Origin of the sequence: Arthrobacter vasquezii, from assembly GCF_029455255.1 — a bacterium.
GTDB classification, from domain to species: domain Bacteria; phylum Actinomycetota; class Actinomycetes; order Actinomycetales; family Micrococcaceae; genus Arthrobacter_D; species Arthrobacter_D parietis.
Genome location: NZ_JAROKN010000015.1, coordinates 1 through 57413, shown reverse-complemented (window position 1 = coordinate 57413; position 57413 = coordinate 1). Strand labels below are relative to the sequence as shown.

Below are 57413 nucleotides of genomic sequence, written 5' to 3'. Positions count from 1 at the left end.
TCGACGAGGTGCAGAACCAGTTCGGTGGTCGTGTCATCCGGCTCAAGCATTCCGGGCCAGTCCCCGCGTCGCCGCGGTACACGCTCACCGTGAGCGAGACGAACTACTCCGAGCTGTCCATCGCCGATGACGCCGACGAGACAGACATCCTGAAAGAACTGATCGCAGGAGGAGTGGCAGTCCGGTCCTTCACGACGACCAAGGTTTCGTTGGAGGAGATTTTCATTCGCGTCTACGGCGCCGAGAATGAGGCTTCCACCAGTGACTACGAGATGGCAGAGGCGTAAACACACATGGCACAGCATAACCTCGGTACCGTCATCGGCTTCGAGTTCATCCGAACGATCAGCAAGAGGCGCTTCTGGGTCGGAACCTTGTCCGTGCCGCTGATCATGGCGGTCGTGTTCGCGTTGATCTTCATCAGCAACAGCGCCACCGCGTCCGCCGCCGATGCTCAGGAGAGCGCGGAATTCTCCATCTCCTACACAGATGCATCCGGCCTCATCACACCAGAGCAGGCCGCCGTATTCGGGGCCGAGGAGGCTGCATCACCGCAGGAGGGTGTCGACGCCGTCCAGACCGGAGCCGTGGATGCGTTCTTCGATTTCCCGGCCGACCCTGCTGTCTCCGATGTCAAGGTGTATGGGGTCGACCAGGGGTTGTTCGAGAACAACAAGTACGGTGCCGTCGCACAAGCCATGCTGAGTCAGGCCGTGGACGCGCAGATCGGCTCCTCCGACCTGGTCACCCTGGCGGCAGGAGATGCCTCCGTTGATGTCACCACCTATAAGGACGGCAAAGAAACCGGCGGGTTCAACGCCGCCATCCCGCCCCTGATGTTCCTGGTCCTGTTCTACGGGCTCATCATCCTTCTCGCTGGGCAGATGCTCAGCTCCACACTGGAGGAGAAGGAAAACAGGGTGACCGAGATGATCCTGACCACGGTGAAGCCGACAACCCTGATCAGCGGCAAAGTTCTTGCGCTCTTCGGTATCGGGCTGGTCCAGATGGTCATCTTCGCCTCGCCCCTCGTTATCGGGTACCTCTTTTTCCGCGAACAGGTCAGCATTCCTGAGCTCGACCTTGCGGCCCTGGTCTTTGAACCAGTCCCGATGATTATCGGAGTCCTACTCCTGATCGGCGGGTTCGCGCTATTCACCACGACCCTCGTTGCGATCGGCGCCGTGATGCCCACCGCGAAGGAGGCGGGTAACTTCATGGGCGTGATGATGGCCCTGATCTTCGTGCCCTTCTACGTCATCTCGCTGATCTTCTCCAACCCGCAGGCACTCATCGTCCAAATCTTCACCTACTTCCCGTTCTCCTCACCGGTCACCGCCATGCTCCGCAACGCCCTCGGATCATTGAGCGTGGGCGAAGCCGCGATCGTCATCGCCATCCTTTACATCGGCGCAGTGATCATGTTCTTCCTCGCCGTACGGCTCTTCCAATACGGCTCCATCTCCTACACCTCCAAGGTGAACATCAAGACCGCCCTCCGCAGCGGCCGCCGCACTCCAGAGGCTGTACGGGATTCAGTGAGATGAAGTTGTGATCACGCCCGACGATCCGATACTCGTAGCGGGGGTCGTCCCGCACAGCATCAGACAACCCCGCTTCGAACTCGGTGATGTATGTTTGCGCGTCAAGAGGCAAACCTCGGCGGAGCGCGCGCTGCGCTTCCATGCCTTCAGGGGATAGCGACTGAACGAACACAGGGAAGCGCAACTCTTCATCCAAGCTCTGCTCGGGGCCGAAGAGGCGGGTCAGTTCAGCCTCGAAGTTGATCACGTATGCGTGCGCTAGCGAAGCGGTCGCCAGGACAAGGCTACGGTCGTACCTGTGCTCTACCGAGTTCCGGAAGTTGACGAAGAACTCAATATTGACCCGGATCGGATGCGCGCTCTCATAGACACTATCCAAGCAAGCCTGAAGATCCCACGACTGCTTCTGACCGTACTTATCCCGCTTGTACAGCCGACTCCCCTTCTTGACTCGGTAGTAGATGTTGATGCTTCGGCGCATGAGGTGCGCGTGCATTAGGTTTTGCCACGCCAAGTGCATATGGACGACGAAGTCGGAAAGGCTCTGACGATCTCCGGGCCGGTTATAGAAATCCACGGCAACGCATGCCTGCCGCCGAGCTTCCCGCATGGTGTGCCACCAGTTCGACCTTGGCGCCATCGTTCCCCCTTTTGAAACCGCCCTACGCGGCGGTGCTCATGTTCTCAATCCTTGCAGAACAACTCAGGTGCATGGCGAAGCACCCCGGGCCGAGGGATCGCTCACCGCCAGCTGAACCAAGCGTGCGGTGAGCGATCCCCGCGATCACGGAGGCGAGCTCAGCGACTCGAATTTAAATCCTTTCATCTACCGAGGCCGCCCACGGTGAAGTGAGACCCGCCGGCTGCCACCTCCGCTGGTAGATGGGAAAGCAAAGGGGTGGTCGCAGGGTCGAGCTAGCTTTCCCTGGTGGCACGGAGTATTCGGATCGCATCCTCGAACGTGACGTCGGCCTCCGAGCACGTCGCTAAGAACGCTCGCGCGGCGTCGAGGACCTTCCGCTTGGTCGTGGCAGCGGATGCGCTGACACGGGTGCTTCCACCGGGTTTCGCGGTCAAGAAGCCGTCGGCTTCCAGCGTTCGGTATGCCTTCGCGACGGTGCCGGGCGCGACTGACAAGTCGCGTGCGAGTTGACGGACGGAGGGCAGCCGGTCATCCGCCGCCAGGAGACCGGAGGCGATCAGCCCTCGCAGCTGGTCCGCGATCTGGTCCGCTGGTGGGGTCGACCCAGTCAGCTCAATGCGCATGTGTCGCGTTGTCTTCCCGTGCGCGGCTCGCCGCGGTCAGTTGCTCGATGAGGAGCCGGAACCAGAGCACGAAGCCGACGATGATCGCTCCGATCCCTAGTCCGAGGAAGACCGGCGCAAGGACCGCGAACGGCGGGTACACCGGCACCAGCGCCTCACCCACCGGAACCCCAGTGCTCAGGTTCGCTGTGTAGGCGAAGAAGATGAGGACCGCTCCCACATGGATCAGGGCAGCGCCACAAGTTGCGGCGAGGAGGGTGTGGCTCCGAGCCCGGCGGATCGCCACGTCTTCCTCGGTAGAGTCAGCAAGCGGCGGCCGTGCAATAAGCGCCAACCCGACGAGGGTCGTGATTGCCAGGAGCAGCAACAGCACCAGGCTCGGCCCGGAAAAAGCCCAGCCGTAAATGAGCCTGCCCACGTCGCCCAATCCGGCATCCTGCATCCACATCGTGTAATGACCATCCTCACCCGGTTGCGATGCCAAGCCGCCCGCTACCGCCAGCAGGATCGCGACCGCTACGAGAACAGCAGTCGTTATCAACCACGGGAAAGTCACGAACGTAAACGGTGTGCGACGGGCAAGCGCGGCGCCGTCCCGCCGAGCCTGGGCGGGTGCGGGCACGCTCAGCAGGACCGATGCGACCACGCCGCCAAGCAACGGTGCCACGAACTGCCACCTACCCGGGATGCCGGACAACCACTCGAATGGCGCCGCGTGCCCGATCGACTGGAACGGCCAACTACCACTGACCAAGACCACGAACTCAATCACAAGAGCGAGACCAATCCCCACTACGGCCAAGGTGGTCACCCGCCGCGGAAGGTTCGGAACCGGTCGCGGCCACAATCGAATCACGAGCATCGCGACCACAACACCGATCACGACCGGCGCGAGCATCAAAAGAATGGGCATCGACGGACCTCACGCTCTGTATCAAGTGGACAATACAGTCAGTGTGTCAATCAATTGGTACACACGCAAGGGGCGGTCCCATCAATTTGGCCCCAATCTAAACTCAACCCGCACCTCAACGTCTGACGACGAGTGTCCACCTTGGCGGGCCGCTCCGGCTCAGCCGTGTGTGTAGTTCACCTAGATCTGTATGTGCGGTGAGGGATGGTCGACGATCTGCACGCGGCAACGGAGTCCATCTGATGCCTTGGGTCAGGGCGAACGAGTGTAGGTGGCGGAGCGGCGCAGAGCGAGAGCGATGAAGGTGCCAAATCCCATTGCCAACGTGCCCCCGACTATTTGCCACGTCGGTTCCCAACCGCCTACCTGATAAGTCAACGTCCCGTCGGAGACCGTTGAGTGCCATGTACATTCCCGTCCCAGAGGCCAAAGGGTCCACCGGCCCTCAACCCGGGAACCTTCGTTGTACTCATTGATCGGCAACTCAACCCCATCCGGCAGTGGATGATCCACGACGCAAAGGTATTCCGCGGTATCTCCAGGGTGGCCGGCGTAAGCATCGAAGAGTGCACTGACCGAAAGCATTGCCCCGATGGCCAGCAGCAGGCCCGCAGTCATTCTGGAGAGAGTACGCAGCGCCATGTCTTCCGCATAATTACGACCCTGATCCAGCCGGTCATCGCCTTCCTTCGCCGTCCGAAAAAGTGCGGTTGAGGATCCAACTAGTGGCCGCCGGAATGGATGGCTATGGTTCATTCAGTGATGCGCGGCGCTGCATTTCCTCTATCGCTGCCGATAGGAACGCGACGTTGGGGCCGGCGATATTCTCCGATACATACCAGTCCACATCCCACCACTCTCTCGCCGAGATCTGGATGCGTGCCGTCTCATCGGCCAGCTCCCATCTGACACCTGGCGTCGTAGCACAAAGAACGTCGCCCAGATACCTGGAAACCTCCTCGCCCAGGGCCGAAGCTTCCGAATCGGGGAGGCTGGCAAGCAGGTCTTCTATCCGGGCGATCCCCTCGTAACTGAGCTCAATTGGTTCCCCTTCGCGCGCGCATCTGTCCGACAGCTGACCGTAGCCCCCACGCTCAGTCACATAACGCAGCAGGTTCGAGACCTCCTCCATTGGGCGATACTGCGCTGAGTACGTCACAGCGCCCTCTCGCGTCCTATCCTCTTTGGGGCCATGCATGCGCTGAACCTAACATATTCGTTTTCGAGATGACGTCGCAGAACGATGAGGGATGGCGATAGGTCTCGGCAGTCACGGATGAATCACGGTTCTGCTCGTACCTAGCCGCCTCGAACCTCAGCTAGTAGCTTCTTTGAACAGCCGGAAGTGACCGGCTGCTACATCTAGGGGGGGCTAGCTGGTGAGCTTATTGGGGCTACGCAGCAATAAGGAACGATTCAAGGAGTTCGGCACCCCGCTGCTGAGTCTCCTACCCAACAACCGATTCCTGCTCGACCGAATCAACTGGGAAGGCACCGACACCGACCCGACAGACGTCTCGGAGGTGTCCTACCTGGACTCTTTGCGCACAGACCTACAAGTAAGAACCTCTATCCGAACCTTTAAGAATGGAGGTGTCGTTCGGGACGTCATTGACTCGGGCACCGCCCTTTACCAACACCTAGTAACTGCTTGCGTGAGCCAAATCCTTCCTACAGAACAGTCATCGCACGAACTGCCTCAACGGTTAGATCTGTTCGCCCGCCGCACCGCCGGAATCCGGCTACGGGACTCCGTACTCCGTGTAGATGGAGAGAAGATCGATTGTCGAATCGGAAGTCTCGACTTCTTGTCGGTCGCGGAAATCGTCCTCGATGACCGTGTTGCGACCTTGGTAGGCCCAGACGGATTCCTCGGGACACCAATGACCACTAGATCTCTTCCGAAGCGTTAGCAGTGCCGCCCGCACGTAGGGCAGATCGGTCATCGCCATCGCCCTGTTGCTCTGGACCAGCACAGGAAAGCATGCGGTGAGGGATCGTTCGGGATGAATGTCTGTATGCTCCCGATATGGGGGATCGATCGACGCCGCTGGCCAATGCCTTCTTTAGGATGGTCATTTTCGGGGGCATGGTCGGTGCCGCTACCAGTCTTGTCCTGCACATCACGGGATCATTCACATCGGCCTTTCCACACATACTCACCGTGATCACGCACGCCGGCATCGCATTCGCAGTCGGTATCCCGGTCACAGCCGCCGCGGCAGCACCCGCTGTCGGGCTCCACAATCTAGTTTCGGTCAAGGCATCAAGACTGCGAATCCCTGCTGCCGTACTCGGAGCAGTGCTCGGACCGGTAGTAGCCGTCGGACTGCTTGTGGGATCTTCACCGTTCGACGCGCCTATCCCAGAGGTCGCCTGGGTGTTGTTTCTCCCGGCTGCTGCCTTGGCTGCCGTCTATTTCACCCGCCCCCTACGGAAGATCAAGACGAGCTCGAGTAGCGACCGTTGAGGGAGCCGCTGAATGCCACCATGTGACTGCTCTTGTTGTTGCGTTTCATCCAAGCAGCACAGCGCCGGTAACAGTTGCACAACTGAATGCAGTCATGGGGTCTCGAGGGGTTACATGTCGGCGTCTCTGTGTGCAAGGTGGTAGAACGCCACGTTGAGACGGGGGACTTCAATGACGGACACTTCGCAGCCTGCACAGAGAAGCGGCTCCAGAGCTTTCAGCCGCCGGATTCATTTCATTGGAACAATCGGAGGGGTTGCTGCGCTTGTAGCCGTCGCTGTTCACCTAACCTGGCAGAATTTTGGTCGAGATGACTTCGCCGGCTCCGAAGGACTCGGACAGCTCTTCCTCTACTGGTGGGCTTTTGGATCGGTTATTGGGGTCGTCTCTTTCATTCTCGCGCTGAGATCGACCAAGCCGACGCCCTTGCTGGATTTCCTCGGTGTATTCGCGATCGCATCAACCCTGGGTGTCGCGATCGCCGCGACGGATTTCTCCGTCGGCCGCCTCGGGCCGATGAACCTTACTGTGCCGTTGCTCTTTCCCTGTGCGTGGTTCGTCATTGTGAGGCTTAGGACAGCAGCCGACACGGAGCAAGGGATGCGAACGGGTGCCACTGCGCACGGGGGCGAAAAGTGAAGGCGTACAAGGGTGGCCCGTTCTTCTGCGGGTACTTGGCTCACGGCGCATAACTCGTGAGGGGGATCAATATGATTGGCAGGACATTGGCCGCCGCATCGTCCGATTCGCCGACGATCGGAGGAGTAATCGGATTCGCGATACTTCTGATCATCGTCGCCGGCATTCTAGTCAAACTGATCATCGTTCTGACGCGCCGCGGGAAGAACGAGGTCAAGGGGGAAGTACTCGGACCGGTCTTCAAATCAGGCGGAGTCCAGTCCGAACTCTATGGCTTCAAACCCACCGAAAGTCGTGACCTAAAACCAGGCAAACGCTCCTCGACGTACGACGACTCAGATCGAAACATCTAGCTTCGGGTCGCTCCGGTTCAGAACGGATGCGTACATGTCACCTAGACCTGCAGGAGGAGCGGTGAGGGATCGGAAAGGACTCCCTACAGTTATCCGACGGTGACTACGCCACCCTGTTCTATACCTTGTGTCGCGTTGTACCATGCGTTACATGGTAACTTCCGAACGTGTACTCACGAGTCTTCGCAGAGGACTAGTTGAGTTCTGTGCCCTCGCAATACTGCGCGACGGCCCCACCTACGGGCTGGACATGGCCCGCCGCCTCGAAGCTGACGGCCTGATCGCGGGAGAGAGCACCCTATATCCGCTCCTCGCACGCTTGTTGACCTCCGGGCTCGCGGAAAGCGAATGGCAGGAATCGGACGCAGGACGACCCCGCAAGTACTACACCCTCACCCCAGCAGGTCGCGACGCTCTCGAAGTGTTCGAGAACTCGTGGATCCCTCTTCGGAACGCAGTAGATCGCACCCTCAGGAGACCATCGTGACGCACAACGAACTTCCCGCCGAAGCAGTATCCTGGCTCGCCGCAGCCGAGCAAACTCTCCGGCGCGCATCAGCGGAGCAAACGGCTGAGATTATGGATGGCTTGCGCTCCCACATCGCTGAGGCGCTTGCACGCGGAGAAGCCGTTGACGACGTACTGACGCGCTTGGGCCCGCCGACGGACGTCGCAGACCCGGTGCTCGAGGAGATTCCACGGCGACGCCCCGACATCAAGCCGGCCCAGGTGCAATCGACCGCTCCACCGCAACGTCCGGGTATCAAGGACTATATGACTGCAAAGCGCACAGCGCAGATCATCAGTTTCGCCCTGGCGCTCCTGGCCGCAGCAATCATCTCGCTGCGCACGGGGTATGTCGGCTCCACCATTGATCCAGACACCGGTGAAGTTATCAACACAACCACGCAGCTCGTGCTGTTCAGTATGGACCCCAAAATCGCGGTAACACTCATCGCCGCACTTCTCCTAACGGCCGTACCGCCCTTCGTACGGGGACGCAGAATGCCATTAACCACTGCTTGCGTCGCCGGCATCATGACCATCCTGGCGATTACCACCACAATATGGATTGTCGGATGGTTCATCCTCCCCGCAGCCATAGCAGCGGTCATAGCCGCAACTATCCCGATCACACCCCGAGAGCGACGTGCATTTCGCCAACAACCAGCAGGCGCCTAAGTAGCCAGCCGCCCTCAACGGACACGCCCGTTGAGGGATTGTTGAGCGACACGGCCTCGCGGTCTTGCGTGGCTAGTTCCGGCCGTGTTGCGAGGATGAATGCATGAGGAAGGAATCTGATGTGCGGGATCGTCTTCGTCAGTCTTTTCGATGGCGAGGGGACCGGACCGATCCAGACTTTAGAGCTGATGTCACCGGATGGTGGCGGAGTCCAGACACACTCTTGTCGCTCGGTCCGGCTCTAGCGGCGCTCTTCGCAGATTCGACACCGACCGTCGTCATGGGTACCGAGTCTCATGGAAGCTTGCTCGGCGTCCTGACGGCGCAGCATCTAGGTATCGGTTTCGCCGAAGTACGGAAGGATCCTGGGCGGGCGGCCGACAGCGATGCTTGGTGGGAGACGTCGACTGGACCTGATTACCTCAACCGAAGCTTGCGACTCGGGTTGCGCCGCTCATTGTTGAAGGCTGGGGACAGGGTCCTCTTCGTGGATGACTGGATCGCCACCGGTGCCCAGGCAGAAGCGTGCCATTCGCTCGTCGAGATGAGTGGTGCGGCCTGGATCGGCGCTGCGGTCGTCGTCGACGGCCTCGAGAGAACCTCTATACGACGGAAGCTCCAGCTCAGATCGATGCTCAACGTTCGAGAGCTCTAATCCGATGAGGCAGGTTCTGTCCGGTGAGGGATCAACTATCGCAGCACGAATGCGGCTGGGGTGAACGGCGCATCGCTGGACCGCCCAGTGCCCTGGTACACGGAAGCTAACGTCCAGAAGGCTTTGGTGGTAGCGCTCCAGGCTCGGGGTTGGCGGATACTGTCTGCCAAAGATACTGCGAAGAGGGAGCGCGGTATCGATGTCATCGCGGATCGGGGTGGACAAGTCATGGGGGCGGAAGTCAAGGGTTACCCAACGGTTGGTTACGCGGACCCAAAGCGAGCCGGGGAGACGAAGAAAGCGAACCCCAAGAACCAAGCAGGAACCTGGTACGCCAAGGCAATACTTGCAGCAATGAAGCTGCGGAGTGGCGAGCCGGAGTGGGCCAACGTCATCGTGCTTCCGGTGATTCCTTACTACCTTGAGCTGTACGAACAAACCAGGGGGTCGCTAGACCTTGCGAAGATTGAAGTGTGGTGGATCGAGTTCAGCGGAGAAATGTTGAAGCAGGCCCCGCGCTTACAGTCGTGAGAAGTCCCGGTTACTACCCATAGGGGCCGGAGGGTAGACGCTGGAGGTAGTCGAGTTCTGTGCTGGGGTAGAACATGTCCAGGAACATGGCTTCTATGGTGAGGAATTCGGTGACCTGTTGCATGACTCGTTCGAAGGTTTGCTCGTAGGAGCTCCGCTGAGCGTCTTTGTGTCCTTCGGGGTACCAGTCGTTGTTGTAGAGGGGCATGCGCCAAACCCCAGCGTGAGGGGGAGCGTAGAGCACTTCCAGAGACTGGACGGGTTCCCATGGCTCGCTGCCTTGGCCAAGGATGAGGCCGGCTCCGGTGTCCTGCTCGATCCATTGGATGACTGGGTGTCTGTTCGATGGATACATGAGTCCGCCAAAGAAGTTGGACCAGTCGGCCTCCCCGTACTTCTGGTTCGTCCGTTCTAGCCAGAGCGGGCTGACTGGTTGGTTGTCGTTGCGTTTCCAGTTGCCCATGTAGCCTCTCCTGATGCCTTATCGACGTTAGATGTGAGCGCTGTCCGCAGCGTCGTCTTGGTGCTCCTGGGGAGTGCTCTGCGATGACTTACGGTTGGCTGTACGGCGGCGACCGGCGGTCGCGTTCTCAAGACCGAGTTTCTTCAGTTCCTCTACGCTCCAACCGTCTTTGGCCGCGCGCACGTAGGCGCGCTTGTCTTCGCGCTCGGCTTCGACGAGTTGTTCTTTGAGGTCTGCTACGCGCTGTCTGGCTTTGACCAAGGCGGTGATGGATTCGATGCGTGAGTCGAGGAGTGCGCGTGCTTGCTGTTGTGTTTGTTCGATGCTGATGTTTCCCATGGTTCAACCCTATCTATGTCGTTCCTAGTCGTTCGCTATGCCGGGCATAGGAGTGTTCCTTCGTGCACAGGGAAGTGGTGTAGATGGGCGTTAACCGGGTCGGTGAACCATTCGTCCAGGTCGTCGGTTCCGTACCGGACCAAACGGGCGGAGATTCGGTAATACTCAGGCCCCTCACCGGACTGCCGCCACCGCGCCAGGTCAGCGGTGCTGACACCGTACATACGTTCCACGCTCTTAGGCGAGATGAGAGCCATTGCTTCGTCCTCCTTGGTTGAATCTCTGCCACCGTTCCTTTCGGCAACGCCGTCATCACTTGGCCGCGAAGTGAATTGGCAAGTTGGAGCTGGGGGATCGTGGAATACCGGAGGGAGCGAAGCGACTGAGGATATGCCGCGAAAGCTGCCAGTGGAGATTTGCCAAGAGAAGGGCGGACAGTACATTCACCAGCCGAAACGGAACGGCGTAGCCGGTCGGTCAAATTCAGGCGCGGAGCGCTCCAAGGACTTTTACACCCCAGCCCGGCACGGACCGCCGTTTGGGGGCAGAAATACCGTTACGCGGAGCAAGCTGGTAACTTAGGTGTCCTAAGTTCGTTGCGGCTCGACTTGTCGGGTCGAGTCCGGCACACTGGGCAGTGTGTAGTCCCCGGATAAGCCGGGTTCGCTGCGCTGGCATCTGAAGGACGGGGGAACGGATGAGCGAGAGCAACAGCATTGCCGGGTGGAAGTCGCGCCGCCGCCGCGCCAACATTGAGGGTGGCAGGATGCACCGTCACGTCGTGAAGGTCACGCCGGAGGAAGAAGCACGGCTCTTGCAGGTCGCCGAAAGGCACCGTGTGACCGTGGTGCGATTGATGGTCGAGTCGGCGCTGAGCGAGGGCGCCGAGACTCCTTCGGAGCGGAGGGATCAGTTCATGGAGCTTTCGAATCTTGCCCGCCTGGTGGGTACGGTCGCGAACAACATTAACCAGATCGCGCGCCACGCGAACACGACCAGTGAGATTCCCTCCGATGCTGCTGCTGCGATCACGGATGCAAAGAATGTGATCCGCCGGGTTGACCGGTTGCTCGCCGATATGGCAGGGCGTTAGGACGCGATGATTCCGAACATCACGCAGGGTGACCGTATGAGCGGTCTGATGGTGTACCTGGCGGGTCCGGGCCGTGCCAACGAGCACGAGGAACCACACCTGGTCGCCGGTGACGCGTCGATCATGGCGTGGCATGACGATAACGAGTTGAACCGGGACGCTGCCCTGGATATCGCCAACTCCCTTGACCGTGCCAAGCAGTTCTACGGCACGGATGTGGACGGCGGACACGTCTTCCACTGCTCGCTGAGTTTGAGGGCCGAGGAGGGGAAACTCACTGACCAGCAGTGGGGCGATATCGCCAACGACTACATGAGCGCCATGGGCTTCACCGAGGACAGCGGTAAGGCACCCTGCCGGTGGGCGGCCGTGCGCCACGGCGTCAGCAAGAACGGCAACGACCACATCCACATCATTGCTTCAATGGTCCGCGACGACGGGACCAAGTGGAACGCCTGGAAGAGCAAGTACAAGTCCCAGCAGATCTCACGTGAGCTGGAGCGAAAGTACGGCCTGAACGAGCTGGGTGACCTGCGGGCCGAACGCGGATTCACCCCCGCTGAGCAGGAGAAAGCACGCCGTCAGGGCAAGCCAGAAGTCGAACGGCACACCGTTGCGAGGACCATACGCGCGTGCGCTGTGGCGTCCGTTGATGAAGCCGAGTTCGTGCGCAGGGCCAGGCAGGAAGGACTGTTGGTCCGTCCACGTTTCGCCGCCGGCCGCAACGACGTCGTGACCGGCTACTCGGCGGCGGTACGGCCCGGTAGGGGAGAGCGGGCCATTTGGTACGGCGGTAACTCACTGGGTAGGGATCTGGCCCTGCCGAAGCTGCGGGAAGGCTGGACGAGCACACCCGAGAATGCCACCGAAGCTGTCAACGAGTGGATCGCGGCGTCGCGCAACAAGCGCGTCGTCGCGCCGGGCAGGGAGACAGCTACACCGAGTGCGGAACTGTGGCAAAAGTACAGTGACGAACTCTCCGAACTGAACAAGTCTCTGGCCTCCGTACCGGTCGATGATCACGCGACGTGGGCGCAAGTTGCCCGCGAAACTTCGGGCGCATTTGCGGCCTGGTCCAACAGCGTCGAAGCCGCCCCGGGCGCGCTGGCAGCGACCGCTGACCGCCTCTCAAAGACAGCCCAACTACGCCGGTACCCGGTACGCCCACAGCGCACAGTAGGACCATCAGCGATGGGTGCGGCGAAGATCCTCCTGACCGCGACGAGCAGGAACCAAGGCGCGGCACAGGCTTTGATGCTGGTGCAGCTGGCTAACCTTGCGAAGTCGATCCACGACATGCACAAAGCAGCCGGGGACGTCAGGGCCGCGCAGCAAATCAACACCGTCGTCCGGGAGCGACTGGCGACCGTGGCAGGAGCGCTCAACCAAAAGCAGCCGGCGAACGTACAGAGAGCTGCTGTTGACGCGGAAACTGCCGCAGCGCTGGCCTTAGCCGGAAGAGACCACGGAGCACCACGCACTGGCGGGTCAGTCCTTCCGCCGAAGATCGAGCCGGCCCGGAAGCCCACGCTGGCGACACCGAACACTGACCGCGGCATCGATCGATAACCAGATGAAGGGGATGAGCGAATGAGTGAATCAGACGGAGTAGACGAAGCCATTGAAGGACTCTCGCGCACCGGCATAGCCGTTGCAGCCAGACTCGGAGAGCAGCTGGCCCGCATGCGCGAGCAGTCGCTACGCGAACAGCAAGCAGCCGATGAACAACGGGCCCGAGAACTACAGGTCCGGTATGAGTCCCAGCGGAAGGCGGCACAAGCGCAGCTCGCACCCACGGCAGAAGATCGATGGTGGGACCAGGCCCGCCCGCAGGACATTGAACGAGTCCACGAGACCGCCACAGCGTGGAAGCAGTTCGATCCCGCCGCGCAGGAAGCCGCCGAGCGCATCCGACGTGAAGTGAAGGAACGCTACGGCGTGGACGCCGATAACCCAGGCGCTCACGATCGTGCCGTCAGCGAGGCACTGGCACAGGCCGAAAGAGACCGGGCGGAAGCTGACCGGCAGCGTAGCGCAGGAGAACGAAACGGAGCCGAAGCCGCCGCCGTGATCGGCGCGTCAGAGCGTGAGGACCGGAACCGGGAGACCGCGGTTGAATCTGAGAACAACGCGGCCCGAGAAGCCGAACCTCTCTACGACAGCGAAGAGCGCAGACAGTCCTTCGCCGCCTCCCTAGACGGCAAGGCAGACAGCGAAACCATCCGAGCCCGCATTCTCGCTGACCGCGACCAAGCGACCCCGCCCAGCGCAGCAGTGGAAGGGGAACCGAGGAAGGTGAGGAATCCGGCGAAGCGCGGCGCTGGCACCGTGCGGCAGCAAAAAGTTCGTGCTGAGCGCTCCCGCTAACTACATTGATTGTTCGGTCAAGGGTTATCTTTTGGAGCCGTCGACCAGAAGGTTAATGTCCGAACCAGCGATATCACCAGTCCAAGTTCTCGATTCCAGCGTTTGTGATCACTGGCTACCTGTGCGGTGGCGAGGAGCAGGTGGCTCACTCATATGAGCGACCTGCAGAAACGTGGGGTCTAAACACTGTGTCGCTAATGACAGGACGGAGCGCCCTTAGAATCAGGAGCGTTCCGGGACAAGTACTTCTTCAATCGCGCCTGCGCTAGCTGAGGCCCGTACCCGAAGGGTAGGAACGTACCGTGCGCGGTAATCGTCCCGTTCGGTGGGCTCTGAATCGTCCCACTCATGAACTACAAACCGAAGTGTGTTGGTTAGCCGCCCAATGAGAAGCGCGAGCGGGAATGGGCAGCGCAGCAGGAGGTGTACCTCGGCGTTGGAGCTCTCGTTTGATAGGGCGCGGATGTGAGCGGCTATGTCGGCCGCGATCAGGCCGGCGTTAGAGGGGTCGAGGAGTTCTCCGGTCACACTCCTTAGATGCCGCCAAGCCACGAGAAACGGTGAGTTGTCTTCGACATATCGGGCGAACGCGGTGTCGCTGCGTTGGGGGAGGAGGTCGACATACATCGCGACGGAGGGCCGGCCGGCTGTTATCGCAGAGGGATTGCTTCCTTCATCTGCGACTTGTACTTGGGGTTGCGCGGTGAACTGCGCTTCGCCGTCGCTTGCCCAGGTAATTCCCTGTTGGTCGATCACATCCATGTGTCCGATTCGGGACGATGGGAGTGCTGCCCCGACTGCGAAAGCCACGGACAAATGGGCCCCTCCGCGGACGCGAAGGCGGTGTGCGCCTGAGCGGGTCACCGCATCCGGGAGGAAGCCGACGGTGTCTTTGAGGTCTCGGAGTCCTTCGGCGCTGGGGAGCCGTTCGTGGCCCGATGGCCTGAGGCGGATGTCGAGTTCGTCGCCGGTCCGGTCATACACCTGTGGCGTGTTCCTCGTCTGGAGGCTGAGGTGGAACGTCTGGTCGGTGTCTTGAATCCGCTCTCGGAGAGATGCGATTCGGTGCCATACCAGCCCGCGGATCAATACGAGCAGGCCGTCGCGCTCAGCGGAGTGCTGGTCAACGCCGATCAACGTTCCAGGGCGGAGTTCTAGGAGCCGGTCGGGTGCTCCGTAGTCTGTCCCGCCATCCTTTGTTTTCACCGAGTTTGCGATGCCGAGCGCGAACACCTCGTATTTGTCGTGTAGCTCGATGAGACGCGGTGCTTCCAGTGTCTTCACAACTCTGCTGTTCTCCACGTCCGGTGTCGTTACCAGGACACCGCCTGAGATTCCAGCAGCGATCGCTTGCTTGAGCCGAGCCTCGGTGTCGCCTGGTGGTAAATCATCTCGGTCTCGCCAAACTGGGATTCCGGCGGCCCGGAAGAGCCAAGCGAGTTCCGCAGCAACGTCCGTTCCGTCCTTCTGCCGGTAGGAGATGAATACGGGGTCTGCCGGGTCAGGGACTGTGGAACTGTTTGTCATGGTGCTTCCTTGTGCTCTTGGGCCGTGGGGTGTGGGTGGCTCACGGTTTCAGTGGTGGAGATTCTTCTCTAGGAGAGCCGACGGTCAGTTTCTTGAGCGGGACTGGTTGGATTCGGTCTCGTTCGATGAGCCAGGTTGTAACGATCACACGGGCCGATGAATCGAACCCGGCAATGATGGCGACGAATCGGTTGAACCCTAGGTCGACGTCGTGCAGGTGCTGCATGTAGGAGTGGAGATCAACGTCGCTCGGGGAAAGTTCTCCCGCTGGATGGGTATGCCATTCGCCTATCCACTGACTGCCGTCTTCCACCCAGGCGGATTGCGCTATACGCCGGGCATGGTCGAGATCGCGTAGGAAGGTGCGTTCCGCGCGCTTGGCGTTGGGTCCGGCATCGCCGGCGTGCTGAATGACAATCCCATTAGCCGTGTCAGCCCCGAGCAGGATGCCTCCGGTTTCGAGCCCATCAACGGATCGCAACGCTTCCCGCGCGATCGCGGTCAGTGCGACGTCAGTAATCGTCACATCAGACACTCCTCCTTGAGATTTCATTCTGCCGAGCAGGTTGCACACGATGCGCTTGGCTCAGGGATGGACGCCCAGCGAACGTCTCCGGCTTGGCCGAGGTCGAAGGGGGCCGCGAGGTCACCTGCTGGTCGCAGACCAATGATGGCGTGTTCACCGGGGATTTGTTGGGTGTGATCGCCATGGAGCGATTCCAGCAACGTCGCGACTGCCAACTTTGCAGCGAAAGTGCCGACGTACCGGAGATCAGGCGGCACTGCAGTCATCGGCTGATGGACGTTTCCGGTGCCGTAATCCAGTTCTTGATCTGCCTCAGCGTCCATCGCTTTCTGATTCCCTAGGTGTTGTCGTAGACAGAGGAGGCACCCGAATCTGGGTGTGGGACGCAGCCTGATGACTTCGCCGATTGAGCCATTGTCGAGCACGCAGGCCAAGATCGCAGGTTTCCTTGCACGCCGTGAGAGGTGGCTGACGACGCGCCTTGGCGCGATGCCATCTGCGGCACAGAGCACTAGATCAACGCGGTCGACGATGGGGCGTATGTAGTGTGCATCGGCAACTACGTCGAGTCGGTGGGGGACTACTGTCTGCTGCGGCCAATGCTGGGCAAGGTGGTCCTTCATTGCCGCTACCTTGTGTCTGCCCACGCTTTCAGCTCCGAGGGTGTGGCGAAGCATATTGTGCCAGAGGAACCGATCTGGATCGACAAGTTCCACACGGCCGACCCCGTATCCTGCGAGTGCCTCGGCTGCTGAGCTCCCAATGCTGCCGCACCCTACGACCATGACGCTATTGGTGGCGAGCTGTTCGATCGGCCACCTGCCGGCCAGCTGATTCAACCCGACGGTTTCCGGCTCGATTGCGATATGGAGCGGTTGCACGCCGCTACGCCGGACAGCCCATCCTGCGAACTTCGAAGCACCTACCTCGAGCAGTTCCGGCGGAAGTTCAGGGTCGTGCGTGACGACGACGCCCAAGTTGCGGCCGGGATCGGAAACTCCAGGCACGAGCTCCTTAAAATCCTTGAATTCGATAGCGGTGCCGGGACGCCTGGACAACAAGAGGTGATGAACGTGGGCATCGTTCGGCGCCACCCTGATCCATTGGGCCGCACGACTGGGGTCACCTGAACGAAGCGCGGCATACTCGCGAGGAACTTCGACTGGCAGACGGGTGTCCTTGGCGGTTTCCACGGCTCGGACCACGTACAAGTCATCCGCGGAAGCAAGGCGAAGCACTAGTGATCCGCCCGATAGCGCGGAGCCTGCAATCTTGGCGACCGCATCTCCCGGCATCATGATGAAGGGATCATTGAGAGACATTGGTGTCGTCCTCGTCGGCTGATTCCGTTGTTACAGTTATCTGCTGCACGGCGTCTTCGATCAGATGGTCATATGACGGATCGGAGACGATGCCATTGACCGACATCCGGTCGATGACTCCAGCTTTCATTAGGGCGTACTCGATTCGCCATCCCGAGGCCTTCGCCAGAAGCTCGGTTATGCTTGCTTCGGGCTGCCAGCCGCCGTCGCTCTGGAGTAAACATAGCGATCCACCTGGTGCTACGTGCCACGCAGACTGTGTCTGCTCCCAGACCGACGGCTCCGGATCGATGGAATAGATGGTTGGCGGCACCATCGGGTGTGCGGCCGAGTAGGCGACGAGAACCCTCAGCCCCTGAGCCCCGAGCAGCCCCTCGAGAGCCTCTGGTTGGGGCCGCTCAAACGGCCAACGGGGAAGCTCACCTACCCATCCGCCATGTGGCAAACCATCCTCATCTGCTGGGCTCTTGTATTCGAGCAACGGCGCGAATGCGCGAACCTCATCTTGATCGCGGGCCAGTCGCACAGGTTCGCGCTCAGTCCAAAGCACGGGACTAAGCGCCGCAGGTTCAGCGCCGCGAGCCGGTCCTGTCGGGCGAGTCATCCTTGCGGAGTGTCCTTCACGGGGCGGGGTGCTGCTGGCACGACCGCAGGCGCCGGGTTGCCAGTAGAGGCAGGAGGCTTCGGGAAGTCGTCCCCAAACACTTCACGCCAGTGCTTGATTGCGGCGGCAGTGTTGTTGTTCGCCTGTGCTTGGAACGCCTTAATGGCGTTGTCTCGTGCGAACCTGAGTGAACTGGCGAACTCGCTGTAGTCAATGTCGGGCTGGATCGGTCCGCACAGTCCGGCGGGATCGACAACTTCGTTTCCACCCTCGATGTGGTAGCAAGCGCTGACGAAGAACTGCTTGATCGCAGCTGGCTGATTTACGTCCGTCGGCAAGAAGTCGAGCGCGAGGACCTCCATGACGAGAGACTTGATTTTGGTGTCTTGTTCGGCGGCCCACCACTTGAGCATCCGAATGCTGCCAGCGAACCTGTCCCATTCGGCGTGCCGATCCGCTACTTCAGCGATCAAGAACTCTGGGTCGCAAGCGACCCAGTCTTTCGATAGTGCTTCAGGAATGAGTAGCTTCCCATCGCGTCTCAGCGCCGGCATGGCATCGACTGTGAATGCGTCAGGATCGTCGGGGTCGTCCAGGAAGCATTTGACTGCATGGTTGCGCCAACGCGCCAGTCGGACGGCATGGTCGTAGGTACCGTTTGTCGCCCCGAGCAAGGTGTTGACTTGTTCGCGCGTGTAATCGAGAGCATCAGCTGCGGAGCTTCCTGGTTTTCCCCATTCGGAATGCTCGTTCTGGTCGAAGACGACGATCACGTCGACATCGTGGATCGGGTCCTTATGGGTCCCTCGCGCGAACGATCCGGACGCGACGACTTCCTTCACATCGTTCTCGGCGCCGAAGGCACCCTTGAAGAGGTCGCGTCGAGCGCGGGCTTCGCGAACGTGTGTGATGTCCGCGTTCACAACGTCCTGGAAGTCTTTGAAGGCGTCAGTCACGTTCATGATCGTTCTCCTGATTGGTTCGTCTGTTCGCTTACCGTAGCCCCCGCCACTGACATTGCTGTCCGGACCATAGCTCGTTGCCTACTTCTTCTTGCGGGTCGTGCTGGGTTCTTTCGTTGGTCGTGGTTTTCGGTTGAAGCTTGACCGTGGCCTGGTTCACGAACCGTCCGGTGATTGCACTACGCGCTCGCTTGCCCGCCATTCTTCTAACCCCGCCCGTGTTCTAAATCCGATGTTGGCGCTGTATGTAATCGGCCATGCCGGGCACTGTGAACGCGACTCTGCCATGTGCTGGGGCGTAAATGATGCCCTTGGTGATGAGGGAAGCGCGGGTCATGGTCATTGAGCTTTGTTTCCGGCCAACACGTTCTGCTAGCTGAGCGGTGCTGGATCCCTTGTCACCGTCGAGGGCCATGAGCCGCAGAAACTCTTGTTCTCCTTTGGTTGCACGCTTCCAGCGGGATGGGAAGAACCCTTGGTCGAGTTGCGCACGCCCGATGGTGACGGCGATGTCCGCGTCTTGTGTGGTGATCGTCTTTTCTGGTGCCGTTTCCCACGCGGCGTGCCCGTATTCCTGGATGAAGTAGGGGTAGCCGCCAGACGCTTCGAGGAGCAGGTCACGGGCCTCAGCTTCATAGGTTGCGCCGTATCTGGCGGCTGGAGCGACGAGAGCTGAAACTGCAGCCTCGTGGGGGAGCGCGTCAATGTGCCGGTAGGTGAACAGGCGTTCGGCGTACGAGCGGGCTTCAGCAAGAACTGAGGGGAGGTTAGGTAGGCCGGCACCGACGATGTAGAAAGGCCACTCCCGCTGCCCTGCCATATGTTGAGTGCCCAGCAGTGCGGTAAGGAGTGCTTCGTCCAAATCCTGCATCTCGTCAATGATGAAGATCAATGCGAGACGCTGCTCGGCCATTGCAACTGACAGGTCTTCGACCATTTCCTCGAGGTCGACTTCGATCGATCCCGAGTCGGCACGGCCACGCGCTAGATCGACGCCTATGTCGATTCCTGTAACTCCGAGCTTGGCCGAGAATGAAACAATACTGCCAAGGGCTTCACGCAATGTTGAAGTAATGCCACGACGGTTCGCTTTGCGGCCGGCTTGCAGGAGCCCACGAGCCAGTTTGGCTCTGACAGCCGCCGGTCCGCCTTCAGCATCACGGCCCTCCAGAGATACCGTCATGAAGTCCGCACGCTCAGCCTGCCGTCGAAACTCGTTCAGTAGAACCGTCTTTCCGACCCCGCGGAGACCATGGAGCACAATCCCACGGTCCGATCTACGCTGCTTACTCTTGGCGATTAACAAGTCGAATGCGTCGATTTCGGTTCTGCGTCCGACCAGCTCGAAGGGGCGACGCCCCGAACCAGGCGAGTATGGGTTGAGGTCACTTTCCATACAACTATATAAGCATATATAAAGGAATCTGGATAGCGGTATATAAGATCTTATAGCTGAAGGTAAACTGCGCTCTGGCCAGCATCCTTTGACTGCCGATAATTTATATTATGTCAACTAGAAACCCGGCGAATCGCATCTGATGCGAATGGCCGGACTTTGACACCTCGTGGCGTTGCAGCTTGAAGCCTCCGGAGAACGGTTTTGAGATTCCTCGACGTCGGAGCGGACTTCGTCCTAATCAGTTGCTATTTAGTACTTGTTCCTCCTAGCTCATGAGCGGTTGTTGGTCCGATGAGCCCGCAGCACACATCTGCGCGTGCTTGTTCCCGCGGGCCAGGAACCGAGAATGCTCGGTCCTGATCAACTAGTCGGGACGAGTCGGCGCCGTATGGTGTAGAAACCCTGTTACTAACAGAGTCTGTGCCCTGTGCTCGGAAGGCTTGGATCCCCTCCCCTGATCGAACACAGCGGTCGGTAGGTAAGAGGTTTGAACGTGCTGCGGCAGCAGTTTTCGTGTTGCTTTGACTTCTCGAATCCGCCCGCCCTCCGCGTGCACGCTCTCGGGACAGCCACTAATATTCGCATCACGGAATCCAGACAGGTCCACCCCCATAGTCAGAAAGGGTGCCTGAACCAAAGGTGGTGATCACCGATCTGTTTTCCGAGGTAATACGGCGTATCGCGGGCAGGGCACAGATTCTTTTGCATCCTGCCCGCGAGCTGGAGGTCAGCGCCACATTGCCTGATTGAGAGGTGTGATGGTCAGAGATTCCAGCCGAGCCGTCCCGCCATCAGAAAAGGTAGCGATGTCATCCGCACCGGGAAGCGGGAAGACTTGATCCGTCATGGTCGCTGACCCGTCCTGGGCAAAGACTTCGACCGATGACCGGTCCACGTAGATACGTAGCTTCAATTTCCCGTCGATTAGTTGAACGGGTGTGTAGTTGATCGAGGTGAATGCTGGGTGGAAATCTTCGACGCCGGAGTTGCGGCGGTCAACGAAGAGTCGGCCTTTCTCGGCGTCGTACCCTATCTTGGTCGCTTCAGTTCCTGCTCCCAGGACCGTGAGCCCAAACCTCTCGGCTGTGCCCGGAAGGAACGTCGCATCGATTTGCAATAGCTCCCCGGAAAAGGGCAGCTGTGACGTTCCCTGCGACAGGTCGCGGGCAACCTCTGTGTAGGACGCGGAGGTATTGCGAAATGAATCAATCTCTCTCACGACTTCCTGGCGGAGGCGTGGGCCCTTTGCCGTTGAGATAAGTGAGACTTCCCGTGGCAAGGCCATTGTGCCGCGCCAGCTGCTCGTGGGCGTATCTTGTCCGTAGTCCCAGTTGTTCATCCAACCGAGCATAATTCGGCGGTTTTCGGGGACATTGTTGAAAGAGACTGCAGCATAGTAGTCCTTACCCCAGTCCAACCAGTCGTGCTCCTGCATGCGAGGGAGCGCTTCAGCGTCCGAGAGGTTGAACTCATCCGCGAGGATGTGTCCCCATCCGCTTCGGTTGTTGTCAGCAACCATGATCCTGCCCTGTTCACCATCGAACTCGCGCACATCCCAGGAGGCCCAGTCGAGTGTTTCACTGTTGGAGCCGGTGGTGGAGCGTACAACGCTTCCATTTACTACGAGGTTGACGGTCGTTTCGTCGCTTCTGGGTTTCGCGGGTTCGGAACCGAGCACCATGTGGTCCAGGGTCAGGTGACCCCACGCCCCGCCTGCGTTATCTACTATTCGGACAACCGCCGACTTGCCGAAATGTTCTGCTACGTCCCAATTCTGCCAATTGAGGTCGCCGGAATCGGCTCCGGTGGCAGTGCGCACGACCGCACCATCCACCACTAGCTCTACCTGAAGTTGTCCGTCTGTGCGTCGTCCTCCCCCAAGAAGGAGGCTTATGCGGGTATCGGTCAAGTAGAACGACGGAGAGGTGATGGTGCCTCGGTTTTCGTCTTGGTGCGGTCCTCCCTCGAATGTATTGATCCACTTGTTTCCGATGGTGAAATTGCCTCCCACCGTCGACGGGTTGCGCGTTGGTTCGAAGTCACCGGTCAGTTCCCACCCGGCGTCGGACAGTGTGCCGGGATATTCGAATCCGTCGAACAGGAGGTACCCGGGCGGAGGTTGGTTTCCGATTTGTGTCCCCGGCGCCTGTGGATGCTGGCCTCCGCCAATGAGGAAGTTGACGTAATCCTTTGTGATGGTGAATGCCGGTGAACTCAGGGTACCGACCGGGTGGTCCCCGCCGCCAAAACTGTTAATCAATCCGGCACCGATATGTCCTGACACGGTGTTCTGATTGGGAAGGGTTCCCTGGGCCGGTGCTGGCCCCCAAGGCAATCCGTTTGGGTCACCCCCTTGGTGTCCGACCTCCCATTCGTCGTAGTGGCCGTTATTGAAGCCACCTATTGTGTCGCCCGGAGGTATGGCGTTGAAGTCGTCGGTCGATTCGGAGGTGAATGTTGTACCGTCGAAGTTTCCAACGAAGTACTGTCCGCCGCTACCGCCGGCGACTGCTCCGGGATTGAGGTTCACAACAAGAACCCATTTGACGTTGTTGGGGTCGCCATCGACGGGCAGGGCGAAGAGGTCGGGACACTCCCAGATGCCGTCTGTGGCATTGGCTGGACCAAAATCGCTGAGGTGACTCCAGGACTTCAGGTCAACGCTTTTGTAGAGCACCACCTTTTTATCGGTTGCCTCGACCGCGACCATCACCCAGTAGGAGCCTGCCGGTCCGTCGTACCGGAAAACTTTAGGATCTCTAAAGTTCGAGGAGTTTCGGTCCAGGACGGGATTGCCGCCGTACTTCGTCCAAGTTTGTCCGTCGTCGGTGCTGTAGGCCAGTGACTGGGCCTGCTTACCGGCCAGCGCGGGGTGGGCAGACGTATAGGTGCTGGTGTAAACAGCAACGAGAGGCGGATTTTCTGATGTCCCGAATCCCGATGTGTTCGTTGCGTCGGAAACGACAGAACCGGAAAAAATATCCTCTGTGCTTACTCCCTCGGCGTTGAAAGTCTGCGGTATGGCGACGGGTCGCTCGTCCCAAGAGAGGAGATCGGTTGAGGTGGCATGGCCCCAACTCATGTTGCCCCAGCGAGTTCCGAACGGGTTGTACTGGTAGTACATGTGGTACACGCCCTCATGATGAACTAGCCCGTTTGGGTCGTTCATCCAGTTTTGTTCGGGCGTGTAATGCAGTAATGGTCGGTATTGCTCAGCCGCGGGATCAGTGGCTGCTGTTGTCGGCATTGCTCCGAGCATTGTTAAGACCAGTGCCGCAACGAGGGTCGCGGCACTGCCTCTCGAATGTAGGTACGTACTTTTTTTCATGAGTAGCCTTTCAGGAGGAGTGCGCTGCGCTGCGCCACTGCCGAAGCCTGAACAGGTCGCAGCGCGGACCGAGCGGCTTTCAGATCAGGGTGAGGAAGGGACGGAGACCATCGACCGCCTTCTCGGATCTGGTCCGGAAGGCGGTCGGTGGCTCCCACAAATGCCGTTGCTAGGCAGTGGCCAGCGAACAGAGTCACGGCTTCTCTGGTCTTCGATTGAGCGTGGCCGCCTACATCTGACGGCTCGATCTAGAGATTATGGCGTGGCCACCATTGAGTAGTTCGATGAGAAGGCCTGCAATTGGGAGGACTCTGCAGAGTAGATGATTTTGGTTTCGGTGGTGCTCGCGTCCAGGACGATACGGGCGGGAATGTTGCTCACGATGTTGTTCGACGCCAAGTAGTTTCGGGTACCACCTTTGACGAGCACAATGGTGGGTACCGCACCTGCTGGTCGAATGAATTGCGTAGCTACCCGGTAGGAGAAATGGTTCGCGCTCACGGTGTTGTTACTCCCGTTGAGGTGCACCATGCCGAAGTAGTCGTCCTTTCCGTTATCGATCGAGCTTTCGGTGTCTGTGCGTAAGAACTGGTTGCCTGAGATCAGGTTCTCTTCGCTTCCGGGTTCAAGAATCACCAGGCCCTGCCAGGAGCTTACGAACTTATTCGCTGTGACGGAGCAGCGCTTGCTGTTGACTAAGCGCACAGATCCATACCAGAGGATCGAGTTGCCCGAGATGAGGAGTCCCTCCGCGTTCTCTGCGAAGACTGCGGAACCGGCCCACGCACTAATAAGGAAGTTGTTCGTGACGCGCACTACTTGTGAAGCGCCAAGGAGTTCGATGCAACTGCCGCACTCAGCTATGAAGTTGTTGGTTATATATGGGGCGTCCGCGCCGCGAAGAATGATGGCGTGCGTGAGGTAGACGAATCCCATTCCTTCGATCCGGAATGCGTCATTGTCGGTTTGAGCGAGGATGCCAGTCTTCCCGTTTCCCGGGATGTACGGCTTAGAGCTCTCAACTCCGTCGATGCAAAAGTCCCGAAACTCGACGGAGTTCAGACGTCCGACACTTGCGGGACTGCCGGAACGGGCAATGAGGAATGCTTCGCTGTGTCCATCCGTGTTCATCACACGAATATGGCTACCGCCTGGCAGTGTTTCCACCCATTGGGATGAGTCGCTTTCGTCGCGGATTGCTTCCGAAAGGAACCCGTGCCCGGAGCCCTTGATTTGTAGGTAGCTGATGTCGATCACCACGCGAGTTTTTAGATCGAAGTGCCCGGGTGGAATGTAGATTACAGCGCCCGGACGGGTGGTCTGGCTCGTCTGAGTAGCCTTGATGTCCGCGATGATCTCATTCATCACCTTTCCGATATCGGCATACGGGGACACGCTGGCGCCGGTCCAGGTGGTGACGTCGTAAACAGTCTGGGCCATGGTTGTCTTCTCTCATGTTTGCGGGTTGGGGGTCGGTTTGTCAGTGCCGGAAGTTGCCGGGTGTTCCTAATTACAGGACGCCGACAATGCTCACGCCGCTGTCAGCGTTGGGGCCCGGCGCAGGCTGAGGGCGGGCGCCCGTTTCCTCCGGGCGCGCAAGTGCCTGTGGCGGGCGCACCAGGGCACATGCGAGAAGGCCTGCAGCTCCTCCAAGTGCACCCAGCACTGATCGTCGAGGTATCGCTTTTTCTGAGGGCATGATGTCTCTCTTTCGCTACTCGTGGACCGTGGACCGTGGACCAGTCGCCAGAAAAACGATTGCGCGACCTTGAGTATCTAAATGTGAGTTGTGCCACATTGTCAAGGGTGGGACTGCAGTGGGCGCTTAAGGGCGAATGATGACAGGCCATCGCCACCGAAAGCCGATTGAGCTACCACAGATGTGTGTATATTGACGCTGAATACTGCGGATTCGGGGGCTCGATCGCTCTCCTGAGCGTGCTGCAGCCTGCCTCGCATAGGGAGATGTGCCGCAACCAAGATCGCAACTTCATCTTCTTTTTCGTTTCTCGTTCTCTCTCAAAATTCCCCCTGTTTCCCTCTTGCATGTGTCGGACTTCACACCCTAGTATCGAATCGTTCGCGCAAACGTTTTTCTGAGGAGCAGGTATGACAACGATGGCGATGGTTGCCAGTTTGGCGGGCGTATCTATCTCGACGGTCTCCCACGTCTTGAACGGAACTCGCCACGTTGAACCCGAGACGCGCGAGAAGGTGTTGAAGGCTATTGAGGCGACTTCTTACCGCCAAGACGCCGTGGCGAGAGCTATGCGCCGGTCGCAGACCGACAGTGTGGGCTTGATTGTCTCGGATGCGGGCGAGCCGGCCTTCGCGGAGATGGTGCATGGGGTTGAGCATGCGGTCACCAGACTCGGGCTCACGCTACTGCTGGCAAATTCCGCTGAAGATCCCGACCGGGAAGCACAAGCCGTAGAAGCCCTCCTGGAGCGGCGCGTTGACGGGCTGATTCTGGCACGGGCTGCAGGGTCACGTCAGGATGTTGTTGACGGCATCGTGGGCGAGGGTACGCCTCTGGTCCTTATGGACCGTCTCTGCGGGATGCGGGTTGACCAGGTAGGCGTCGAGAACCGGCTACCCACTATCGAACTGGTGAAGCACCTTGTCGATCAAGGGCACCAGCGATTCGTCTTCGTCGCTGGCGACTGTAGGGTTCCAACACTGCGCGAGCGACGCGATGCCTTCGTCGAAGCGTCAGTTCAGCTGAACCTTGACGCATCTGCGCAGACAATCATCGCCGATGTGCCAGCCTTCGACGTCATCGACGGTCAATTGGAGCACGCGCTGGATGCAGATCTTAAACCGACGGCCTTGATCGCCTGCAGCACCGTGCTAGCTGCTCGGGCGCTCAAAATAGTGCAGAACCGGAACCTGCAGTTGCCCTCCGAGATCGCTTTCGCAACTTTTGACGGGTTCGCTTACTCGGACCTCTTCACACCGCAACTGACTACTGTCCGGCAACCGGCATTCGAAGTTGGTGTGGCGGCGGCTGAATTGTTGGCCAACCGGCTCGCAGATAAGGCGCGAGGATCCTCGCCTGTACGCCTCCCGCCCACCACCACACGGCTATCTCCAACGATTGAGTACCGAAGTTCGAGCGGCATCGCCGTCCCTATGACGCCCTCGAGTTTCTAAACCAACAGATGCAAAGGAGCACCACCATGTCCCCCATCACGTCGCGCCTCAGCCTGAGCTTGGCTGCTGTGCTTTCCCTCAGCCTCCTCACCGGATGTGGAGGTTCAAACGATCAGGAAGTTCCCGCAGCCGAGGGACCCTACGAGGCACCGGCATCGGAGGTCACGGCCGAAATCACCATCTCCAACTGGGGGGACCCCGGCGACGAGGCCATTTACGACGACGTATCCGAACGTTTCAACGAGAAGTACCCCAACGTCACCGTCAACAATGACTTCACCCCCATCACCACCTGGACCGAATACGTCAACAAGCTTGTCTCCTCGGTGGCTGCTGGAAACGCGCCAGACGTCATCAACATCGCAACTGAAGGCGTGGATCTGGGTCTCCACAACGAGCTCTTCGCCCCGCTGGACGGCTACATCCAGAACGACCCTGAGGGGGAAAAGCTGATCGCCAGCTTCGACCCGGCGCTGGTCGACGGGTTCACTGAGGACGGCAGCACCTACCTCATGCCAAACACCTGGAACTCGATGCTGATCTACTACAACACCAAAATGTTCGAAGAAGCAGGCATCGAACGCCCCTCGGAGGACTGGACCTGGGACGAATTCCTCGAGATTTCTAAGAAGCTCACCACCGGTGAAGGCAAAGATAAGGTTTATGGTTTCGGCCTTCCGTACTTCAACTTCGGACTCACTCCCTGGCTCTACTCGAACTCGGCCTCCCAGATGAGCGAAGACGGGGAAACCCCAACCCTCGACGACCCAGCCACCGTCGAATCCGCCACCTGGATCCGAGATCTGGTGACAGAGGAAGGTGTAGCACCGCAACCGAAGGGAGCAGACCCGTACCAGCTCTTCCCTGCCGGCAAAGTAGCGATGACCGGTGCCGGCCACTGGGTCGTCGGTCCTTTCGAAGACGCAGGGTTCTCCGACTACGACATCCTGCCCTGGCCACAGAACACCGAGAAATCCACAGTATTCGGCGGCGGCGGGTTCGCTGTCTCCGAGCAGTCCGACAACAAGGACCTCGCCTGGGAGTACATCAAGATGCTGACCGACACCAAGACGCAGCAGGAATGGGCAGCCGCCGGCGCCGCAATCCCAGCCAACAAGGAAGCGGCCCAGTCCGAAAGCTTCCTGGCCTACCCAGAACACGCCGAGCTGTACTACGACTCCATCAACTACGCCGAACCGGTAGCCGCACCTCGGGTCTACAACACCCTGGAACCGGCGTTCATGAGGGCAATGGACGAGATCCTCGCCGGCGGAGACCCACAAAAGGAACTCTCCGAAGCCAATGATGAAGTACAGGAAGCGCTTGATCGTGAGTAGTACTCAGATTCGTTCCACCCCGTCGGAGAGGCCGGCCACAAGGCCTTGGGGCCGGCTCTCCGGCGGACGCCGCCGTGAAGCCCTCACCGGTTACGCCTTCATCGGCCCCTCCGTCGTCGGCTTCCTCTTATTCATCCTCGGTCCTCTAGTCGCGGCGTTGGCGCTGAGCTTCACGAAATACAACATCCTCAGGCCGCCCGAGTTCGTCGGAATCGACAACTATGTCCGGATGTTCACGGATTCGCGCCTGCTGCAAAGCTACGGAAATACCTTCATCTACGTGGGCGCCGCCGTGATCCTGATCAATACGATCGCGCTGGCCGCGGCGGTTCTGATTAACCAGAACATGCCGCAATGGCTCAACACGATCTTCCGGTCGGCGTACTTCTTCCCCTACCTCGTCGCGCTGGTCTACGTGTCTATCATCTGGCAGGCGCTTTTCCAGAAAGACACCGGCGTCATCAACTACTACCTGACCAGCAGCGGCCTTCCAGAAATCGATTGGCTCAACAGCCCGGAAGTTTCAAAACTCTCCGTCATCATCGTCGATACCTGGCGGAACATCGGATTCGCGATGCTCATCTACGTCGCGGCCCTCCAGGAAGTTCCAAAAGAAATGACCGAGGCGGCAGAAGTCGACGGAGCCGGGCCATGGCGTCGGTTCAAGAGCATCACCTTCCCAATGATCAGCCAGGCCACCTTTTTCAACGTCACCACGACAACCATCGGTGCCTTCCAAATCTTCGAATCCATCATCGTGTTGACACGTGGAGGGCCAGGTGACTCAAGCCGCAGCGTCGTCATGTACCTCACCGAAAAAGCCTTCAACGACTTTGACATGGGATACGCCTCAGCGATCGCCACCTCACTCTTCATGCTGATCCTGCTCGTCACGCTCATTCAGTTCCGCGTAAGAAAGTCCTGGGTGCACTATGAGTAACCAAACCGTTTCCACTCTCGGCGGCCCACTCCCAGCACCACCCCACGACCAAGATCTAAACAGTGCGGGCACGGGCAAACGGGGAACTGCGGCCCGGCGGAACTATCGTCGCGGGCGCCGTCGCCCGTCCATCGGAAAAGCAATCTCGCTCGTCTTGCTTACGTTGGGCGCGATAGCCATGGTCGCTCCGTTCCTGTGGATGTTCACAACGTCCCTGCGCTCCCCCGGCAACGCATATGATTTGCCTCCACTCTGGTTCCCCAATGAATTCCAATGGGAAAATTACCCGGACGCAGTCAACGGTCCGGTGCCGATCCTGCGCAACATGTTCAACAGCGCAGTGATCGCCATAGCAGTCAGCATTGGGATGATCATTACGGCGCCCATGGCGGGGTTCGCCTTTGCGAGGCTGCGGTTCCCTGGCCGAAACATCATTTTCATCCTCCTGCTGGCCTCCCTCATGGTGCCTCCGCAAGTGACGATCATCCCCCTGTTCCTCATGATGAGCGAATGGGGCCTCATCAATAATCCCCTGAGCTTGATCCTGCCTGGAATCACCGGAGCACTCGGCGTATTCCTCATGCGCCAATTCTTCCTCTCCCTCCCGGAAGAAATGCTCGAAGCGGCTCGACTGGACGGAGCGAACGCGTGGACGGTCTACCGTCTCATCGCCCTGCCATTGGCGAAAAACGGCATCAGCACCCTGGGCATCATCACCTTTCTTGGAAGCTGGAACGCCTACTTCGCCCCCTCCATCTTCCTCAACGACACATCGACCGCCACCCTCCCCCTAGCACTCGTGCTGCTGTTGGGACCCTACGGTGCCGGGAACCTCTCACTTGTCATGGCCGCGACCGTGATCGCGATTCTGCCAGCACTCATCGTTTTCATCATTGCTCAGCGGTGGATCATCGCGAGCCTCACACAATCAGGAGTTAAAGGATGACCACCACGCCGACGCAGGGAACCGCCGGGCCTTCCCAGGGACCACTCGCCGACTTGGTCAGAATCAAGGATGCACGTTCCGCGCGCTCCTCCAGCTGGGACCAAACCGGACGGAACCGGGACAACTGGATCGTCATGCCCGGCCAGGAACGGGTGCTTGCCGACATCGAAGGCCCAGGCTGCATCACCCACATCTGGATGACCCAGTCATGCCGACTTCAGCCCGGGCCGGGACAAATCGATCCGGCGGCGGTCGGCGTCCCTATGCTCGAGATCCATAACGCACTCGGAGTGAGCTGGGAAGTCGTTGACCCCGATTACTACCGGAAGATCGTACTGAAGATCTACTGGGACGACCAAGAAACCCCCAGCGTCATCGCACCCTTGGGCGACTTCTTCGGGCTGATGAACTCCCTCTCCGGTTCCTACGATTCTCTCCCGTTGTCCGTGTCGGCCAAAGAAGCCGAACTCCACACCTTCGGCGGAAGCGCCGCCTTCAACAGCTACTTCGCAATGCCCTTCAACAAGCGCGCCCGCGTCGTCGTGGAAAACCAGAACGACGTTCCGTACCTGCAGTACTTCTACATCGACTACGAACTGTACTCCCAGCCCCTGCCCGAGGACGTCGCCTACTTCCATAGTCACTGGCGCCGGCAACTCCCTAACAAGGGGTGGGGACCTGACCTGCAAACCAACAGCATCGAAGTCACGATCCCCAACCTGGATGGCAAGGACAACTACGTCGTCCTCGAAACGGAGGGTGAGGGCCACTACGTCGGCTGCAACCTCGCCGTGCGACACTTCCAAGGATCATGGTGGGGCGAGGGCGACGACATGATCTTCATCGACGACGACACCTGGCCACCCAGTCTGCACGGCACCGGGATGGAGGACTACTTTGGCCATGCCTGGGGCATGCAGCGCAACGCCTACGCCATGAACGGGACCATAGTCCACGAAGAAGACGTCCCCGGCTTCCACCACAGCTACCGTTTCCACCTCACCGACCCAATCAGGTTCAAGAAACGCATCAAAGTGACCTTCGAACACGGCCACGCCAATCACCTGTCCGACGACTGGTCTTCGACCGCCTACTGGTACCAGAGCCTCCCGTCACCCGAGCTGAGGATCCCCGAGGTCGAGGAACGGCTGCCTCTCCGACCGATCGATCGGGTCATCGAGACACCACTGCCTGACCTCAGTGAGGACCAACAGAAGGCGCGCAGGGACACCGCAGAGAGGATGAAGAAGTTCACCGCTGCCCGTGACGCCCTGCGCGAGGCGCGGTCGGAAGAAGTGGACACCTGGGAAGTAGGAAACCGCGAGCACGCCCAACGGATTCGCGCCTTCATCAGTGGCAATGCCCGCTGACAGCAAGCCCACTGTCAACACACAACTCAAGAACCCCTGAAAGGCACGATGAACGTGTCCAAACTCCCCCTGCGACCCGAATTCCACTTCACCCCACACCAGGGGTGGATCAACGACCCACTGGCGCTCACCTATAGAGACGGCCAATACCACCTCTTCTACCAATACGTACCCAACTCGACCGTGTGGGGGCCTAACTGCCATTGGGGCCATGCAACCTCCAGCGACCTCATGAGCTGGAAGGAAGAACAAATCGCTATCGCCCCCGGTGAAGGCGATGACGGCATTTGGTCGGGATCCATCGCCGTCCACCCCGAAACCGGAAACGGAACCATGTTCTACACCTCAGTCGCGATCCCGGATTTCGGGATCGGTCGGGTTCGCCAAGCGTTCCCCGCCGATGACACCTGGAACACATGGACAAAGGGTGACTTCGTCGTCGATGTGCCGGCCGAACTCGACACCATCGCATTCCGCGACCCCTTCGTCTTTCAAGATGGACAGAAGTGGCGGATGCTGGTCGGAACCGGCCTCCACGGCGGCATCGCCGCTGCGACGTCCTTCTCGTCGAATGACTTGGCTAAATGGCAATACGACGGGATTGCAGCACAGCGAGCAGGATCTGAAACCTCACCGGTCTGGACCGGGACCCTTTGGGAGTGCCCACAAATATTCAAAATCGATGGGCGGGCGGTGCTTGTAACTTCCGTATGGGAAGACGATGTGTTGCACTACGTTGCCTACGGCGTCGGGACCTACGAGGACGGTAAATTCAGTGCCGAAAGCTGGGGGCAACTCACCTACGGCTCCGGCTACTACGCGCCGTCATTCTTCCGCGACAAGGATGGTGCTCCTGGGCTGATTTTTTGGATTCGCGGTTACCTAGACGAAGCCGCCGGCCGGGCCAGTGCACTAAGCATTCCGCACCGATTGCGGCTGATAGGCAACACCCTGGTCAGCGAGCCCCACCCGGACCTCTCCACCTACCAGGGTTCATCAGACGAGGGAACCGAATTCCGTCTGTCTCCCGACAACGCCCACACTCTCACCTGGGACGGAACAGAAATGGCTGCCTTGCAGCTCACCCAAGAGGGCGTGCAGCACGTCACCATCAACGGAAAAGCTGGAACCCTTCGCATCACCGTCGGGGCCGAAGAGCACCAGGTTGAGCACACGCACGGTCGAGTCACAATGATCATCGACAGCCCTGTAGTAGAGCTGTTCACATCGAGCGGGGCATTCGCGTTGGGGTCAGGTCTTCAAGCGAGCCAGAAAATTCTGGTGACCAGCACCGCACCAGTCCTCGTCCGCCAACTCTCACGGCAAACTTGAAAGCCTGCATGATTACGCCGTATCGGCAGCATTCCTGCCCGGTCCGAGATTGTCAATGCAGTGAAGCTTAGTGACGAGGATGCGAATAATCGTATCTCCCGTAGGACTGAATTACTCCTCGTCACGTTGGTCCAACGGTTCCTCGATGGCGAAGCCGCTCAGGACCTTGCCGCCGAGGCTGGCCTTTCCTCGCCCCAATGGGTAAAGGCATGGGCACGCAAGTATCGCCGCGAGGGCGTGGACGCGTTGCGGGCAAAACCTAAAAGGGCAACCCAGAGAACCTGGTGACCGCCACCTGCGGAGGTACCCGAGTTGGAGCGGTTGCGGCGGGAGAACGAACGGTTGCAGGCGGAAGTGGAATATCTGGGAAAATTGTGGGCCTCGAGAGCACAGGAACGACGGTAAAGGCGCAAACCATCATCGCCCTCAAGGCCGCCTTTCCCCTTCCGGTTTGCTGGAGGTGACCGGTCTTGCCCGGTCTCCCTCCTTCTACCAGCAGGCCCTCCTTCTGGCCCCCGATCCGCAGGGCTGCGCTCAAGGCCCGCCCGTCATGGAGTTCTTCGGGGAGAACCACGGCCGGTACGGGCACCGCCGGATCCATACCGAGCTCATCCAACACGGGTGGATGATCGCGGTCCAACCTGCAGGATGACTGTGTTCGATCCTGACCTACCTGATCCCCGCAATCATTTTGCAGCCACATTCGATCCCGTCAAGAGCTGAAGAACCACGGCGCAAAGGGTAAGACCTAGGTGGATTCCAGTGAGGTGATCGGAATCGAGTGGATCTGAGCATGGAGGTGAGGAATGCAAAGATCGCGGTGATGACCAAACCCTGGAGCACATACGAGGGAGCTACACCGGGCTTCGTGGGGCCACCGGTTGATGCTCCGGGAGTTCTTCGTGTAGTTCCTCTGATGTTGGAGGGTGAGCACCTGGTCGGCGTACTGTGATGGCCGCTGCTTTGGACGCCATGCGGCCTAGCGACTCAAGTACCGACGGTGCTAGCCCATCTGCTCCGCGCAGGAGGAGTCCGTAGATCAGGGCAGACATATACGAGTCGCCGGCCCCGATGGTGTCGACCACGGCAGACTTGACCGAGGGAACGAACACCTGCGTACCTCTGGTTGTGAGCAGGGAACCGTCCGCTCCCATGGTGACAGCGACGAGTCCGGCCCCAAGGTCAAGAATGCGATTTGAGATGTCTTCCATGGATAGATGTGGGTAGAGCCACAGCGCGTCCTCGTCGCTGAGTTTAACCACTTCTGTGAGCGGGACCAGTTCCTCGAAGATGGTCTTTGCCTCAAATTGGCTGCCAAGCAGTGCAGGGCGGATGTTGGGATCGTAGGTGACGACACAACGCTCATGTGCTTGCGCGAGAAGCTCTCTTACTACTGTCGCTCCTGGAGCCAGGAAGGTAGCTATTGAGCCGGTGTGCAGGATTTTGGGAAGGGCCGCCGGAGCGATCCGTGGCAGGTCCCATCGGATGTCGAAGTCATATTGTGCTGAACCATCGGATGCCAGCATCGCAGTCGCCGTAGCGGTTCCGCCACTGCCCTTGGAACCGGGCAATAGATCAACACCGGCGCTTCGAAGGTGCTTCTCGATGGCGGCGGCATGGTGGTCCTCGCCGATCGAGGTGAACAACGCGGTGTCCACACCCAGCCGCCCGAGTCCATAGGCAACGTTCGCGGGTGAGCCACCAGGGTGCTCCGCAGTGCCTCGAGGAGAGACAACAATGTCCACGAGGGCTTCGCCGACAACAACGACGTCAACGTTCGGTTTGGGGTCGTCGCCGGTGTATTGAACTGTTCGCATTGGCGACCTTTCATAGAGTGACGCAAGTGGGATTCAGCGCGAAAGCGTGGTCCTGCATCGGTCACTATCCATTGCAAGGTGCTTTTCACGCGTCGTTTTAGGCAGGTTGTGGCAAGTGACCGGTGTGGAGCGGTCGTTAGGAGTGCAGGTCGAGGGGGAGCAGGTATGTGAGTACTGAGCCGTCTTCGATGATCAGTTCCGTCAGTTTTGCGTTGAATACGGATCCGTAGTCTGCGCTGAGGTGGGTTTGGAACGCTGAAGCGTCCCGATATACCTCGTAGACGAAGAACTTGTCCGTATTTGCTTCCTCCTGGTGTGGGTCGAAGACGAGATTTCCCGGTTCCCGTTGTACTTTTCTTGCCAATTCGGCCAGCAGCGCCTTCACGGCTTCGGAACATCCCGGCTTCGCGGTGAATTCGGCGTACAGGGCCACGGGGGCCGCGAAGTCATCGCCTGCGGTCATGCGGTCTGCGCTCCGGTCATGATTGCTACCGCGTCGGTCATTGAGTGGCTTTGCGGTGTGATTGTCGCCGCGCATTTTCCGAGGCGCTGGATGTGAATTCTGTCGGCGACCTCGAAGACGTGCGGCATGTTGTGGCTGATGAGGATCACGGGGATGCCCTTATCCCGCAAGTTCTTGACGAGCTCAAGTACCTGCTTCGACTCTCGGACGCCGAGTGCTGCGGTGGGTTCGTCGAGAACCACAACCTTCGACCCGAATGCCGCCGCCCGGGCAACGGCTACTGCTTGCCGCTGGCCGCCGGAGAGGTTTTCGACGGGCACGGTGACGTCTTGCAGGGTGCTGATCCCGAGTTCCAGGAGCTCGGCTTTCGCTTTCTTCCGCATCCCCTTCGTGTCCACGACGCGGAACACTGATCCGAGGATCCCCTTTCGTCGTTCTTCTCGCCCGAGGAAGAGGTTTGCGGCCACGTCGAGAGCGGGTGATACGGCTAGGTTCTGGTAGACGGTCTCTATACCAGCCGATCTGGCGTCTTGTGGGCGTTTGAAGTGGACCGGCTTGCCGTCTAGTTCGATCCGGCCTTCGTCTGGGATCTCGGCGCCGGTGAGGCATTTGATGAGGGTCGATTTGCCTGCGCCATTGTCGCCGATTATGGCCAGGACCTCCCCCGGGAAAAGCTCGAGGCTGACACCGTCCAGACCGACGACTTTGCCGAAGGTCTTGACGAGGTTCGTTGCCTTGAGTATGGGTTCCCGGGTGTGTGTCGTGGTCGGTGTCGAGTTCAGGTTGGTTGTGTTGGTCACTTGCGTACCTTTCGGATCCACTGATCGACTGAGACAGCGATAATGATGAGAACGCCTACGGCGAAGGTCTGCCACAGAACATCGAGCCCCGCCAACGAGAGCCCATTGCGGAAAACACCAACAATGAGCGCACCGAGTAGCGTGCCCCAGACGGTGCCGCGGCCTCCGAAGAGGCTTGTTCCGCCGATGACGACTGCGGTGATCGAGTCGAGGTTGAGGTCCGCTCCAGCGTTAGGCGAGGCGGCGTTGCTGCGGCCGATCTGGATCCAGGCTCCCACTGCCAGAATGGCTCCAGCTGCGAGGTAGACGCTCATGAGAACCCGGTTGACGCTGATGCCAGCCAGCCGCGCCGCTTCCTTGTCGTCGCCTACGGCGTATACATGGCGGCCCCATGCCGTTTTCCCGAGAATCAGGGCGATCGCTATGTAGAGCATCAGCATGAGGATCACGCCGTGCGTGATGTTCACACCGGCGACGTTGAAGGTGTTACCGGTTGCGGTGAGTACGCCGGGCATGTCCGTCCCACGGACGGTGGCGCCGCCCGAGTAGAGGAGCATGAGTGCGAGGAAGATATTCAGGGTTCCGAGGGTGACGATGAAGGGGGGGAGTTTCAGCCGGGTGACGAGGAATCCGTTGAACGCTCCTGCTGCTAGTCCAACGACGAGACCCAGCAGAAGCCCGAGAAACCCCGGCAAGCCCATCTGTGTACTGGTTTGCGCCACCACTATGGAGGCGAGCACCATGACGGCTCCTACGGAGAGGTCGATTCCTGCCGTCAGGATGATGAGCGTCTGTGCGATGGCGAGCGTGCCTACCACGGCCACTTGTTGGGTAATTAAGGACAGGTTGGCGGGGAGTAGGAATCGCTCATTGAGCATTCCGAATACCACGACAGCTATGACCAGGACAATGGCAGGGCTAAGCGCAGGGTACCGGTGAAGGGCGTTGCGGATCTTCGAGAGAGGTGTTGTCCGGTCAAGGAATGCACCGGCCAGGTCATGGGAGCTGTCGGCGGGGGCCGTGCTCGTTGGTTGATTCACGTCAGAACTCCATTGGTCATCTTTGACGGTAGTCCGCGGGAGAGCTGTACACATCCCGCGGACTACCGCAGTTCAGGAAGAGCAGGTTTTAGCCCCAGCAGATTTCGCTGGCTTCGGCGGCATCGATTGACTCGACGCCGTCCTGGGGCTCGTTGGTAACCAGTGCCACTCCGGTGTCGTAGAAGTCGAGCCCTTCAGTGACTTCCGGTGCTTCTCCGGTCTCGACCAGGCCGGCGATGGCCTCGACACCCAGTTCAGCCATCTTCACCGGGTACTGCTGGCTTGTGGCGTCGATGATGCCCTCATCAATCTGACCGACTCCGGCGCATCCACCATCGACCGAGACAATGATGACGTCTTCCTTGCCAGCCGCCTTGAAGGCTTCATATGCGCCGGCTGCTGCGGGCTCGTTGATCGTGTACACGACGTTGATGTCAGGGTTGGCACTCAGAAGATTTTCAGCAGCAGTACGGCCACCGTCTTCCGCGCCCTGGGAGGCTTCATTGCCGACGATCTCGTAGTCGCCGCCGCTGTAGGATCCGGTCTTAGCCTCGTCCCCGTTCTGCTCGGGATCGGCCGTGTCGATGCCCATTCCGTCGAGGAAACCCTGGTCGCGGTTGTAGTCAACGGAGACGATCTTGTCGTCGAAGAGGTCAATCAGGGCGATGGTTGCCTTGTCCCCGTCGAGCTTCGCTGCGGTCCATTCACCGATTTTCTGGCCAGCGGAGAAGTTGTCGGTGGCGAAGGTGATGTCCACCGACTCTGGGTTGCCCGGTGGTGTGTCGAGCGCGATAACGTATAGGCCCGCTTCGCGTGCTCGAACGAGTGCGTCTTCAACTGCCGGTCCATTGGGTGTGATCAGGATTCCGGCGTCTCCGCGGGAGATGGCGTTTTCAATTGCCTGGATTTGGCTGTCTTCGTCGCCGTCTTCCTTGCCAGCAGCCATGGTCAACTCGACGCCGTGTTCCTGTGCCGCAGCCTCGGCTCCTTCCTGCATGGCAACGAAGAACGGGTTGGTGGTGGTCTTGACGATAAGCGAGACCCCTACCGGGCCCCCCTCTGTTCCGGCTCCAGTACCTGCGGTGGACGGCTCGGAGGAACCTCCGCCGCAAGCCGTCATCCCAAGGGCGGCGATGGTAACGAACGAGCCTGCTGCGAGGAGGTGCTTGAAGCGAGTAGCGGTGGTAGTGCGATTCATCAGTGAATCTCCTATAACTGGAGGGACATACCTTCTGACAACGATGTCATAAGCATGTATAGACTATTGTCTAGCTCACAGTCAACAACTGTTTTGATATTGGAGGTTGCATCGTGACATCGATGTCACAGTCGTCTAAACCAGCCCGTGCGGGACGGTCGCGGCCGACCATGAGGCATGTCGCCACACTGGCAGGCGTCGGTATAAAGACGGTCTCACGAGTGATGAACGGTGAACCGAACGTGTCCTCCGCGACGATCGCGAGAGTTATGGAAGCCGCTCAGTCCCTGGACTACCAGTTGGATGAGCGAGCTGGGAACCTCCGGCGCGCCGATGGGCGAACTCGCACACTGGGACTTCTGGTCAGCAGTGTCGACAATCCCTTCTCCGGCACCTTGCACCGAGCCGTGGAAGACGCAGCACAGGCGAGAGGCATAGCCGTCTTCGCCTCCAGCCTCGACGACGACTCCCAACGGGAAAAGGTCGCAGTCAACGCGTTCCTTCGCCGCAGGGTGGACGGACTCATCCTGACCACGATCTCCGAAGACCAGTCCTACCTCGCCCCGGAGATGCGCCATGGAACACCCATGGTGTTTGTTGACCGAGAGCCCGTCGGCATTTCAGGCGATACTGTCATCAGCGACAACCGAGGCGGCGCAATGACCGCAACCGAACATCTCCTAAACCATGGTCACCACCGCATCGCCTACTTGGGCGACCGGAGGGAGATTTACACCGCCAGGGAGCGGAGAGGTGGATTCTTTGATGCCCTAGGCAGGGCCGGCATTCCCACAGGCGGGATACCCGTCATTGAAGACCTGCACAATGAGGAATCCGCAACGAAGGCAATGCTCGCGTTGCTGGACTCTGCCACGCCGCCAACCGCGGTTTTCACCAGCCAGAACCTCGTCACCATTGGAGCGATCCGCGCCCTACGATCACGAGGCGCCCACCACACCACTGCCCTGGTTGGCTTTGACGACTTCCAACTATCGGACTTGCTGGAGCCCGGCGTCACTGTTGTCGCCCAGGACCCGCAGGAAATAGGCCGAGCAGCAGCCGAACGGATCATTGACCGCCTCGATGGAGATAACTGCCCCGCCAGACGCTGCATCGTGCCGACAACCCTCATCGCCCGCGGCACCGGCGAGATACTCCCCCTCATAAATTGATAAATTGACAGCACACGTGAAACCCACCCCTAACGTCGGGTGGTCGTAACCCACAGTCGGGTGGTCGTCACCCACATTCGCTACAGAGCGAAACCACGCTACCCCAGCGTGTCACTTTGACACCTGCCGAATCGAAGGGGTTCGCTTCGTGGCCCAATGTAATCGAGGGGTCCCGGCAACTGGCCAAAATTCTTCTTGAATTGTCCACTGGACAGTGAGTAGCATCACATTCGCTATCATGACAACGTTGTCAGGCCGCACCGGCCGACACGCGCAATGAAGGGCGTACCTGCTCATGGGAACATACACACCGAAACCGAGAGTTCTGGCTCTAGGGCTTGCTGGGGCGCTTGTCGCCTCGATGGCAGCCGTTGGTTCCATCCCGGCGTCTGCTGAGGAGACTGCCGTCGATCCGGCCACTCAGCAGTACCGGCCGTATCTGCATTACACGCCGGAGAAGAATTGGATGAACGATCCAAATGGGATGGTTTACCACAAGGGCGTCTACCACCTCTTCTATCAACACAATCCTGTTGGGACGACGTGGGGCAACATGAGTTGGGGCCATGCCACGTCCAAAGACTTGCTCACCTGGGAAGAGCAGCCGCTTGCGATCCCTCAGACTTTCAACGCCGATGGAGTGGCGATTGAGGACATCTTCTCCGGATCGGTGGTCGTGGACCAGGACAACTCCTCGGGCTTCGGCACAGCCGAGAACCCGCCGCTCGTGGCCATTTACACAAGCGCGTATACGGGTGCGCACCCAACGCATGCGGGCAAGCAGGCACAGTCACTCGCCTACAGCACTGATGATGGCCAGACCTGGACGAAGTACGAGGGCAATCCCGTACTGGACCGGGACTCGGCGAACTTCCGCGACCCCAAGGTCTTCCGTTACGACGGACCAGCCGGCTCCTACTGGGTGATGACCGCGGTCGAGGCAACCGACCACAAAGTAGTCCTCTACAAGAGCGACAACCTCAAAGACTGGACACACCTCAGCGACTTCGGTCCCGCAAATTCGGTTGCAGGCATCTGGGAATGCCCCGACCTGTTCCCCATCGCTGTCGACGGTGACCCCAACAACGTCAAATGGGTGATGGTCGTCAACCTCAACCCAGGAGCCGTTGCCGGAGGAAGCGGTGGCCAGTATTTCGTCGGCGACTTCGATGGCACCACCTTCACCTCCGACACCACTGACCCCCTCGACACCATGCCCGAAGGAACCGTCTTCGCCGGCTTCAATGACGGCACCTACAACGGCTGGACGGTCAATAATGAACCCGGCAACTGGAAGAACGGGCCGTGGGGCGATGCCCCGGCAACTGGTTCCCTCCCGGGACAGACACCGGTCACAGGATTCGGCGGCACGGGGCTGATCAATGGCTTCAACGACGGCGATTGGCCTTTAGGTACCATCGAATCCCCCGCTTTCACGATCGAGCAGGACTACATCAACTTCCTGGTCGGCGGCGGCAATCATCCTCACGTTCCTGGTGGTCAGCTAGCCAACGAACCGCCCGCCGGAGACCTTCTCTTCGAAGGTTTTGAATTTCCGGACGGAACAAATCTTTCCGATGCTGGTTGGCAGCTGGCAGGAGACTTCGAGCCGGCACGGAATCCGTCAACGGCAGGCGGTGAATACTTTATCGGTGCTAAGCGGATCAACACCTTCGAAGGTGGCCCTGAAGGCGATAACAACACGGGGACACTCACCTCACCGGAATTCACCATCGATGACAGCAACATCAGCTTTCTCATCGGAGGTGGACAACGCGACGACGGAACCCTCCAGGCCGAACTGGTCGTGGACGGAACGGTGGTCGAAACAGCAACCGGAAAGAACTCCGGAGCCCTCGAATGGCGCAACTGGGACGTAAGCGCCTACACCGGGCAGCAGGCCGCCCTTCGCCTCGTAGACAATGCCAGCGGAGGATGGGGACACCTTACGTTCGACCATGTCGTCATGGGTTCTGAACCCGCTCTTCCCCGCAGCAGCGAGACGACAGTGAATCTCGTTGTTGACGATGAAGTCGTTCGATCCAGCACCGGCAACAATAGTGAATCCCTTGACTGGACCAACTGGGACGTCAGCGACCTCGCCGGGCAAGAGGCATCAATCAAGATCATCGACAATAACCGTGGCGGTTGGGGTCACATCCTCGCCGATGAATTCATGTTCTCCGACACCCCGGCACACAGCCGACTTGAAGGATACGACTGGCTCGACTGGGGCAAGGACTACTACGCCACCGTCTCCTTCAGCAACGTTCCCGACGACAAGCGGATCATGCTTGGCTGGATGAACAACTGGGACTACGCCAACAACATCCCCACAAGCACCTGGCGAAGCTCCATGACCCTCCCACGCGAAGTCAGTCTTACCCAGACCCCTGACGGGCCCCGCCTCGTCCAGAAGGTCGTCGACCAGATCGATTCGGTTCGAAAGGACTACGCTGCCTACACCGACGGCCCGAGGGAAATCCGTGAGGGGCACGAAACGCTGCCCATCGCTGGCGATCTCGTGCAGATCGATGCCGAGTTCGCCCCCGGCGACGCGGAACGCTTCGGGCTGACCGTCCTCGGAGACGGAACCGAAGCCACGAAGGTGGGCTACGACGCATCCACGGAACGGCTGTTCGTCGACCGAACCAACTCGGGCAACGAAGATTTTCACCCGGCGTTCTCGTCCATCGATGATGCACCCGTCCCGATGGTTGACGGGCGAGTATCACTGCGGATGTACGTAGACCGAGCCTCCGTGGAAGTGTTCGCAAACAACGGCCTCACAACAATCACCGACCAGGTATTCCCGAATGCGGGAGCAGACAAGATCGGGCTGTTCTCCGAAGGCGGCACCGCACAGCTGGAAAAGCTCACGATCACGCCCCTCTCGGGCACGATGTGGGACACCGGAAGTAGCGACGGCGCAACAAAGGCACCCGGTAAAGCACAACTCTCCATTGACCACCAGCAAAAGAACGGACCGCACGACGGTAACTTCGCCGTGAACATGCAACTCCTGGAAGGCGAAAAGGGATCCCTCTTCAAACTCTATGAAAATGGCAAACTCATCCGGTACGAAGCCCTTTCAACCGCGACTTCAGGTGCACAGACGTTCGAGACCAACATCAACGACCGCCCCAACGGTAAGTACGTCTACACCGGAGAACTCATCAACTCCAAGGGCGCAACTAAAACAACTCAACGAACTGTCGTAGTAGGAGCCAAGTAGCCAACCAGGCCAACCAGCCAAGAAGTGGGGTGGGAAGATCAGATCTTCCCACCCCACTTCTTTGAGCGACGTCCGCAATTTCAGTAGCACCCGGACGATTCGGGCACCATTGTTCACTCTCTTCGTCTCCGCACGGCACCCTGGCGAATCACTTACTTCGTGCCCGTCCGGAAGCCGGTGGCGGCTGTAATACGGGCCGTCCCCCCTCATGCTGCGGCCGCGTCGGAAGCGCTAGTTGCTTCCCTTCTGCGAACCGCCGCTGTCGCAGGAACTCAGTGCGATCACAGGGGCAGGCAAGTTGACCACAGTAAAAAAACCTTGATTAACCGCTTGACCAACTATTTCGGAACAGCTTATCGTTGTGCGTAACCGATTAACCACGATGATGAGGCCAGATGAACCAACGAGGGTTTTACCAGCCAGAAGGCGCTTGGGTAGGAGATGTTATCCCTTGGCAAGAGGGCGGAGTCTTCCACCTCTTCTACCTACACGAGACGCGCCGTACCCCGAAAGAGGGGATGCCGTGGCATCGCGTCCTCACGGAGAACCTCGTCGACTTCACCGAAGCCGGTGAAGCCATCGCATCCGGAGGTCATTCTTCGGAAGACCACAACATTTACACAGGGAGCATCGTCCTAGACGGAAATGGCACTCATCACGCGTTCTACACCGGGCAAAACCCCGCCCTGTGCGGCGAGGATGGAATCCCACTGCAGGTAGTAATGCATGCGACGAGCCGCGACGGAATGGTCTCCTGGCAGCGCCATTCATCGGACACTTTCGGCGCTACCGCCGGTTACGAAACCGCCGACTGGCGAGACCCCTTCGTCTTCTGGGACGAGGACGCACAGCTCTGGCGGATGCTGATCACTGCACGTCACGCCCAGGGACCCGCGCGGCGGCGAGGCGTGATCGCGCAGTGCACATCCTACGACCTTACAAGCTGGGAACCGGCACCGCCGTTCTGGGACCCGCGGCGATACATCGCGCACGAATGCCCCGAGGTTTTCCAATGGGGCGACTGGTGGTACCTCGTCTACTCCGAGTTCAGCGATGCTTTCACAACGCGGTACCGGATGGCTCGGAGCCTCCACGGACCTTGGATTGTTCCCGAGCACGACACGATCGACGGGCGCGCTTACTACGCGGCCAAGTCGGCAGAACGCGACGGGCACCGCTTTTTCTTCGGCTGGATCGCATCGCGTGAGGGCGCAACCGATGACGGCGCGTGGCAATGGGCAGGCACGCTATCGGTGCTTGAAGCTGAGCAGTGCGAGGACGGAACCCTCGCATTCCACCCGACAACCGATTTACGACAGACGTTCTCGGAACCAATCGACGAAATCGCTGCAGGGACGGCACTGTGCGCACCCGACGGCTACGCGGATGCTCTGACACCGGCCGAGGCTCCTGCTGCGTTCCGGCTCGTCGCCCGTTTCGACATCGCTGAGCACACCAACGAATGCGGAGTCCTCCTACGTGCAAGCGCCGACGGTAATGAGGGCTATGTTCTTCGTCTAGAACCGAAACGCGGACGCCTGGTGTTCGACCGGTGGCCCCGTTGTGGGACCGGAACGGAACAGTGGCAGATCTCGGGCGATGTCCCGTTCGCAGTGGAATTGGAGCGGCCCTGCACGCTTGACCCCGGTGAACATGAAATCGAAGTCATCGTCGATGGCGACATCTGTGTTGCCACCGTCGACAACGCCACCGTGCTGAGCACGCGCCTCTACGACCGCCAAACCGGCCTCGTCGGCGCATTCGTCGGCGAGGGGGCCGTCACCATCAAGGAGTTCTCGGTCTTCACCCGGACCAACGAACGCTCCGCTTCCCGAACCTCGGAGAACCATCTCCTCGCCGCGGCGACGTAGGCCCTATCTCCCCCACCGACCCATTACACCTGCCAACCAATCAAGGAAGATTACGACAATGCCCACCACACGCAAAGCGGCGTTCCTCGCCGCTGCCGCCGCCGCCGCCCTCGCCCTCTCGAGCTGTGGAGGAACAGCGCCCAGCGCGGACCCCGCTAACGTCAACCCGGAAGGGGAAATCGCTCCCCGCGAAATTTCCTGGCTGCTCTCCCGCCCCGCAGATGGCGGCGTGATAACAGCGATGCAGCAGATTGCCGAAGAGTATTCGGAGGACCACCCCGGCTTCGCACTCAATCTCATTACTACGCCCGACCGTCCCTCCTACATCCAGAAGTACGAGACGCTCGCCGCAGCAAACAAGCTGCCCGAGCTGTTTGATACCGATGCAACACCATTCGCGCAGAAGCTCGCCGGGCAGGGTCGCATGGTCGACGTCGATGTCTTGCTGGAGGACCTCGACATGGCGGACGACTATCGCGAGGCGGCCCTGAATTACCAGCGCTTTGACGATGGTTCGCTGTACATGGTGCCGTTCGAGTTCCAGCTCGAGTTTTTCTGGTACAACTCGGCGCTATTCGAAGAGGCAGGCGCTGAGATCCCCGCTACCCTCGACGACTTCCCGCAGATGTGCGAAACGCTCCGCGCCCAAGGTATTACGCCCATCGCTTTGGACGGGCAAGACCAGTGGCCGCTGGAGCGATACATGGCCTACTACCCCTTCCGGATGGCGGGACCTGAGTACATCCAGGATCTCAAGAACGGCGAAGCGTCCTTCGCCGATCCCGCCGGGCGAGCCGCAGCGGAGTGGCTGTATGAGCTGGGCCAAGCCGGGTGCTTCCAAGACGGCTTCTCGTCAACCGGGTACGCGGATGCACAGGCGCTGTTCACCTCGGGTCGCGCCGCGGTCTACAACATCGGCACCTGGGAATTGAGCAACCTCGCCACGGAAGCTCTCGATCCAGCCGTGCGAGACTCGATCGACTACTTCACCCTTCCCACCATCGACGGTGCTGTCACAGAAGACAACGAATACGTCACCCCATCGGGCATCGGCATGGCCGTCAACACTCGAACCTACGACCCACTCGTACGTGACTTCCTCGCCTTCGCACTGGAGCGGTACCCGGAAGTTTATGCAGCCACCGGGGCGCTCTCACCAACCACGACCGCGGAGACCACCATCCCCGCTGACGCGACTGAACTCTACCCGCGTGCCGTTGAGCAGGCAGACGAAGTAGGACCGGCTATTGCGATGCCGTGGGACACGCAACTCGATCCCGCAACGAATACCCGGCTCCAGCAGGAGTTGACGCTCCTGGTACAGGGCGAGATCACGCCCGATGAGTTCATCGAGACCATGGATGCAACTCTCGCGGAGAACAGCGATGACTGAGATTGCCCAGGCCGGGGTGGGTGCGGCGCGTTCGCGCCCGCCCCGGCGTCGTCACCAGCCGATGAGGACGTCGATGCTTCCGCGCCGGTCCGGTCTCTCAGTGGCAGTGTTCCTCGTCCCGCCGCTCCTCCTTTACGGGGTGGCAGTACTGCTTCCCATCGTGCAGTCGCTGGTGCTCAGCTTGTTCAGCTGGGACGGCATCACGGACATGGCCTTCGTCGGACTCGACAATTACGTCAGGATGCTCACCCGCGACGACGTCTTCTGGACGGCGTTCGGGAACGCGCTCGTCTATCTGGCGATCTGTCTCGTGCTCCAACTCGGCGGCGCGCTCGTCGTCGCGAGCCTGCTCACGGCGCTCCCCCGAGCCCGCGAGCTTGTGAAGACGCTTTACCTGCTGCCCGCCGTCATCTCCACCGTCGCGATCGCTTTTCTGTTCGTGCGTATCTACTCAATCGAACCCGTCGGGCTGCTGAACCAGGTCCTCGCGTGGATCGGTTTGGAAGGGATGCAGACCGCGTGGCTGTCGAACGTGCAGACAGTGCTGGCAGCTGTCTCCATCCCGGAGGGCTGGCGCTTCACCGGGCTCTACATGCTCATCATCTACGCAGCGCTCATCGCAGTGCCGAAAGAGCTCGAGGAAGCCGCCCGACTGGATGGCGCCTCGTGGTGGCAGGTGTTCTGGCGCATCCGATTCCCGTACATCCGCCCCGTCTGGATCACGACCACGGTGATGGCGACGACCTTCGCCCTCCGCGGATTCGACATCCCCTACCTACTCACCAATGGTGGGCCCGGTCAGTCCTCGGAGCTGCTGACAACCTACATGTATAAGACCGCGTTTGTGCACACCGACTACGGCTACGCCAGTGCGATCTCGGTCTTCATCGTCGTCGAATGCCTGATCGCCGTAGGCATCATATTCCTACTGCTTCGTCGAAGGGACGACTCGTGAACGCCTCCGTCCTCACCCCGCCAGCCAAGCGCACACCGCCAAGGCCGACCCACCAGCGTAAGGTCCGCTCTCGTTCCCCGAAGCTCCGGCTTCACCGCACACTGCTGACCGTGACCGTCGTGCTCATCGTGATCGTGCAGGTCTATCCCCTTGCGTGGCTCTTCCTGACCAGCTTTCGCACAGCGGCAGATTTTGCGGGCGGCAACCCGTTCGCGTTGCCCTCCGAGTTCACCTTCGAAAACTACGCGCGAGCGTTCGCAACCGGCAACCTGTGGCAGAACATCCTGAACAGCCTCATTGTTACCCTCGGAGCGAGCGCGCTCATCGTCGTGGCTGGCATGATGGCCGCCTACGCCCTGCAGGTCCTCGGATTCCGCTTCAGCGGACTCGTGCGATCCCTATTCCTGTTGGGCATCATCGTGCCGGTACAGATCGCCCTGGTGCCCCTGTTTATCGACTACTCAAAGGTCGGCCTGTTGGACACCCACCTGTCGATGATCATCCCGTTGGCAGCGTTCTCACTGCCAATGGGGATCTATCTTTTCTCTTCCTTCTACGAGTACATCCCTCGGGAAACTTATGAGGCTGCATCCATTGATGGGGCCGGCCCCTACCGGATCTTCACCCAGATCACGTTCCCGCTGTCGGTAAACACAATCATCACGGTCGTACTCGTGAACAGCATCTTCATCTGGAACGACTTCATCTTCGCAAACACCTTTGTGCTCTCCGACGGCTTGAAGACGATTCCGCTCGGGCTACAAAACTACATCGGCGCGATGGGCAACACCGACTGGACAGCTACCTTCGCCGCCGTCTGCGTGACAGTCACCCCGCTGCTCCTGGTATTCCTCGTCCTGAACAAGGCAATGATTCACGGGCTTGAAAGCGGAGCGAATAAGGGATGACCACTCTGGGACACGGCAAGAACAACTCACCCGTGACGATGCGTGACCTCGCGAAGGCCGCAGGTGTCTCTGTGGCAACGGTGTCACACGTTGTGAACGACAAACCCGGCGCGCGGATCGGCGACGATGCTCGACGCAGGGTCAAGGAGGCAGCCATACAGCTCGGCTACCGACCGAACGCTCTCGCGAAGACCCTCTCTCAAGGCACTTCGCGCTTCATCGGGCTAGTCGCCGACGCGATCGCCACGACACCCTTCGCAGGCCAGATCATCCATGGCGCGCAGGATGAGGCATGGAAGCACGGATACGTCCTACTTGTTGCCAACACGGATGACAATCGGGCAGCGGAGGACGAAGCGATCAACATGATGCTCGAACATCAGGTGCACGGCATCCTCTACTCCAGTTGGTACCACCGGGAAATCACCGTTCCGAAAGCAATCCATCAAACCGACACCGTGCTCGTCAACTGCTTCGCCGATGGAAGTGGGCTTCCCGCCGTCGTCCCTGATGAGGAACAGGGCGGCCGCACCGCCACCGAAGAGCTACTGGCCGCCGGCCACCGCCGGATCGCGTTCATCAACACGACCACGCCGTCACCGGCTCAAAAGGGACGGTTAGCCGGGTACCGCTCCGCGCTCGAGGTGGCGGGCATTGCCTTCGACGAAACGCTGGTATTTCCTGCCGAACCTGAGCAGGAGGGCGGGTACGCAACAACGCCGAAGATTATCGACTCAAAGGTGACGGCTGTCTTCTGCCACAACGACCGTGTGGCAATGGGGCTCTATGACGGGATCCGCGAGCACGGGCTTCGGATCCCGGACGACATCGCCGTCATGGGTTTCGATAACCAGGACGTTATTGCCGCCCATCTGCGGCCACCGCTGTCGACCGTCGCGCTCCCCCATTACGAACTCGGCGCTGCAGGGGTGCGTCTTCTCCTCGGCATCGATGACACATCCGGAACCCATCCAAACCGCATCATCTGCCCGCCGGTCAAACGGCACTCGATCTGAAAGGAGCGCCTGTGAAAGCCACGACCGGACAGGTACTGCGACCCGCCTTCCACTTCACCCCGCAACGTAACTGGATGAACGACCCTAACGGACTCGTGTACCACCACGGTCTCTGGCACCTGTACTTCCAGTACAACCCTGAGGGTGCAGACTGGGGCAACATGAGCTGGGGCCATGCCACGAGTACGGATCTCCAGCATTGGACAGAACATCCCGTAGCGCTGCCCTACCGCGATGGTGAGCAGATCTTCTCAGGATCTGTGGTCAACTCGGGGACCAACGATGAAAACCATCTCACCGCAATCTATACAAGCGCCTACGACAACGGACGCCAGGCACAGTCGGCTGCGACCAGCAACGACGGCGGATTCTCCTGGGAAGTAGACGCCGACAACCCGATCCTCGATCGCGGCACAGATTGCTTCCGCGATCCAAAGGTCATCCGGTTCGTCGACCAACATGGCGGGGAGCAATGGATTCTTCTCGCCGTCGAGGCAGAGCCCCGCCAGGTTCTGTTCTACTCCTCGAACGACCTGCGATCGTGGAAGTACCTAAGCACGTTCGGACCCCTCGGCGACGAGCACGTCGTCTGGGAATGTCCCGACCTGTTCCCTCTGGCCCTCGACGACAATCCGGACGACGTGCGGTGGGTGCTGACACTGAGCACCAACCCCATCGGTGATGAAGCGAACCCCGAAGGCTCATCCATGTCCTACATCGTTGGATCCTTCAACGGAGTCACATTCACCTCAGAGGCACAGGGCCTGACCCGTTTGGACCACGGCCGCGACTTCTATGCAGGTGTAACCTTCAGCAACGCACCCGGCAGCTCCCCAATCATGCTCGGCTGGATGAGCAACTGGCGGTACGCCCACGCCATCCCCTCGTCGCCGTGGCGAGGTGCGATGTCGCTCCCCCGGGTTCTCTCGCTGCGCAGCGTCGAGGGTGCACCGCGCCTCATACAGGAGCCGCAGGCGTTCATCAGAGAACAGCTCACGAAAGCAACTCCAGCCACGTTGTCCACCTGCGCACAGCCGCGTGTGATCAACTCAAGCAGCCACGCGCTTCTGGAACTCACATGGACCCCCTCGCACACCGGATCACTTCGGTTGCAGTTGAAAGGCGACGCCGATGCGCAGGTCGAAATAAAGCATGCACCCGAATCGAACATTCTGACCATCACGCGCAGCGGGACGGCAGCAGAGGCTATTCATCCCGATTTTCCATCGACAAGCGCACTGGCACTTAGCGCCGCACCATCGGTGCGTCTGCTATTGAGCATCGACGGGCCCCTGCTGGAAATATTCGCCAATGACGGAGAGTCGACCGCGTCGAATCTGGTCATCCTCGGCACACGCACCGTAGGCGCCACGCTCGACACGGATCGGCCTTCCTCCGTCACCCTGTCTGCCGTCGATCTGCAAGAAACAGCAATAAACCCTTCGAAACCGCAGGGCGAACTCGACCGACAAACTCTTTCGATCACCGCCAATTGATGTGGCAGCCGCGACGACGCAACTGCCACATCCCTGAAAGGAACGAACATATGACACATGAATTCTCGCGACGCCATGTCCTACAAGGCGCAGGAGCAGGGGCACTCGGCCTGGTCATGAGTAGCGCCATACCTATCACAGCCGCACACGCCCAAGGCTCGTTGCGGGCGGTCTACCATATGACCCCACCATCCGGGTGGCTGTGCGACCCGCAACGCCCTGTGTATAAGAACGGCGCCTACCACCTGTACTACTTACACTCCGAGCAAAACAACGGAGCAGGCGGTTGGGATCACGCGACCACCACCGACAACGTGACCTTCACCCACCACGGGGATGCTCTGCCACTGCAGCCAAACTTTCCGGTATGGTCGGGATCCGCTGTCGTGGACACCGCAAACACGGCTGGCTTCGGCGCAGGTGCGATCGTCGCGCTCGCCACGCAACCCACCGACGGCATCCGAAAGTACCAGGAGCAGTACCTGTACTGGTCAACCGACGGCGGGTACACCTTCACAGCCCTCCCTGACCCGGTGATCGTCAACACCGACGGTCGGGCTGCGGTCACCCAAGCCGAAATCGAGAACGCTGAATGGTGCCGGGACCCTAAGGTTCACTGGGACGCAGCTCGTGGTGAGTGGGTGTGCGTGATTGGTCGTCTTCGGTACGCAGCCTTCTACACATCCTCGAACCTCCGCGACTGGCAATGGAAGAGCAACTTCGACTACCCGAATCACGCGCTCGGCGGGATTGAGTGCCCCGACTTGTTTGAGATGATCGCCAATGACGGCACTCGACACTGGGTGCTCGGCGCAAGCATGGACGCCTATAGCATCGGACTGCCCATGACCTATGCATACTGGATGGGCACCTGGAATGGTGAGCAATTCATCGCCGACAACCTCAACCCGCAGTGGCTCGACTGGGGGTGGGACTGGTACGGCGCCGTAACTTGGCCCTCAGCGGAAGCACCCGAGCAAAAGCGTTATGCGATCGGCTGGATGAACAACTGGAAGTACGCAGCGCGGGATGTACCCACCGATGCATCCGACGGGTACAACGGTCAAAACTCGATCGTTCGGGAACTGCGCCTCGAGCATCAGTCAGGCGGCTGGTATTCCATCCTCAGCAGCCCTGTTGGTGCCCTCGCGCAACACGCCACCTCAACAACAACGCTTCCCGACCGCACCGTGAATGGCAGCGTGGTATTGCCGTGGAACGGCCGCGCGTATGAGCTTGAGCTCGACATCTCCTGGGACGCGGCGACCAACGTCGGAGTTTCGGTCGGGCGCTCCGCCGACGGCGCCCGGCACACAAATATCGGCAAATTCGGTGGTGACCTGTATGTAGACCGTGCCCCCTCGAATCAGTCCGGGTTCTCGCTTGCTCCGTACACGCGTGCGGCGGCACCAATCGACGCCAACGCTCGCTCAGTGCACCTTCGCATCTTCGTCGATACCCAAAGCGTCGAAGTGTTTATAAATGCCGGGCACACAGTTCTCTCACAACAGGTCCACTTCGCAGACGGCGACACCGGCATCTCGTTGTACAGCGACGGCGGTCCCGCCAATTTCACGGGAATGACGATTCGCGAATTCGGCAGCGTTGCCTAAGCCTTTTGCTGACCCGCTCGACGAAACTAAAGGCATTGTGGGTAAGCAGGACGGTGTCTCCCGTAACCGGCCTAAAGCTCGGGAGCGAGCGGGTCGGTCATTCATCTGCCAGCGCTCTACCTCTTCGGCAGAAGTGGTAAGGCTGACCGCTCCTTTTGATTACCGGAGGGTGAATACGCCCGAGTGTGTGCTGAATGGACGCTAGAGCCAGCCATACGTCGTTGTTATCGAGGTCCATTGGATCTCGATAACAACGACGCATCAGTTAGTACCTTGCCAGTTGCTTCTCAGGCGTTGCTTCCCCGCCCCACCAGATCTTTGAGTCGTCACGTACATCCGCAGCCAAGGCATCGGACGTTGAATGTTCTCTTGTTCGAGGCGTAACGACGCGACTACCTGAGGGCGTCTTTGGGATTGTCAGGAGATGAAAAGGCCTTTTGGCGGAGGTGCGCAGGGCAACGGCTCCAGCCGGGGGTTGTGGCCTTTTTCCGGGGTGCAGCCTCTAAATGGTCCGTCCGTGGAGAGAAGGATCTGCATATGGTGATCAGCGTGGTCACGCCACCAGGAGCTCATGCCCGTTTTGCCGTCGCGGCGTAGGTCCTCCCATGCCCTCCAGAGTGCTTCCAAGCGGCTGATCGCTTCGCTGTGTCTCCACCACTCAGGACACCAGGTGTGGCCTCCCTGAACGTTCAGGGTGCGCCGATAATTGTGTGCCAGGTGCTCTTGCACGAACTGGTCAACTGTCGCAAACACCAGCGAGGGTGCTTCCTCGGCCGTTGTCGAGGGCGGATCGACGGTTCCCGGTGTGATGTTGTCCTGGTCTGTGTCGTCCCAGTTCCCGAGACCCTCAGCCATCGTTCTCAGCCGCCTGTATCCATTTGTTTCTCGGTGGCGCACCATTGCCCGAGGCCAACGGGGTTGTTCTTGCCTCTGGATCGTGTGCAGCGATCGAGGCTTTGATCTTTTCGGCGTCCGCGCCAAACATCCAGGGCATTGTCTTAATGAGGACCGGACGGCTACCGGAGGCGAACACGATCGCGCGGCCACGTTCCAGTGATACCAGATCGTCTGGTTCGAGGATTCGTTCTTTCCTGTTCGGGTCAACACTGGTGGTGCGCCCGGTCTTGCTCCGGCTCGTGGTGCGCCCGGTGTACTGGTAATCACCGATGAACTGGGACAGCTCGGTCATGAACTCAGGTTCGGCCACTCCCCCGCCGTAGACCTTGATGTTGGATGCTGACCAGAGCTTGCGCATCCCGTCCTTTCCCCACACGGAAGCGCCCTGAGCGTAGGACTGCAGAATCGTCATGAGCACGATTCCGCGGGAGCCGTAGTGGCTGTACTGGTTCGGCAGCTCTTTCCACCGGCAGACGTTCGCGGCCTCATCCAGGACGCCGACCATGGGAGTAGGGAGCCTGCCGCCGGGGGACACCACGGCGTAGGCCTCAGCGGCTTCAACGGTTGCTACGGTCAGCGCTGTGACCAGCGGACCGGCGGTGCCGGTTCCTTCCTTGGAGAGGCTGTAGAGCGTGTTTTTGCCGCGCACAAACTCTTCCGGGTTAAACTCCCGGCGGCGGGATGAGGAGCCCTGCGGGTTGACCCACGGCGCTACGGTTTGGTTGGTCAGGCAGTTCACGTATCCCAGGGCGGTGCCGTAGATACCGTCGCGCTGTTTGTCGGCGTAATTCATGATGCTCGATAGCGCATCAGCGTTCATGGCGTAACCGTGGCGACGCAGGATATCCACTGCCTCATCCTCGTTGGGATCTGTCAGCCAGGCATGGATCTGGGTAATTGGCCGGTCATCGCACGCTGCCGCCAACAGCAACGAGGTGAGCAGCTGCTGGCCGAAGCCGTCAAAGAACGGATCGATCCGGCTGCCTGGTTCACGGGTCCCTGTAGCGAAGTGCTCAGCGAGATTCCCCGCTTTGTTCTCGTCGGTGACATAGGAGAGAGGGTTCCACCACCAGGTGGGTTGTTCCCCGGCCACGCCCTGGGGATCAAATACCCACACGTCACCCTGTTCTGCCCGTACTTCGCGGGTAGCGTCGGCAACGTCACGCTTGTTGGAGGTCACCACGACGGCCCCGGGAGCGGAGACAATCGCGGGAATAGCACGCGAGGTGGTCTTACCCGTTCGGGGCCCCCAAATATCGACGTGCATATCCTCCCAACCGCCGAAAAGATCCTGCCCGGAGATCACTGCTTTACCGATCGGCACACCGGGAGAGTCAGCGACACCGAGACGCTTCGCCGTTTTCAGCGCACCCTTGCGGGTCAGCGGGAGCAGCGCCTTGCCCTTCGCCATATGGGTTGCAGCCCGGTCGACCCGCTTCTTCTTGCTGCCGGAGCGCACCGCGAGAACGACGATCCCGATTCCGACGATAAGGACCGCTGCACCGATACCAGCGGCAATGAACGTGGATTGAGTAGGCCACGGGATCTCCTGCTTGAAGAGGCCCGCGATCAGTTCCACCGGGTGAAGCGGCGGAGCAGCTATCCCAGCCAGGGAAGAACCCCAATGCGCGGCCACCCATGCACCACCGAGAACAGCGGCCAGAAGGCCGAGGATCGAGAACAGCAGAATACCCTCAGTGAAATCTCCTGCGCCGCCCTTGCGGTTTGGTGCGCTCATACCGGCTCTCCTGCCGTCGTGGCCAGCGCTGCCGTCTCCGCAAGTAGTGGCGCATCACGCGCGGCGTCATGCCAGCGCTTATTCGTATCGTTGAGCGAGGCTTCAACGCTGGTCAGGCCAATGTGGACGGGGATGCCGGGACGTCCGCCTACCTTGATGAGGAACTTCCCCCGTCCGGGCGGTTCAACGTCCACCCCGCGTGAATCCCACGCGGGCGGATCTTGCCAGGACACGAGTTTCTGCTGTTCATGCCGGGAAAGTGGAACAGCTTTGGTCAGCAACGCCATCTCGGAGGCTGGGAGGCCACCACAGATGACCATGCCCGAGCGCTCGACAAAGCCCTGCGCCTTCATCCGGTCCTCCTCGGCCGGCAGGGCCAGCAGGTCACTCATGGTGTGGGAAATCATCACCTGTCCCACACCGACGGAGCGGTTCAGGCGGGTGAGCGCGTCTACCCGGTCCACCATGCCTTTACCGGCGCGCAGCGCCCGCCACAGCTCATCGAGGACCACGAAATAGTGACGGCGCGGCTCCAGGCCTGCGTCAGCAAGGGCATGGGCGACGTTGACGGTGCCGAAGCCGTAGGACCAGCACGCCAGCAACACGGCGGCTTGCAGGTCGGTTTCGGTCTCATCGATGGAGGACACGTCGAACACCACAGCGCGGTCTCGCCGCATGGGCTCGGTGGTGTGACGGGAGAAGATCTCCCCCAGCTTTCCACCACCGGTGAGGCCCAGCAGGGTTGCTTCGAGGGCTTTGGTTTCCTGCTGGTACAGCGCCCAGTCTCCCCGGTTGAGGGCGACCTGCTGCAACTCGTCGGGACCGTCCTGGATCACTTTGAGCAGGTCCCCGAGCACAGGAACGCCTTCGAAGTGTTCATCGAGCCACCGCAGCGCCCGGTCGAGAATGGTTTGTTCCTGATCTGTCGGAGGCGTGTTCCGGCTGATCGTGATGAGTGCGACCACCATATTCAGGCGCCGCCCGTGCGCGTCAGCACGGACCCGCACAGCAGCATCCTTTTGGCCGGCGTCCTCGAGGAGCTGCGCAACTTCAATCGCCTGACCAGGATCCAGAATGTTCAAATATCCGCGGCCTCGGCCGAGAGGGATTACCTGCCCCTTGGCAGCTCTGACCAGGTCAACGTGTTCGCCCTTCAAATCCCCGAGCACCAAAGGGTTCGTGCCCTGCCCGGCAAGGCCGAGCATCATCCGGCGCACCAGTGTGGACTTCCCCAGCCCCGGCTTGCCGAGCACGAACGCTGATGGATTAGAGATCAGTTGCGCCCGCTGAAACCAGCTGATCGGGTCGCAGCAGACCGTGGCCTGGGTTTCCTCATGCCGCCCAATCGGGACACCAATCATGGGAGAGGACGTACCGGAGGAAAAAGGCCACAGCCCACACACCTGCACCGTCGTTCCCCGGTACTCACGCACCGAGGGCACCAAGGCAGCTGCGCCGCCACCCCGGCCACGCCAGCCACGCGCACCAGGTATCTTCTCCCGGATCGTCGCCGTTTTCTTCTGCTTTTTCTTTTTCGGCTCCACCGGTTCTGCGTGGTGCTGGATCTTCATCCGCGCCATTTAGAGTGCCTCCCGGATCTCGGAGGGCAAGAGGACGTGCTTCGGCAGCACCAGACCAATGGGCAGGGACGCCGCGAACGCGGTGTCCTGCGCCCCGTAGGCGCGGCGCAGCAGCAACCGTGCAGCACCGGAGGTCTGCTCAATCGCAGCAACCGCGTCAGGTAGCCGGTCCAGTCCGTTGACCGTGGCCGTGACGACCAGGCCGAAGTTCACCAACCCGGCACCCTGAGCTTCTTCTGATGCTGTCTGAGCCGCTGAACGGGCATCGACCAGCGCACGAGCTGAGGGCCGGGTGCCGGAGGTGATGCGCACGTTGGCATTGTTCTGATCCCGTTCGACCAGTTGAGCCGCCCGGGCGGAATTCATCGGCCGGTACAGGAGTGTGACCCGCTTGCGGTCCACGTCGCCGTGCGGGGCCAGGAGCTTGGAAAGGACGTTGGCGTGGACCGAGCCACGCGGAGCGCCGGTCATGGTCCAGGATGCCGAGTAAGCGCCCTCGTGGCGGTAGTTCTCCCAGTTCGTCTGAGCACCGGACGGGCCAACCTCACCCCAGGTGAGTTCTACCGGGTGGCCGGAGGCGTGGGCCTCATCAATGACCAGTGCAGCTGGTGGATCGTAGGCGACCCGGACGACCTCGCACAGCTCCTGTGCTGCCATGGGGCGGGCGATACCCGCTCCGGTGGCCTGCAACCGCTGAGATAGGCCAGGAAGCCGGGAGGCGAGATCCTTGGCGACCTCCTGGGGCTCGCGTTTCCGGGAACCTGAACGCATCGTGGCGTTGAACGTGAGGGTGATCCACGCCCGGACCGTTGCGGAGCCTTCCGGGTACGTCCTGATCACTTCATGCAGCATCTTCTTGGCGATATCCGGCGCGTTGTCGTCGATGTTCATGGTCACTTCGTTGCGCAGCCGGTACCCCGAATCCGGGGCCGTCTCCACGGTCACGGACGCTGCTTCAATGCCTGCCTCGTCCCCCAGCGCGGAGATCCAGCCGCCCCAGTTCGATACCCAGGCATCGACCTGTTCCGGATCGACCAGTGATGCGCCGTCCGGTTCGGTGGAGAAGATCACCGTGAAGTGGCTGGTGGTGGGCATGTGCAGCATGGCGAACAGCCGGTTGTAGGAGTCTTTGAACTCGTACAACCGCGATTTAGCGGCAATACCGGGCAGTTGGAACATACCCCAGTCCGTCACGCCGAGAGGCCCGGAACGGTAGAGGTTCGTTCCCTTACGCCGCGAACGCGCGAACGCGGCGCGGGTGCCTACCCGGTCCACAACGGTCTGACCGTGCTTGTCCTTGATCGTCAGCAGCAGCAGGACGATCACGAAGACGCCCATCACACCCAAACCGACGAACAGGTTCCAAATAGCGAACGAGGTAATACCCAGGACCAGACCGACGAGGATGATGCCGGTGCCGATGGCACCGAAGTTCCCCAGACCTGCTGCGCGGGGAACCCGCCAGTTACCGTAGGTCGGTTCCTTGTAATCACTGGTTGTTGCTGCCACTTGGACCATCCCCTGCTGCTTCGTCTGAGACCTTTTTTACTGCCTGTGCGGCCTGAGCCCCGGTCGAGACTGCTGCGCCCGCAGCTGCACCCACAGGGCCTGCGGCCGCACAGGCAGAAAAAAAGGTCTCAGACGAAGCAGCAGGGGATGG

The 57413-nt window shown here is 60.0% G+C and carries 54 protein-coding genes (1 of these 54 running past the window's edge); 29 read left to right on the top strand and 25 right to left on the bottom strand.

The genetic code is table 11. From position 1 onward, the window contains the following. Together P4U43_RS08150 and P4U43_RS08145 are read left to right on the top strand one after the other, a co-directional pair. Positions 1-287 carry the 3' end of an ABC transporter ATP-binding protein gene (locus P4U43_RS08150; RefSeq protein ID WP_277358282.1) on the top strand. The gene continues 649 nt to the left of window position 1, outside the view, so only the last 287 of its 936 coding nucleotides appear in the window; its start codon lies beyond the left edge, outside the window; the stop codon is at positions 285-287. Between the two features lie 6 nt (positions 288-293). Then, on the top strand, positions 294-1547 hold the full coding sequence (locus tag P4U43_RS08145; protein ID WP_277358281.1) for an ABC transporter permease: 1254 nt from the start codon (positions 294-296) through the stop codon (positions 1545-1547). Here P4U43_RS08145 and P4U43_RS08140 read toward each other — a convergent pair. The 5 genes from P4U43_RS08140 to P4U43_RS08120 all read right to left on the bottom strand — a co-directional run bounded on the left by P4U43_RS08140 (position 1486) and on the right by P4U43_RS08120 (position 4855). After that, the gene (locus P4U43_RS08140) at positions 1486-2184 is read right to left on the bottom strand and encodes a DUF3644 domain-containing protein (protein WP_277358280.1); all 699 of its coding nucleotides are present in this window, start codon (positions 2182-2184) and stop codon (positions 1486-1488) included. The genes P4U43_RS08145 and P4U43_RS08140 overlap by 62 nt on opposite strands. A 275-nt stretch (positions 2185-2459) precedes the next feature. Beyond that, positions 2460-2810, bottom strand: coding sequence for a GntR family transcriptional regulator (locus P4U43_RS08135; RefSeq protein WP_277358279.1), 351 nt, complete (start codon positions 2808-2810; stop codon positions 2460-2462). Then, positions 2800-3723 carry a hypothetical protein gene (locus P4U43_RS08130; protein WP_277358278.1) on the bottom strand — a complete coding sequence of 308 codons (924 nt, stop codon included), beginning with the start codon at positions 3721-3723 and terminating at the stop codon, positions 2800-2802. The genes P4U43_RS08135 and P4U43_RS08130 overlap by 11 nt, the downstream gene beginning before the upstream one ends. 252 nt (positions 3724-3975) lie before the next feature. Next, positions 3976-4341 carry a hypothetical protein gene (locus tag P4U43_RS08125; protein WP_277358277.1) on the bottom strand — a complete coding sequence of 122 codons (366 nt, stop codon included), beginning with the start codon at positions 4339-4341 and terminating at the stop codon, positions 3976-3978. Positions 4342-4468: 127 nt separating this feature from the next. Beyond that, positions 4469-4855 (bottom strand): hypothetical protein, encoded by a 387-nt coding sequence (locus P4U43_RS08120; RefSeq protein WP_277358276.1) that lies wholly within the window; start codon positions 4853-4855, stop codon positions 4469-4471. A gap of 897 nt (positions 4856-5752) precedes the next feature. Here P4U43_RS08120 and P4U43_RS08115 point away from each other — a divergent pair. The 7 genes from P4U43_RS08115 (at position 5753) to P4U43_RS08085 (ending at position 9553) form a co-directional block, all read left to right on the top strand. Next, positions 5753-6193 carry a hypothetical protein gene (locus tag P4U43_RS08115; RefSeq protein WP_277358275.1) on the top strand — a complete coding sequence of 147 codons (441 nt, stop codon included), beginning with the start codon at positions 5753-5755 and terminating at the stop codon, positions 6191-6193. A 171-nt stretch (positions 6194-6364) separates the two neighbouring features. Then, entirely contained in the window at positions 6365-6832 is a 468-nt protein-coding gene (locus P4U43_RS08110) for a hypothetical protein (RefSeq protein WP_277358274.1), read from the top strand. Between the two features lie 71 nt (positions 6833-6903). Next, positions 6904-7185, top strand: coding sequence for a hypothetical protein (locus P4U43_RS08105; protein ID WP_277358273.1), 282 nt, complete (start codon positions 6904-6906; stop codon positions 7183-7185). 151 nt (positions 7186-7336) lie between these two features. After that, a complete protein-coding gene (locus P4U43_RS08100; protein WP_277358272.1) occupies positions 7337-7672 on the top strand; it encodes a PadR family transcriptional regulator in 336 nt (111 codons plus the stop codon). Continuing rightward, a complete protein-coding gene (locus P4U43_RS08095; protein WP_277358271.1) occupies positions 7669-8367 on the top strand; it encodes an HAAS signaling domain-containing protein in 699 nt (232 codons plus the stop codon). The genes P4U43_RS08100 and P4U43_RS08095 overlap by 4 nt, the downstream gene beginning before the upstream one ends. A 103-nt stretch (positions 8368-8470) precedes the next feature. Continuing rightward, positions 8471-9022, top strand: a complete 552-nt coding sequence (locus P4U43_RS08090) for a phosphoribosyltransferase family protein (protein ID WP_277358270.1) — start codon at positions 8471-8473, stop codon at positions 9020-9022. Between the two features lie 228 nt (positions 9023-9250). Beyond that, on the top strand, positions 9251-9553 hold the full coding sequence (locus tag P4U43_RS08085) for a hypothetical protein (protein WP_277358269.1): 303 nt from the start codon (positions 9251-9253) through the stop codon (positions 9551-9553). A gap of 13 nt (positions 9554-9566) precedes the next feature. Here P4U43_RS08085 and P4U43_RS08080 read toward each other — a convergent pair whose 3' ends face one another. Genes P4U43_RS08080 through P4U43_RS08070 form a run of 3 tightly spaced genes read right to left on the bottom strand, consistent with a single transcriptional unit; the run spans position 9567 to position 10612 of the window. Then, positions 9567-10016 (bottom strand): hypothetical protein, encoded by a 450-nt coding sequence (locus tag P4U43_RS08080; RefSeq protein ID WP_277358268.1) that lies wholly within the window; start codon positions 10014-10016, stop codon positions 9567-9569. A gap of 27 nt (positions 10017-10043) precedes the next feature. After that, the gene (locus P4U43_RS08075; protein WP_277358267.1) at positions 10044-10355 is read right to left on the bottom strand and encodes a hypothetical protein; all 312 of its coding nucleotides are present in this window, start codon (positions 10353-10355) and stop codon (positions 10044-10046) included. Positions 10356-10390: 35 nt separating this feature from the next. Beyond that, positions 10391-10612 carry a helix-turn-helix transcriptional regulator gene (locus P4U43_RS08070; RefSeq protein ID WP_277358266.1) on the bottom strand — a complete coding sequence of 74 codons (222 nt, stop codon included), beginning with the start codon at positions 10610-10612 and terminating at the stop codon, positions 10391-10393. 440 nt (positions 10613-11052) lie between these two features. Between P4U43_RS08070 and P4U43_RS08065 the strand changes: the two genes are divergently transcribed. The 3 genes from P4U43_RS08065 to P4U43_RS08055 are packed head-to-tail and all read left to right on the top strand — an operon-like array spanning position 11053 to position 13815. After that, positions 11053-11448 carry a MobC family plasmid mobilization relaxosome protein gene (locus P4U43_RS08065; RefSeq protein WP_277358265.1) on the top strand — a complete coding sequence of 132 codons (396 nt, stop codon included), beginning with the start codon at positions 11053-11055 and terminating at the stop codon, positions 11446-11448. 36 nt (positions 11449-11484) lie between these two features. Beyond that, positions 11485-13017: a relaxase/mobilization nuclease domain-containing protein gene (locus tag P4U43_RS08060; protein WP_277358264.1), complete on the top strand. Its 1533-nt coding sequence runs from the start codon at positions 11485-11487 to the stop codon at positions 13015-13017. A gap of 21 nt (positions 13018-13038) precedes the next feature. Then, positions 13039-13815: a hypothetical protein gene (locus P4U43_RS08055; RefSeq protein WP_277358263.1), complete on the top strand. Its 777-nt coding sequence runs from the start codon at positions 13039-13041 to the stop codon at positions 13813-13815. Positions 13816-14037: 222 nt separating this feature from the next. On the opposite strand, the gene P4U43_RS08050 is transcribed toward P4U43_RS08055, so the two are convergent. The 8 genes from P4U43_RS08050 to P4U43_RS08015 form a co-directional block, all read right to left on the bottom strand. Continuing rightward, the gene (locus P4U43_RS08050) at positions 14038-15342 is read right to left on the bottom strand and encodes an SAVED domain-containing protein (RefSeq protein WP_277358262.1); all 1305 of its coding nucleotides are present in this window, start codon (positions 15340-15342) and stop codon (positions 14038-14040) included. A 40-nt stretch (positions 15343-15382) separates the two neighbouring features. Continuing rightward, positions 15383-15868: a Mov34/MPN/PAD-1 family protein gene (locus tag P4U43_RS08045; protein ID WP_277358261.1), complete on the bottom strand. Its 486-nt coding sequence runs from the start codon at positions 15866-15868 to the stop codon at positions 15383-15385. A gap of 23 nt (positions 15869-15891) precedes the next feature. Further along, positions 15892-17190, bottom strand: a complete 1299-nt coding sequence (locus P4U43_RS08040; protein WP_277358260.1) for a HesA/MoeB/ThiF family protein — start codon at positions 17188-17190, stop codon at positions 15892-15894. Further along, positions 17177-17794, bottom strand: a complete 618-nt coding sequence (locus tag P4U43_RS08035; protein WP_277358259.1) for a ubiquitin-conjugating enzyme family protein — start codon at positions 17792-17794, stop codon at positions 17177-17179. The genes P4U43_RS08040 and P4U43_RS08035 overlap by 14 nt, the downstream gene beginning before the upstream one ends. After that, complete coding sequence (locus P4U43_RS08030; RefSeq protein WP_277358258.1) at positions 17791-18756, bottom strand: SMODS domain-containing nucleotidyltransferase; 966 nt, start codon at positions 18754-18756, stop codon at positions 17791-17793. The genes P4U43_RS08035 and P4U43_RS08030 overlap by 4 nt, the downstream gene beginning before the upstream one ends. A 223-nt stretch (positions 18757-18979) precedes the next feature. Beyond that, positions 18980-20152: an ATP-binding protein gene (locus P4U43_RS08025; RefSeq protein ID WP_277358257.1), complete on the bottom strand. Its 1173-nt coding sequence runs from the start codon at positions 20150-20152 to the stop codon at positions 18980-18982. A 730-nt stretch (positions 20153-20882) separates the two neighbouring features. After that, the gene (locus P4U43_RS08020) at positions 20883-23402 is read right to left on the bottom strand and encodes a GH32 C-terminal domain-containing protein (protein ID WP_277358256.1); all 2520 of its coding nucleotides are present in this window, start codon (positions 23400-23402) and stop codon (positions 20883-20885) included. A 336-nt stretch (positions 23403-23738) separates the two neighbouring features. After that, the gene (locus P4U43_RS08015) at positions 23739-24923 is read right to left on the bottom strand and encodes a NosD domain-containing protein (protein ID WP_277358255.1); all 1185 of its coding nucleotides are present in this window, start codon (positions 24921-24923) and stop codon (positions 23739-23741) included. A gap of 669 nt (positions 24924-25592) precedes the next feature. On the opposite strand from P4U43_RS08015, the gene P4U43_RS08010 reads away from it, so the two are divergent. The 8 genes from P4U43_RS08010 (at position 25593) to P4U43_RS07980 (ending at position 33213) form a co-directional block, all read left to right on the top strand. Continuing rightward, positions 25593-26636 (top strand): LacI family DNA-binding transcriptional regulator, encoded by a 1044-nt coding sequence (locus tag P4U43_RS08010; protein WP_277358254.1) that lies wholly within the window; start codon positions 25593-25595, stop codon positions 26634-26636. Positions 26637-26662: 26 nt separating this feature from the next. Next, the gene (locus P4U43_RS08005; RefSeq protein WP_277358253.1) at positions 26663-27973 is read left to right on the top strand and encodes an ABC transporter substrate-binding protein; all 1311 of its coding nucleotides are present in this window, start codon (positions 26663-26665) and stop codon (positions 27971-27973) included. Beyond that, positions 27966-28913 carry a carbohydrate ABC transporter permease gene (locus tag P4U43_RS08000; protein WP_277358252.1) on the top strand — a complete coding sequence of 316 codons (948 nt, stop codon included), beginning with the start codon at positions 27966-27968 and terminating at the stop codon, positions 28911-28913. Before P4U43_RS08005 ends, P4U43_RS08000 begins: the two co-directional genes overlap by 8 nt. 199 nt (positions 28914-29112) lie before the next feature. Further along, complete coding sequence (locus P4U43_RS07995) at positions 29113-29859, top strand: carbohydrate ABC transporter permease (RefSeq protein ID WP_277358251.1); 747 nt, start codon at positions 29113-29115, stop codon at positions 29857-29859. Continuing rightward, positions 29856-31229 carry a glycoside hydrolase family 172 protein gene (locus tag P4U43_RS07990; RefSeq protein ID WP_277358250.1) on the top strand — a complete coding sequence of 458 codons (1374 nt, stop codon included), beginning with the start codon at positions 29856-29858 and terminating at the stop codon, positions 31227-31229. Before P4U43_RS07995 ends, P4U43_RS07990 begins: the two co-directional genes overlap by 4 nt. A gap of 54 nt (positions 31230-31283) precedes the next feature. Further along, positions 31284-32561: a glycoside hydrolase family 32 protein gene (locus tag P4U43_RS07985; RefSeq protein WP_277358249.1), complete on the top strand. Its 1278-nt coding sequence runs from the start codon at positions 31284-31286 to the stop codon at positions 32559-32561. Between the two features lie 60 nt (positions 32562-32621). Then, positions 32622-32849, top strand: coding sequence for a helix-turn-helix domain-containing protein (locus P4U43_RS18070; protein ID WP_404800716.1), 228 nt, complete (start codon positions 32622-32624; stop codon positions 32847-32849). Between the two features lie 163 nt (positions 32850-33012). Continuing rightward, on the top strand, positions 33013-33213 hold the full coding sequence (locus P4U43_RS07980; RefSeq protein WP_277358248.1) for a hypothetical protein: 201 nt from the start codon (positions 33013-33015) through the stop codon (positions 33211-33213). Between the two features lie 202 nt (positions 33214-33415). Here P4U43_RS07980 and P4U43_RS07975 read toward each other — a convergent pair whose 3' ends face one another. The 5 genes from P4U43_RS07975 to P4U43_RS07955 form a co-directional block, all read right to left on the bottom strand. Then, positions 33416-34378, bottom strand: coding sequence for a carbohydrate kinase family protein (locus P4U43_RS07975; RefSeq protein WP_277358247.1), 963 nt, complete (start codon positions 34376-34378; stop codon positions 33416-33418). Between the two features lie 136 nt (positions 34379-34514). After that, positions 34515-34841, bottom strand: a complete 327-nt coding sequence (locus P4U43_RS07970; protein WP_277358246.1) for a putative quinol monooxygenase — start codon at positions 34839-34841, stop codon at positions 34515-34517. Then, complete coding sequence (locus P4U43_RS07965; RefSeq protein ID WP_277358245.1) at positions 34838-35641, bottom strand: ATP-binding cassette domain-containing protein; 804 nt, start codon at positions 35639-35641, stop codon at positions 34838-34840. The genes P4U43_RS07970 and P4U43_RS07965 overlap by 4 nt, the downstream gene beginning before the upstream one ends. Further along, the gene (locus P4U43_RS07960) at positions 35638-36735 is read right to left on the bottom strand and encodes an ABC transporter permease (protein ID WP_404800715.1); all 1098 of its coding nucleotides are present in this window, start codon (positions 36733-36735) and stop codon (positions 35638-35640) included. Before P4U43_RS07960 ends, P4U43_RS07965 begins: the two co-directional genes overlap by 4 nt. Before the next feature lie 34 nt (positions 36736-36769). After that, positions 36770-37879, bottom strand: coding sequence for a substrate-binding domain-containing protein (locus tag P4U43_RS07955; protein WP_277358243.1), 1110 nt, complete (start codon positions 37877-37879; stop codon positions 36770-36772). 122 nt (positions 37880-38001) lie between these two features. Between P4U43_RS07955 and P4U43_RS07950 the strand changes: the two genes are divergently transcribed. The 9 genes from P4U43_RS07950 (at position 38002) to P4U43_RS07910 (ending at position 51538) form a co-directional block, all read left to right on the top strand. Next, on the top strand, positions 38002-39051 hold the full coding sequence (locus P4U43_RS07950) for a LacI family DNA-binding transcriptional regulator (protein WP_277358242.1): 1050 nt from the start codon (positions 38002-38004) through the stop codon (positions 39049-39051). Between the two features lie 295 nt (positions 39052-39346). Continuing rightward, positions 39347-42286: a GH32 C-terminal domain-containing protein gene (locus tag P4U43_RS07945; protein WP_277358241.1), complete on the top strand. Its 2940-nt coding sequence runs from the start codon at positions 39347-39349 to the stop codon at positions 42284-42286. 395 nt (positions 42287-42681) lie between these two features. Continuing rightward, positions 42682-44157 (top strand): glycoside hydrolase family 32 protein, encoded by a 1476-nt coding sequence (locus P4U43_RS07940; protein ID WP_277358240.1) that lies wholly within the window; start codon positions 42682-42684, stop codon positions 44155-44157. A 58-nt stretch (positions 44158-44215) separates the two neighbouring features. Continuing rightward, entirely contained in the window at positions 44216-45550 is a 1335-nt protein-coding gene (locus P4U43_RS07935; RefSeq protein ID WP_277358239.1) for an ABC transporter substrate-binding protein, read from the top strand. Between the two features lie 73 nt (positions 45551-45623). Continuing rightward, positions 45624-46505: a carbohydrate ABC transporter permease gene (locus P4U43_RS07930; RefSeq protein WP_277358292.1), complete on the top strand. Its 882-nt coding sequence runs from the start codon at positions 45624-45626 to the stop codon at positions 46503-46505. Continuing rightward, a complete protein-coding gene (locus tag P4U43_RS07925) occupies positions 46502-47413 on the top strand; it encodes a carbohydrate ABC transporter permease (protein WP_277358238.1) in 912 nt (303 codons plus the stop codon). The genes P4U43_RS07930 and P4U43_RS07925 overlap by 4 nt, the downstream gene beginning before the upstream one ends. After that, positions 47410-48429, top strand: coding sequence for a LacI family DNA-binding transcriptional regulator (locus tag P4U43_RS07920; protein ID WP_277358237.1), 1020 nt, complete (start codon positions 47410-47412; stop codon positions 48427-48429). Before P4U43_RS07925 ends, P4U43_RS07920 begins: the two co-directional genes overlap by 4 nt. Before the next feature lie 11 nt (positions 48430-48440). Then, positions 48441-49925: a glycoside hydrolase family 32 protein gene (locus P4U43_RS07915; protein ID WP_277358236.1), complete on the top strand. Its 1485-nt coding sequence runs from the start codon at positions 48441-48443 to the stop codon at positions 49923-49925. Positions 49926-49975: 50 nt separating this feature from the next. Then, entirely contained in the window at positions 49976-51538 is a 1563-nt protein-coding gene (locus P4U43_RS07910; RefSeq protein WP_277358235.1) for a glycoside hydrolase family 32 protein, read from the top strand. A gap of 417 nt (positions 51539-51955) precedes the next feature. On the opposite strand, the gene P4U43_RS07905 is transcribed toward P4U43_RS07910, so the two are convergent. Genes P4U43_RS07905 through P4U43_RS07890 form a run of 4 tightly spaced genes read right to left on the bottom strand, consistent with a single transcriptional unit; the run spans position 51956 to position 57271 of the window. Further along, the gene (locus P4U43_RS07905; protein ID WP_277358234.1) at positions 51956-52393 is read right to left on the bottom strand and encodes a DUF4913 domain-containing protein; all 438 of its coding nucleotides are present in this window, start codon (positions 52391-52393) and stop codon (positions 51956-51958) included. Then, positions 52386-54173: a type IV secretory system conjugative DNA transfer family protein gene (locus P4U43_RS07900; protein WP_277358233.1), complete on the bottom strand. Its 1788-nt coding sequence runs from the start codon at positions 54171-54173 to the stop codon at positions 52386-52388. Before P4U43_RS07900 ends, P4U43_RS07905 begins: the two co-directional genes overlap by 8 nt. Further along, positions 54170-55753, bottom strand: coding sequence for a helicase HerA domain-containing protein (locus P4U43_RS07895; RefSeq protein WP_277358232.1), 1584 nt, complete (start codon positions 55751-55753; stop codon positions 54170-54172). The genes P4U43_RS07900 and P4U43_RS07895 overlap by 4 nt, the downstream gene beginning before the upstream one ends. Beyond that, positions 55754-57271: an SCO6880 family protein gene (locus P4U43_RS07890; protein ID WP_404800714.1), complete on the bottom strand. Its 1518-nt coding sequence runs from the start codon at positions 57269-57271 to the stop codon at positions 55754-55756. Positions 57272-57413: the final 142 nt, after the last annotated feature.

What these genes read in the sequence shown, in the direction of transcription:
- P4U43_RS08145 (WP_277358281.1), top strand. Translation starts at nt 294, where the DNA reads ATGGCACAGCATAACCTCGGTACCGTCATCGGCTTCGAGTTCATCCGA.
- P4U43_RS08140 (WP_277358280.1), bottom strand. Translation starts at nt 2,184, where the DNA reads ATGGCGCCAAGGTCGAACTGGTGGCACACCATGCGGGAAGCTCGGCGG.
- P4U43_RS08135 (WP_277358279.1), bottom strand. Translation starts at nt 2,810, where the DNA reads ATGCGCATTGAGCTGACTGGGTCGACCCCACCAGCGGACCAGATCGCG.
- P4U43_RS08130 (WP_277358278.1), bottom strand. Translation starts at nt 3,723, where the DNA reads ATGCCCATTCTTTTGATGCTCGCGCCGGTCGTGATCGGTGTTGTGGTC.
- P4U43_RS08125 (WP_277358277.1), bottom strand. Translation starts at nt 4,341, where the DNA reads ATGACTGCGGGCCTGCTGCTGGCCATCGGGGCAATGCTTTCGGTCAGT.
- P4U43_RS08120 (WP_277358276.1), bottom strand. Translation starts at nt 4,855, where the DNA reads ATGGAGGAGGTCTCGAACCTGCTGCGTTATGTGACTGAGCGTGGGGGC.
- P4U43_RS08115 (WP_277358275.1), top strand. Translation starts at nt 5,753, where the DNA reads ATGGGGGATCGATCGACGCCGCTGGCCAATGCCTTCTTTAGGATGGTC.
- P4U43_RS08110 (WP_277358274.1), top strand. Translation starts at nt 6,365, where the DNA reads ATGACGGACACTTCGCAGCCTGCACAGAGAAGCGGCTCCAGAGCTTTC.
- P4U43_RS08105 (WP_277358273.1), top strand. Translation starts at nt 6,904, where the DNA reads ATGATTGGCAGGACATTGGCCGCCGCATCGTCCGATTCGCCGACGATC.
- P4U43_RS08100 (WP_277358272.1), top strand. Translation starts at nt 7,337, where the DNA reads ATGGTAACTTCCGAACGTGTACTCACGAGTCTTCGCAGAGGACTAGTT.
- P4U43_RS08090 (WP_277358270.1), top strand. Translation starts at nt 8,471, where the DNA reads ATGAGGAAGGAATCTGATGTGCGGGATCGTCTTCGTCAGTCTTTTCGA.
- P4U43_RS08085 (WP_277358269.1), top strand. Translation starts at nt 9,251, where the DNA reads ATGGGGGCGGAAGTCAAGGGTTACCCAACGGTTGGTTACGCGGACCCA.
- P4U43_RS08080 (WP_277358268.1), bottom strand. Translation starts at nt 10,016, where the DNA reads ATGGGCAACTGGAAACGCAACGACAACCAACCAGTCAGCCCGCTCTGG.
- P4U43_RS08075 (WP_277358267.1), bottom strand. Translation starts at nt 10,355, where the DNA reads ATGGGAAACATCAGCATCGAACAAACACAACAGCAAGCACGCGCACTC.
- P4U43_RS08070 (WP_277358266.1), bottom strand. Translation starts at nt 10,612, where the DNA reads ATGGCTCTCATCTCGCCTAAGAGCGTGGAACGTATGTACGGTGTCAGC.
- P4U43_RS08065 (WP_277358265.1), top strand. Translation starts at nt 11,053, where the DNA reads ATGAGCGAGAGCAACAGCATTGCCGGGTGGAAGTCGCGCCGCCGCCGC.
- P4U43_RS08060 (WP_277358264.1), top strand. Translation starts at nt 11,485, where the DNA reads ATGAGCGGTCTGATGGTGTACCTGGCGGGTCCGGGCCGTGCCAACGAG.
- P4U43_RS08055 (WP_277358263.1), top strand. Translation starts at nt 13,039, where the DNA reads ATGAGTGAATCAGACGGAGTAGACGAAGCCATTGAAGGACTCTCGCGC.
- P4U43_RS08050 (WP_277358262.1), bottom strand. Translation starts at nt 15,342, where the DNA reads ATGACAAACAGTTCCACAGTCCCTGACCCGGCAGACCCCGTATTCATC.
- P4U43_RS08040 (WP_277358260.1), bottom strand. Translation starts at nt 17,190, where the DNA reads ATGTCTCTCAATGATCCCTTCATCATGATGCCGGGAGATGCGGTCGCC.
- P4U43_RS08035 (WP_277358259.1), bottom strand. Translation starts at nt 17,794, where the DNA reads ATGACTCGCCCGACAGGACCGGCTCGCGGCGCTGAACCTGCGGCGCTT.
- P4U43_RS08030 (WP_277358258.1), bottom strand. Translation starts at nt 18,756, where the DNA reads ATGAACGTGACTGACGCCTTCAAAGACTTCCAGGACGTTGTGAACGCG.
- P4U43_RS08025 (WP_277358257.1), bottom strand. Translation starts at nt 20,152, where the DNA reads ATGGAAAGTGACCTCAACCCATACTCGCCTGGTTCGGGGCGTCGCCCC.
- P4U43_RS08020 (WP_277358256.1), bottom strand. Translation starts at nt 23,402, where the DNA reads ATGCCGACAACAGCAGCCACTGATCCCGCGGCTGAGCAATACCGACCA.
- P4U43_RS08015 (WP_277358255.1), bottom strand. Translation starts at nt 24,923, where the DNA reads ATGGCCCAGACTGTTTACGACGTCACCACCTGGACCGGCGCCAGCGTG.
- P4U43_RS08010 (WP_277358254.1), top strand. Translation starts at nt 25,593, where the DNA reads ATGACAACGATGGCGATGGTTGCCAGTTTGGCGGGCGTATCTATCTCG.
- P4U43_RS08005 (WP_277358253.1), top strand. Translation starts at nt 26,663, where the DNA reads ATGTCCCCCATCACGTCGCGCCTCAGCCTGAGCTTGGCTGCTGTGCTT.
- P4U43_RS07995 (WP_277358251.1), top strand. Translation starts at nt 29,113, where the DNA reads ATGTTCACAACGTCCCTGCGCTCCCCCGGCAACGCATATGATTTGCCT.
- P4U43_RS07990 (WP_277358250.1), top strand. Translation starts at nt 29,856, where the DNA reads ATGACCACCACGCCGACGCAGGGAACCGCCGGGCCTTCCCAGGGACCA.
- P4U43_RS07975 (WP_277358247.1), bottom strand. Translation starts at nt 34,378, where the DNA reads ATGCGAACAGTTCAATACACCGGCGACGACCCCAAACCGAACGTTGAC.
- P4U43_RS07970 (WP_277358246.1), bottom strand. Translation starts at nt 34,841, where the DNA reads ATGACCGCAGGCGATGACTTCGCGGCCCCCGTGGCCCTGTACGCCGAA.
- P4U43_RS07960 (WP_404800715.1), bottom strand. Translation starts at nt 36,735, where the DNA reads ATGTGTACAGCTCTCCCGCGGACTACCGTCAAAGATGACCAATGGAGT.
- P4U43_RS07955 (WP_277358243.1), bottom strand. Translation starts at nt 37,879, where the DNA reads ATGAATCGCACTACCACCGCTACTCGCTTCAAGCACCTCCTCGCAGCA.
- P4U43_RS07950 (WP_277358242.1), top strand. Translation starts at nt 38,002, where the DNA reads ATGTCACAGTCGTCTAAACCAGCCCGTGCGGGACGGTCGCGGCCGACC.
- P4U43_RS07945 (WP_277358241.1), top strand. Translation starts at nt 39,347, where the DNA reads ATGGGAACATACACACCGAAACCGAGAGTTCTGGCTCTAGGGCTTGCT.
- P4U43_RS07940 (WP_277358240.1), top strand. Translation starts at nt 42,682, where the DNA reads ATGAACCAACGAGGGTTTTACCAGCCAGAAGGCGCTTGGGTAGGAGAT.
- P4U43_RS07935 (WP_277358239.1), top strand. Translation starts at nt 44,216, where the DNA reads ATGCCCACCACACGCAAAGCGGCGTTCCTCGCCGCTGCCGCCGCCGCC.
- P4U43_RS07930 (WP_277358292.1), top strand. Translation starts at nt 45,624, where the DNA reads ATGCTTCCGCGCCGGTCCGGTCTCTCAGTGGCAGTGTTCCTCGTCCCG.
- P4U43_RS07920 (WP_277358237.1), top strand. Translation starts at nt 47,410, where the DNA reads ATGACCACTCTGGGACACGGCAAGAACAACTCACCCGTGACGATGCGT.
- P4U43_RS07910 (WP_277358235.1), top strand. Translation starts at nt 49,976, where the DNA reads ATGACACATGAATTCTCGCGACGCCATGTCCTACAAGGCGCAGGAGCA.
- P4U43_RS07905 (WP_277358234.1), bottom strand. Translation starts at nt 52,393, where the DNA reads ATGGCTGAGGGTCTCGGGAACTGGGACGACACAGACCAGGACAACATC.
- P4U43_RS07900 (WP_277358233.1), bottom strand. Translation starts at nt 54,173, where the DNA reads ATGAGCGCACCAAACCGCAAGGGCGGCGCAGGAGATTTCACTGAGGGT.
- P4U43_RS07895 (WP_277358232.1), bottom strand. Translation starts at nt 55,753, where the DNA reads ATGGCGCGGATGAAGATCCAGCACCACGCAGAACCGGTGGAGCCGAAA.
- P4U43_RS07890 (WP_404800714.1), bottom strand. Translation starts at nt 57,271, where the DNA reads ATGGTCCAAGTGGCAGCAACAACCAGTGATTACAAGGAACCGACCTAC.